This is a genomic window from Curtobacterium sp. AB7, from assembly GCF_044909335.1.
Classification (GTDB): Bacteria; Actinomycetota; Actinomycetes; order Actinomycetales; family Microbacteriaceae; genus Curtobacterium.
In genome coordinates this window covers 1,076,472-1,132,555 of sequence record NZ_JBIYED010000001.1, presented here as the reverse complement: position 1 = coordinate 1,132,555, position 56,084 = coordinate 1,076,472, and the positions used below count along the sequence as shown (strand labels likewise).

Genomic DNA, 56,084 nt, shown 5'->3' with positions numbered 1-56,084 from the left:
CTGGGCGGCGTCGGGCGTGATGTCACTGACAATGACGATCGCCCCCTCGCGCGCGAGCTCCTTCGCGACGGACTCGCCGATGCCGCTGCCACCACCGGTGACGATGGCGACCTTGCCCTCGAACTCGGACATGATTCCTTCTCTCTGAACAACACCTGTTGTCCAGGATTACGGTACACCCGAAAACCAGTTCGTTCGCTGAACTAATGAGCTAGGCTAACGACCTGTGACCGACGCCACCGACCTCCGCATCGCCGTGAACCGGCTGTCCCGGACGCTCCGCGCGCAGAAGGCCGACACGACCGTCACCGACGCCCAGTTCGCGGCGCTCGCCCGGCTCCACCGCGACGGCGCGATGACCCTCGCCGACCTGAGCCGCCAGGACGGCGTCACCCCGCCCTCGATGACGAAGACCATCGCAGTGCTGGTCGAGCGTGGCCTGGTGTCCAAGGGCGGCCACGACGACGACCGCCGCAAGGTCGTCCTCTGCGCCACCCCCGCCGGAGCCGCGTTCGTCGAGGAGACCCGGCGCCGCCGTGACGGCTGGCTCACCCCGCGGCTCGCCGCACTCACCCCCGTCGAGCGCGCCACCCTCGCCGACGCCACCGAGATCATGAGGAGGCTGGCCCAGCAGTGACCGCCATGTTCCGCTCCCTCGCCGGACGCAACTACCGCATCTGGTTCGCCGGTGCCCTGGTGTCGAACGTCGGTACCTGGATGCAACGCACCGCCCAGGACTGGATCGTCCTGACCCAGCTCTCCGACAACGACGCCGTCGCAGTGGGCATCACGATGGCGCTGCAGTTCGGCCCGCAGCTGCTGCTCCTCCCCCTGACCGGCCTCGCCGCCGACCGCTTCGACCGCCGCAAGATGCTCATGGTCACCCAGGCGCTGATGGGCTTGCTCGGGCTGGGCCTCGGCGTCATGGTCCTCACACACACCGCGACGCTCCTCGCGCTGTACGGCTTCGCGCTCGCGCTCGGCATCGTCGCCGCGTTCGACACCCCGATCCGGCAGGCGTTCGTCTCCGACGTCGTGCAGGGCGAGAACGTCGCGAACGCCGTCGCGCTGAACTCCGCATCGTTCAACGCCGCCCGCCTGATCGGTCCCGCGGTCGCCGGCGTGCTCATCGCTGCCATCGGCTCCGGCTGGGTGTTCGTCATCAACGCCGGCTCGTTCCTGGCGGTCCTCATCGCCCTGCGGTTCGTCGACCCCGCACAGCTCGCCGAGCGGGTGCACGCCGGCCGCGGCAAGGGGCAGATCGTCGCCGGCTTCCGGTACGTGCGGACCCGGCCGGACATCATCGTCGTACTCTGCATGATCTTCGTCGTCGGCACGTTCGGCGTGAACTTCCCGATCTTCACCTCGACCATGGCCCGGGTCGAGTTCCACCAGGGCGCCGGCGAGTTCGGCCTGCTCAACTCGGTGATGGCGATCGGATCGGTGTTCGGCGCGCTGATGTCCGCCCGCCGGGACAAGCCGCGGATGCGCACGCTGGTGCTCGCCGCCGGGGGCTTCGGCCTGGCGTGCACGGCTGCCGCCCTCGCACCCACGTACTGGACGTTCGCGTTCGTCCTGGTGTTCGTCGGACTCGCGGCGCTGACCTTCATGACCACCGCGAACGCCCTGGTCCAGACCACCACGAAGCCCGCGATGCGCGGCCGCGTGATGGCGCTCTACATGGCGATCTTCGCCGGCGGCACCCCCATCGGCGCCCCGATCGTCGGTGCCATCGCAGACGCATGGGGTCCCCGCTGGGCCATCGCGGTCGGAGCGGCGTCGGGCTTCGTCGCGCTCGCCATCGCCATCGTCTGGCTCGTCCGCTTCCAGCACCTCCGGCTCCGGTACGACGCGGACACCCGCCTGCACCTCGCGGTCACGCACGCGATGCCGGTGGTCGGCACTCGCGCCTCGCGTGCCGCGCTCCGCCAGGAGCTCGAGCGTGAAGAGGCGGTCGCCGACCGCTCCAGCGCCGTCTGAGGCATCCACTCCGCGAACGCGACAGATCGCTGTCACGCGGCAGCGTCCGTCTCACGAACGCGACAGATCTCCGCGAACCGTTGGCGGGTCCTTGACGCTTTCGCGTGGCGGACGGGAGGCACGGGTCGGGCCCGCCACGGGCCTCCCGGCCGCCGCCGGTCCGGTCCAGGGCCGCGATCAGTGCGCGGGTTCGGTCACCGCGAAGACGCGCGCGTCGAGCGCCGCAGCGATGCGGTCCGCGGCCGCGGCGAGCCGCCCGCCGGCGTCGCCGACGACGCCGAGGGCTGCGTCCGCCGGAACGGCCTCGAGCACGTCGCGGGCGGCGGCGAACGCCGCGACCTCCTCTGCGACGCAGGACGGTGCCACGTCGGCCAGGCACTCGGCGGCCCGTCGGACGGTGAACCGCAGCGACCGCGGACTGTGCTCGTCCAGGAGCAGGAACGCCGCGGCGTCATCCGGCACCGGATGGTGGTCCCGGCCACGCAGGAACGCCTCGCCCGCACCGCAGGCCCGGAGCGCCGCCGTCCACGAGGTGACCGAGTCCGGTTCGAGCAGCCCCGAGGCGAGCAAGCGGGCGGTCGAGGCGACCCGGGTCAGGGAGCGGCCCAGGGTGAAGAACTCCCAGACCTCGTCGCGACTGGCGTCCCCCTCGACCACGCCGATGGCGAGGGCACTGCGTTCCCGCGCCCAGCCGAGGAACTCGTGTGCGCGGCCCGGGGCGATCTTGCGCGGCATGCGTGAACGGGTGACGTCGAGGCAGTCCCAGAGTTCGCTCGAGACGACCTCGCGGGCTCGACGGGCGTGGTCCCGCGCGACGGCGACCGCGGCGGCGATGGACGCCGGCTCGTGCCGGTCCAGCGCGAGGGCGTCGATCGTCGCGGCACGGTCGGCGTCGTTCGCCGGCCCCGCGGTTCCCACCACCGAACGGAGCTCCGCTGCCACGACCCGGTCGTCCTCGACCGTGCCGGGTTCACGCCGGGCGACGTAGACGTCGAGCAGGCGTGCGACCACGTCGGTGCGCTCGACCGCGCTCCCCACGTGGAAGACGTTCCCCGCGAGTCGGCTCAGCACGGCTGCTCCTGCATCCCCAGAACCTAACCAGCGGGCATTGCGGGAGTGTTTCGGAGCCGCGTCACGGGTGTTGCAGTGTCCGATGTCCGCGCACACACCTGGGTCTCCGCCGCGATCACGGTGCCTCGCTAGACAATCTAACTAGAGCGTCTAGCATTGCAGGATGACGTCCGAGGTCCTGACCAGCACCGCGGGGTTCTGGTACGAGGACTCCCCGGTCACCGCCGTCGACGTGCTGAACGCCCTGCGCCGCTACCGCACCGCCGAGAGCGCCGCGCAGCGTCGGGCTCGTGAAGCCCTGGGCATCGGCGAGAACGCACTGCTCGCACTGCGGGTCCTCATCGACGCCGAGCAGGACGGCCGGACCGTCAACGCCAAGGACCTGGCCGAACGCCTCGAGATCACGGCGGCGTCGACCTCGGCGCTCGTGGACCGACTCGTCCGCAGCGGCCACGTCGAGCGACACCAGGACCCGATCGACCGCCGCGGCGTGATCCTCACCGCGACGGGCACGTCCATGCGCCACGCTCTGCGCGTGATCGAGGAACTCGACGCCCGCGCCCTCGAGGTCACCGAGCACCTGCCGACCGACGAGATGGCCGTCGTCGTGGACTTCCTCGACGAGATGGTCCGCGTGGTGGACGACGTCGACGCAGGCGCCCGCGCCGTCCGCCGCGCGTAAACTGCTCTCCGTGGACCCTCACGGCACGCACGACCCCGAGGACGACATGCCGTTCGCCGAACTCGACTCCCGGGCCCGCGCCGACGCCGCACTCCGTCGGATCCAGGGCGGGGCCGATCCAACGCGCGAGGCCTTCGACCTGGCGAACACCATGAACGACGAGGCCGTGGGGCGACTCACGGCACGGCTGCGACGGTTCCTCCGCCGCGACTGACGCGTCGCCTCGCGCGTCGACTCAGAAGGCGGTGCCGACCGCGGCGATGTCGTCGCCCCCGTGCCCGGCCGCACTCGCGTCGGCGTAGACGCGATCGAGGGCGTCGAGGAGCGTCGTGGACACGTCGTTCGCCCGCGCAGCCTCGGCGATCAGGCCGATGTCCTTCCGCAGCCCGTCGAGCGCGAACTGTGCCGGGAACTCCCCCGCGATGATCGCCGCGCCCTTGGTGTGCGCGTAGGCCGAGTCGCTCGCGCTGCCGTCGATCGCGTCGAGGAACAGCTGCGGGTCGAGCCCCAGCGCCGCAGCGAGGGCGAGGGACTGCCCCGTGGCGGCGGTGATCGAGGCGATCCAGGCGTTGGCCGCGAGCTTGAGCGCGGTCCCGTCGCCGACCCGCTCGCCGGCACGGACGGTCTTGGCGCCGATCGCGTCGAGCACGGTGACGACCCGGTCGACCTCGTCAGTGGGACCCGCGGCCAGCATGGTGAGCTTCCCCTGCTCGGCCGGGGCCTTCGTGCCGAGCATCATCGCCTCGACCAGGGTGATGCCGTACTTCGCGGCGAGCTGCACGACGGTCTCGGTGCCGTCGACACCGATCGTGGACGCCTGCACCCACACAGCGTCGGTCGGAGCGTCTCCGGCGGCCTGTTCGAGTACGTCGATCACGGCGTCGGTGTCGAAGAGGGTCAGGAGGACGACCTCGGCGTGCTCGACGGCCGTACCCGGGTCCGCGGCGACCGTCGCACCGTGCTCACCGAGCGGTGCAGCCTTGTCAGCACTCCGGTTCCAGACCGTGACCTGGTGCCCCTCGCGCAGCAGTGATCCCGCCACGCCGGCACCCATCGCCCCGGTCCCCAACACCGTCACTCGCACGTGCGTCTCCGTCCTGCCACGGCTCGGTGCCCCGACGTTCCCGACGCTACGCGCTCGACCGTCGTCGCTGTCAGAGGAGCCCGCGGGCCTGCAACCAGGTGGCGGGGTCGACCGGGACCCCGTCGACGATGACCTCGAAGTGCAGGTGTGCCCCGGTGGAGACGCCGGTGTTGCCGACGGCACCGAGGCGTTGGCCGGCCGACAGGACCTGACCGGGTCGGACCCCGATCGCCGACAGGTGGCCGTACCGGGTCTGGGTGCCGTCGGCGTGCTGGAGCAGGACCTGGTTGCCGTACCCGCCCAGAACGCCGGCGGAGACGACACTGCCGGGCATCGCCGCCACGACGGTGGCGCCGATCGGAGCCGCGAAGTCGATGCCCTGGTGGTTCGTCGAGCAAGCGGAGCACCCGGTCACCCAGCGCGAGCCGAACCCACCGGCGGCCGGCACGCTCCCCGCGGTGGGGCGGGCCGCCGCGTCCGACGAGCCGACGGTGGTCGCACGTGCCTGGGCGGCAGCAGCCCTGCCGATCGAGAAGCCGTCGCGGTCGACGGAGAGCTGGGTGGAGCCGTCGGCGATGAACTGCTGCACACCGAGCACGGGAGTGCTCGGCGACGGGGTCGACGCCATCGCGGTCTGCGGGGAGCCGACGGCGACGAAGAGACAGGTCACCGCCGCTGTCGCCGTCGCGGGCAGGGCACGCCGGACGGAACTGCGGAAGAAGGAGGTGGAGGCCGGGGTGACGGGAGGGGACACCGTCACCCCGGCGGCTCTGGGAACGTCCGGGCGCGTGCCGTCACCAGCACCGCGCCGCACGGACGCTTCGGGTCGGCGGGTGGTGGAGCGGTTCGCGGCCCGCCGTTCGGCACCGCGCGGGCGCAGCGGGAGTCCGTCGGTGGGCGTCGTCATCGCTCGGGGACCGCCGACTCAGGCGCGGACGACGCCGTCGCGGGCGATCCGGTCGAGTTCGATCGCGACGGCGTCGACGACCGCTCGGGTGATGGCGTCGGCGACGGTCTCGACCAGGACGAGCTGCTCGGGCTGCACGCGGAGCTCGGTGCCCACCGACGGGGTGACGCGGACCGTGATGTCGTCGATCGCGGCGACGAGGGCCGCGGGCACGAGGGTCGAGTCACCGGCTCGGACGGGAGCGGTCATCGGCGAGGTCGGTGCGGCGGCGGCGGCTGCACGGGCGGGGGTCGGCACGGGCGCCTCGGGCTGGTCGCGTCGTTGGGCGATGGAGTCGAAGAGCGGGGTGGAGGACATGCTGCTGACCGTCCGATCTGAGTCGTGGTTGCGGGCCGTTTGCGGGCGACCCGTCGGAGATGCGTGCCGTGCGGCACGTCTCTCATTCAACCATCGATATTTCAGATGTGCAATAGTGACCGAACAGAACGCGATCAGTCGGGGTCGACGGCAGCCGCGGTTGGGTCATCGGGCTGCAGCGCCCGCTTGACCCGCTCGACGATCGTCGCCGGCGGGTTGTTGTACGTGTTCGCCGGCTCCTGCCCGCTGAGCTCCTGGATCGCCGCCATCACCGCATCGGTCGCGTGCCGGCGCGCGCGTCCGGAGGAGGCCTCACCGAACGAGGACAGGTCGATCGGCTTCCCGAACTCGATCGTCACCTTGGCGAGCTTCGGCAGCTTCGAGCCGACGGGCTGCACGTCCTGGGTCCCCGTCAGCGCCACGGGCACCACGGGCGCGCCGCTCGTCAGGGCCAGCCAGGCCACACCCGTGCGGCCCTTGTAGATCCGGCCGTCCAGGGAACGGGTGCCCTCGGGGTAGATCGCGAAAGCCTCGCCCTCGTTCAACCGCGCGAGCCCCAGGTCGAGCGCCTGCTGCGCCGCGGCCCCCGCGCCGCGCTCGACGCCGATCGCACCGATGCCGCCGAAGAACGCCCGCGACACCGCGCCACGGAACCCGGTCCCGGTGAAGTACTCCTGCTTCGCGAGGAAGGCGACCTTCCGCGGCGCCATCAACGTGATCGCCGGGGAGTCGATGAAGGAGCGGTGGTTGCTCGCGAGGATCACCGCTCCGCGCTTGGGCACGTTGCGGCGTCCGATGATCTTCGGTCGCCAGAGCATCCGCGCGAGCGGGGTCACCACTGCGCGGCTCAGCACGGTGGCGAACTTGGTCGAACCGGACACCGGGCCTCCTCGTCGTGACGGCGAACTCCCGAGTGTAATCACGCCTGCGAGCGGTACATGCCCACGGCGGCATGCAGGTCCGACCGTGGGGTCAGTCGGCCTCGGACGCGACGACGTCGAGCACCGCGCGGCCGTACCGTTCGAGCTTCGCGGCACCGACCCCGGAGATCTCGGCGAGCTGGTCGACGTCGGCCGGACGCACCGCTGCGATGCCGCGGAGCGTCGCGTCGTTGAACACCACGTACGCCGGCACCCCCTGCTCGCGCGCCTGCGCAGCACGCCAGACCCGGAGCGCTTCGAACAAGCCGACCGCCTGCTGGGGCATGTCGGTGACCACGGTCCGGCGGGACGACCGGCTCGCTCGCGGCGCCTTCACCGGGTCGCGACGCATCCGCACCTGGACCTTGCCGGTCAGGACCTCGGCGCTCGTCGGGCTGAGGACGACCGTGCCGAAGCCGTCGCCGGACACCGCGGCGTAGCCCTGCGCGAGCAGCTGTCGGGCCACCGCGCGCCACTCGCCGTCGGACAGGTCGGAGCCGATGCCGAAGGTCGCCAACGACTCGTGCTGCAGTTCCTGCACCCGCGGGGACTGCTTGCCGACCAGGATGTCGACGAGGTGGGCGACGCCGTACCGCTGGCCGCGCTCACGCTCGAGCCGGACGACCGTGGACAGCAGCTTCTGCGCGGGCACGGTGCCGTCCCACGACTCGGGCGGGGCGATGCACGTGTCACAGTTGCCGCAGGCCGTCGACGGCTGCCCGAAGTACGCCAGGAGCCGAACCCGACGGCACTCGATCGTCTCGCACAGGCTCAGCATGGCGTCGAGGTGGGCGCTGAGCTGCCGACGGTGTGCGGCGTCGCCCTCGGACTGGTCGATCATCCGTCGTTGCTGCACGACGTCGTTCAGGCCGTACGCCAGCCACGCGGTCGAGGGCAGTCCGTCGCGTCCGGCACGCCCGGTCTCCTGGTAGTACCCCTCGACCGACTTCGGCAGGTCGAGGTGCGCCACGAACCGGACGTCGGGCTTGTCGATGCCCATGCCGAAGGCGATCGTCGCGACCATGACGATGCCGTCCTCGCGCAGGAAGGTCGACTGGTTGCGCGCTCGCACCCGGGCGTCGAGCCCTGCGTGGTACGGCAGCGCCTGGATGCCCTGTTCGGCCAGTGCGGTGGCGGTCCGCTCGACCGACTTGCGCGACAGGCAGTAGACGATGCCCGAGTCGCCGCTGTGCTCCGTGCGGATGAAGGTGAGGAGCTGCTGCAGCGCACCGGTCTTCGGCTCGATGCGGTACTGGATGTTCGGGCGGTCGAAGTCGGCGACGAAGTGTGCGGCGTCGTCGAGGCCGAGCCGCGCCGAGATCTCCTTGTGGGTCTGCGGGGTCGCCGTGGCGGTCAGGGCGATCCGGGGCACGGTCGGCCAGCGCTCGTGCAGCACGCTCAGCTCGAGGTAGTCCGGCCGGAAGTCGTGGCCCCACTGGGCGACGCAGTGCGCTTCGTCGATGGCGAACAGGGACACGCGCGCCCGGTCGAGGAGCGCGCGCGTGGACTCGAGCCGGAGCCGCTCGGGCGCGAGGTAGAGCATGTCGACCTCGCCCTGGACGACCGCGCGCTCGACCCGGGCACGCTCGTCGGGCCCCTGCGTCGAGTTGAGGAAGGCGGCACGGACCCCGTTCGCCGCGAGGGCGTCGACCTGGTCCTGCATGAGGGCGATGAGCGGCGACACCACGACCCCGACGCCGTCGCGCACGAGCGCGGGCACCTGGTAGCAGAGCGACTTGCCACCACCGGTGGGCATGAGCACGAGGGCGTCGCCGCCGGCGACCACCTGGTCGATGATCGCCGCCTGCTCGCCGCGGAAGTCGTCGTAGCCCCACACGCGGTGCAGGACGTCGAGCGCTGCGGCTCGCGAAGCAGACACGGCAGCGGGCGCGGGCGTGGTGCTCATGCCACGAGCCTACGGGCGACCGGCGACACCCACGGCACTGTCCACAGTGGCACGGCCCACAGCGGTTGCGTCGACGTCGTCGGCACGAGCCGGCGCGACGGCCCACCCCGTGCCGGCCGGACCGAACCAGCGCTTGCCACCCGCCCAGACCGGCGGCATGCCGCGGAACCGCGGCGCCGGGTGTCCGGCGAACGTGCGGTCGAGCTTCCGCCACCACGCCAGGAGTTCGACCATGCCCCAGAACGCGAGCGAGGTGCCGAGGGTGACGAGCCAGCCCTGCCACGTGCCGTTCGCGTCCTGTGACTGCAGGTCCACCCTCGACCACCCGGGCGCCTGCAGCACGAAGATCATGCTGTTGTTGAAGGCGTGCTGCAGGACGGTGGCCTCGAGCCCCCCGGTCCGGAGCACGATGATCGCCGCGATCAGGCCGAACGAACCGACGTCCAGGATGCCCCAGACGTTGTAGCCGTTCGGGATGTGCAGCACGGCGAAGACGACGGTCGACACCGCGACGGCGATGACCGTGCCGGTGCGTCGCGGGATCCACGACGCGATCGTCTGCATCAGGAAGCCACGGAAGATGAACTCCTCAGCCGCACCCTGGAACGGCACGAGCAGCACGACGAGGACGATCGTGAGCGTGAGGGTGCCGAGCGACACCGTCGACTGACCGATCGCAGCGTGGTTCCAGGCGAAACCGCCGTCGGTCGTGATCATCCCGCCGTCCCAGAAGAGACCGGTCTGCACCACGAACATGACCGCCGCGATGACCAGGGTCGGCAGCACGCACCACGCCGTCCACGCCCACCGCACCCGGAAGCGCGTCGAGGTGAGGATGCTGCCCGGACCGAGGCGTGCGACCTTGACCGCCAGCAGGATGCCGGGCAGCAGGATGACCAGCGACACGAGCGACAGCGACAAGACGAGCGGATCGGTCGGGTCCAGCGCACCGCTTGCCAAGTCGTTCTGCAGGTCGATCAGCGCCTGCGGACCCTGGGTCACGCCGAGCGGGACGAAGTACGCAACCGCGATGAGCACCTGCGAGGCGACGTACCAGCCCGCCAGGAACGCGAGGGCGACCAGCGGGCGCCACCACCTCCATCGTGCGTCGACACGGGGCAGGCGGTGGTAGGGAACGCTCACGCCCCGCAGGCTACCGGGCCGGGCAGGATGGGAGCCGTGCTCACCGTGCTGTTCGGCCTGACCGGAGCCGTCGTCTACGGTTTCGCCGACTTCCTCGGCGGGCTCGCGTCGCGGCGGATCCGTCCGGTGACGGTCACCGCCGTCGCCGCGGCGATCGGAATCGTGCCGCTGCTGGTCGGACTGGCCGTGCTCGGGGGGGACGCCGTCGTGGACGGGCACCCTCTGGGGCGCCGTCGCCGGACTGTCCGGCGGCGTCGGGGTCCTGCTGCTCTACGCCGCGTTGGCGATCGGCCCGATGAGCGTGCTGTCACCCCTGACCGCCGTGTTCGCCGCCGTCGTCCCGGTCCTGGTGGCCGTGGCCCGCGGGACCGTCCTGTCACCGCTGGCCGTCGCCGCGGTGGTCGTGGCCGTCGCCGCGGTGGTGCTGGTGGCGGCGGTGCGGGACACCTCGGGTGCACGCCTCACCGTGCGTGGGGTGGTCGCGGCCGCGGTCGCCGGGTGCGGGTTCGGCGGGATCGTGCTCGCCTACGACATGACACCGCCCGGCGCGGGCGTCCACCCGCTCGTGGTCGCGCGGGTGCTGCAGACGGTGCTGCTGGGCGCGGCGGCGCTCGTGGTGACGGTGCGTGCCGGGCGCGGGGCGCGGTCTGGAGGCGCGGCAGACCCCGGAGCGTCGGTCGGCGTCGCGGGGTCTGCCGTGCCTCCAGGGCGCCGGTGGCCGCCGCGCCTGCTGCTGACGGTCGCGGCGTGCGGCGTCCTCGACGCCCTGGCGAACGTGTGCATCCAGGCGGGGCTGCACGCGAGCGACGACCCGGGCGCCCTGCCCGTCGTGAGCGTGCTCAACGCGCTCTACCCGATCGGCACGGTCGTGCTGGCCGGGTTGGTGCTGCGGGAGCGGCTGACCGCGCCGCAGTGGGTCGGCATCGCGCTGGCGGTCGTGGCGTCGGTGGCACTCGCGTCGGCCTGAGCGCGGCCCCGAGCCTCGGCGTGGGCGACAGTTCTCGGGGCGAAGAACCCGAGAACCGTCGCGCAGCCCGAGACTCGGCTCCGCGGACGGCTCCCAGCGGGGGGGCTCAGACGTCGGGGATGAGCCGCTTGCCGAGCGACACGGTGCGGTCGTCGGAGTACCCGAGGGCTTCGTAGAAGCCGAGCACCTGCTCGTTGCCCGCACGGATCTGCAGGTTCACCTTCGGGCAGCCGAGTTCGGTGAGCAGCCGCTCGAACTCGGCCATCAGCGTCCGGCCGAGACCGGAGCCCTGCAGGTCCGGCTGCACGGCGAGGTAGTTCACCCAGCCGCGGTGCCCGTCGAAACCGGCCATCCCCGCGGCGACGACCCCGCCGGTTTCCGACTCCGCCACCAGGAAGAGCTCGGGCTGCACCGTGGCCTTGCGCGCGATGTCGCGGCGCGGGTCGTTCCACGGGCGGACGAGACCGCACGATTCCCAGAGGGCGACGACCGCTTCGGTGTCGTCGGCGCGGAACGGGCGGATCCGGTACTCCATCCCCCCACGTTACTTCGGTGTGGAGAACGTCGTCACCGGGCCGTCGTCGTGATCTGATAGACCTGTCCGACCGACCACCCGATCAGGAGCCCCGTGACCGCACACGACACCATCTCGTCGCGCCGCAGCGCGCGGGACGACGACGGCGGCAGACGGTCCGGGCGCCGCTCCCCCCGGCGACGGCAGACGGTCGGCGGGGCGATCGTCTCGCTCATCGCCGAACTGCTCATCATCGCTGGGGCCGGCACCGGGCTGTACGTGGTGTGGACCGCGTGGTGGACGGACGTCGTGGCGGTCAACGAGCAGTCGAAGCTCGTCGAGGGACTCGACCAGCTGAAGACCCCGGACGGGGCCGGCACCGAGCACCGCGGGACCGCACCCGTGCTCGCCGAGCCGCCGGACGTCACCGACGTGTTCGGCACGATGCAGATCCCGCGATTCGGCAAGGACTACAACCGGCCGATCGGCGAGGGCACGGACCGCGAGAAGGTGCTCAACACCATCGGGCTCGGGCACTACCAGGACACCGCGATGCCCGGCGCTCCCGGCAACTTCGCCGTCGCCGGACACCGCGTGACCTACGGCAAGCCGCTCAACCAGATCGCCGAGCTCAAGACGGGCGACTCGGTCGTCGTGCGGGTCACCGACGCGAAGACGAAGTTCGACGTCTGGTACGTCTACAAGGTCACCGACAGCCAGATCGTCACCCCGGACCACATCGAGACGATCGCGCCGGTGCCGAACAAGCCGGGTGTCGACCCCTCGGCGTCGGACCGGTGGCTGACCCTCACCGCGTGCCACCCGATGTGGTCGGCGGCGGAACGGTTCGTCACGCACGCGAAGCTCGACTACTGGATGCCCGCGTCCGAGGGCACCCCGAAGGAACTCTCGGAGACGGCCAAGTGATCTTCCCCCTGGTGTGGCGGCTGCTGCCCGGCCCCACGTTCCTGAAGGTGCTCGAGCTGCTGGTGCTGCTCGCCGCGATCGTGTTCGTGCTGTTCCAGTGGGTGTTCCCGTGGATCGCGGCGGACATCCTGCCACCGCCGGACGGCACCGTGGAGTCCACGCCGACCCCGTAGCGGTCGACCACGGCGGTGACGGCCGACGGCGGACCGCCGACGGCCGACGGCCGACGGCGTCAGACGGTCGTCGTGACGTGCGAGCCGCCCGCCGCGGTGCGACGCACGGCGATCCGCTCCGGGATCCGCTGCTTGAGCTCCTCGACGTGGCTGACGATGCCGACCTGCCGCCCACCCGCGGTCAGTCGCGACAGCTGCCCGATGACGTCGTCGAGGGTCTCCGGGTCGAGCGTGCCGAACCCCTCGTCGACGAAGAGCGTGCCGAGCGAGACGCCACCGGCCTCGGCCTGCACGACGTCGGCCAGCCCGAGCGCCAGGCACAGCGACACCGTGAACGTCTCGCCGCCGGACAGGCTGCGGGGGTCCCGCACGGTGTCGGTGGTGTGGTCGTGCACGGCGAGTGCCAGTCCGGTCCGGCGTGCCCGTGACCCCGACTCGCGCTCGTCCGAGGTCTCGAGCGTGAACCGCCCCGCGAGCATCCCCCGGAGTCGGTCGTTGGCCGCGGCGACGACGTCCTCGAACCGGCGCATGAGCACGTAGGTACCCAGGGTGATCCCCGTCGGGTTCGCCGCGGTGACCCCGTTCGCGATGTCGGCGAGCCGGACCACGGCGCGGCTGCGTGCCGACGTCTCGTCGCGGGCACGGGTCGCACGGGTGACCTCGGTGGCGCACCGGTCGACCGCGTCGGCGCGGTCGGCCGCGGAGACGGCGACCGCGGAGGCCTCGTCGAGTGCCACGGCGGCACGCGCGCGGTCGGCACGGGCACCGTCGAGGTCGAGGAGTTCCGCGGAGTCGTCCGCCGCGGCGACCACGGCGGGCTCGGCGAGACCGGCCACGACGACGGCCCGCTCGGCGTCGGCCGCGCTGATCCGCGCCCGCAGCCGGTCGGTGTCGTCGGGGTCGAGTCGTCCGGCCCGCGCTGCGGCGACATCGGGGAAGTCCTGGTCGTCGAGGACCCGGTCGACCTCGGCACGGCGGTCGTCGCGGGCACGGATCGCGGTGGCCACCCGTTCGTCGGCCTGCACGACCGCGCGGTACGCCACGAGTCGCTCGTCGAGGAGCTCGACGGCTGTCCGGAGCGTCGCCGGCCGGTCGTCGAGGAGCGCCGCGAGCCGCTCGAGCGCCGCCTCCACGGTGCCGAGCTCGGTGTCGAGCCGCTCGGCGTCGGCGAGCGCGGTCGAGACCAGGACGGTCCGCCGTGCGTCGAGGTCGTTCCGCTCGCGCTGGAGCCGGCCGGTCGTCGTGTCGTGCTCCGCTCGCTGCCGCTCGTGCTGCAGGACGAGCGCGGCAGCGTCGTGCGCGGCCCGGACCCGTTCGTCAGCGGCCACCGTCAGGGTGTCGAGCGTGGCCGCGTCGACCGTGCCGACGACGTCGACGAGCCGCTGGTGTCCGGCGCGCTCGACCGCCAGGTCCGACGCGGCGTCGGCGAGGCGCTGGTCCGCTCGGCGCGTGGCGTCACCGGCGGCGTCGACGGCCTCGGTCGTGGGGTGGTCGTCCTGCGGGGTCGCCACCGACGGGTGCGCCGTCGACCCGCAGACCGGGCACGGGTCGCCGGTCGTGAGCGCCGCGCCGAGTTCTCCGGCGAGCCCGGCGATCCTGCGTTCGCGGAGTGCCCGCTCGGCGGCGAGGGCATCCGTCGCCGATCGGCGCGCGGCGGCGACGGACTGCTCGGCCGTGGCGACCCGCTGCGCCGCGTCGTCGCGCGCCACGAGGTCGGCTCGGAAGGACCGGATCCGGGTGACCTCGTGCGCGGCGGCGTCCGCGTCGGCTGCCGTGCGGGCAGCGGTGCGTGCGGCCTCGACGCTGCGGGCCCGCTCGGCGGGACGGGCGTCGAGTGCGGCGTCGCGTTCGAGCAGCTGCTCGGCGATCTGCTCGGCGTCCGCGGTGGCATCGGCGATGGCGGACCGACGGGCAGCGGCGCCGTCCTCGACCGCGACGAGGTGCCGCACCGCCGACAGGTCGTCGGCCAGGGCGTCGCGTCGCAGCACGACGGCGTCGGCGTCCTCGGTGACCCCGTGGCGATCACGCAGCGACCGGGCGGCCGCGCTGGTCTCGTCGGCGCGCAGGACCGCGGCGTCGAGTCCGTCGGCCACGGCAGCGACCCGTTCGGCGCGTTCACCGAGGGCGACGGCCGACCGGGCGGCGTCGACGGCGGGAGCGTCGTCGTCGAGCGCGGCCCGTCGCACGAGCAGCACCGCGCGTCGTTCGAGGGCGCTCGCACGTGCCGTGACCGCCTGCTCGTGCTCGGCAGCGGTCGTCGCCGCCGCGGCGGCTGCAGCACGGACGGCGGCAGCGGCATCGGCGGCCGCACGGATCGACACGACCGTCGACGGCACGGCGGACTCGTCGGCGTCGTCGAGACCAGCGGCCTGGGCGAAGCGGTTCAGGGCGTCGCGCACGCGGTCGTCGGCACCGTCGACCTCGGCCTGCACGGCACGGCGCCGCGCGGCGAGCTCGTCGGCCGTGCGGTCGTAGACCTGCGTGCCGAACAGGGACTGCAGGAGCTTGCGGCGCTCTTCGCCCGGGGAGCGCAGGAACCGTGCGAACTCGCCCTGCGGCAGCACGACGGTCTGCAGGAACTGCGCGCGGTCGAGCCCGATGATGCGGCCGATCTCGACGCCGACCTCGGGGATGCGTGACGACATCGGTTCGCCGACGGCGTCGGACGGGTTCGCCAGACGGAACAGCTGCACCGACGCCTGCTGCTTGACGGTGCCGGTCCCCCGCTGCTTCGGGCGGTCGTACTGCGGGGTGCGTCGGACCCGGTAGGTCCCTGCGCTGGTCTCGAAGACGAGCTCGACGAACGGCTCCACCGCGGGGTCGGCGTGCTGGCTGTGCAGGCGGTCGGAGCTGGCGTCGGACCCGGCGAGCCCGCCGTACAGGGCGAACACGACGGCGTCGATGATGGTCGACTTGCCGGAGCCCGTCGGCCCCTCGAGCAGGAACACCCCGGAGGCCGCGAGCGCTGCGAAGTCGATGGACACCAGGTCGGGGTAGGGCCCGATGGCGCGGAGTTCGAGTCGGTGCAGGTACATCAGCGGTCCCCCTCACGCTGCAGCGCCAGTGCCGCGGCCTCGTACGCCTCGGTCAGGACGGCGTGTTCGTCGTCGTCGGGGGCGGCACCGGTGGCGAAGGCCACGAAGTCGGCTGCGACCTCGACCGGGTCGGACGTCGCTGTGACCGCACGGGCCGCCGAGGCCGGGCCGCGGTCAGCCGGTTCGTGCGTGATCGCCAACGCGTGCGGGAAGTGGTCCTTCACCCGGGCGTACATGCGTTCGGGGTGCACCGTGTCGGTCACGGCCACCCGTACCCACGCGTCGGCGTCGGCACGGAAGACCCCCGACTCGATGTCGTCGATGCCCCCGCGGACGTCGACCAGGCGGCGCGGCACGGGAGCGGGCACGAGCTCAGCCGAGACGGCACCGGCCGCGTCGAGCTCGGCGATCGTCACCGACTTCTGCTGGTGCCGCTCGCCGAACGAGAACGCCAGCGGTGAGCCGGCGTACCGGATCCGTCCGCCGTCGCCGACCCGCTGCGGGCCGTGCAGGTGCCCGAGGGCGACGTAGTCGAAGCCGTCGAAGACCGATTCGGCCACCCGGTCGACACCGCCGACGCGGATGTCCTGCTCGCTGTCGCTCGGGTCCGCCCCGCCGACGAAGGCGTGCGCGACGACGACGCTGCGGGTGCCGCCCCGCAGCGCGAGGTCGGACCGGATCCGCTCGGTAGCGGCGTGCACGACGGCGTGGTGCGACCGCGCGAGGGGCTCGTCCGGCACGTCGGCGAGTGCGTAACGGGTGAGGTCGGGGTGCAGGTACGGGATGCCGTAGACCGCCACCGGGCCGTCGGCGTCGTCGACGAGCACCGGGTCGGCGATCCGGGCGGGTTCGGCGAGGATGCGGACGCGGCGGTCCATCACACCGGCACCGAAGCCCAGGCGTGCGGCGGAGTCGTGGTTGCCGGGCGTGAGCACCACGGTCGCCGTCTCGGCCAGGCGTTCGAGCACCCGGGACAGCATGCGGACCGCGTCGATCGGCGGGATCGCCCGGTCGTACACGTCACCGGCGATCACGACGAGGTCGACCGAGCGATCCCGCACGAGGTCGACGAGCCAGTCGGTGAACGCCGCCTGGTGCTCGAGGAGGTCGGCACCGAGCAGCGTGCGGCCGAGGTGCCAGTCGCCGGTGTGCAGGATGCGCATGCGGACACGGTAACGCCGGCCAGGGACATCGCCGGACGGCCGCGCGCCGCCTGTGGAGAACTCAGGGCACGCAGCTCGCCGATGCCAGGCCGAGGATCGAGACGACCTTGACCTTGACGGTCTGGGTGCTGGTCGCGGTCCAGTTGTTGCCGAGGTTCGTGCGGAGGTTCAGCGTGTAGGTCGTGCCGAGGTCGAGCAGGCCCGCACCGCCGTAGACCAGTGAACGCTGTCCAGCGGTCGTGGCGGTCGCGAGCTGGGTCGCCCCGTTCATCAGGTCGAAGGAGTTCGGCACGGTCGGGTCCGTGTAGGTCCAGGCGATCGTCACGGTGCTCGACGACGCGGCCGTGCAGGTCAGCGTCGGGACACCGGTGGCCGTGCCCGCCGTGAAGTTCGACACCGGGTTCACGGTCGTCCGCGACCACGGCACGGCCACCGCCTGCGCGGGCACGAGCACGCCGATGCTCCCCGCGATGACGAGGACCGCCGCCGCACCGCCGAAGCGGCGCAGCCGCTGCACGCGACGCTCGTGCACCCGGAGCGAGCGACGGGTGACGACGGTCGAGGTGGCGGACGGGAGGCGCGTCGCGGCGCCGTCCCGCGCCTCCCGGCCGGCGTCGGTCCCGTCCGGCGGACCGTCACCCGACCCGTGGTCGGTGTCGTCCCGGTCCGAGCCGTCGTCGACCGCCGTGAGGCGGCGGAGCGACCCGTCGGCCGTGCAGAGCGCGAGCAGCGCCGTCAGACCGAGTGCGAGCACGACGACCTTCACCCACTCCCCCTGCCGGAGCCACAGGACCGGCGAACCGACGAAGGGGATGCGCAGGAAGGCGACCCCGCGCACGGCCGAGCGTTCGAGCGGCGTGGAGTCCTGCTGCGGGTTCGCGTCGCCCTTGGTGACCAGGGTGCCGTGCGGGCCGTCCTCGACGTAGCGGTGCATGCGGAGGTGACCGGGCTGGTCCGGGTCGTCGGCGAGCAGGATCCTGCCCGTCCGGACCTCGCCCGACGCGACCGGTCGCGAGACGACGACGTCCCCCGGCGTGAGCCGCGGCTCCATCGACCCGGTCATCACCGTGGTGGGTTGCCAGCCGATCAGCGCGGGGGCGGCCGCCCACAGGGCGAGGCCGAGGAGGGTCGCGACCACACCGCGTGCGACGGTGCCGACGACGACGCGCCCCCAGTCGACGACGTCACGGAACACGGCGTGCGGTGTGGGACCACCGTGCACTGCGATGCTGCTCATGACTGCCTTCGACCGGGGGCGCGTTCTCGGGGGTGGCGACCGGGGCTGGCTCGGGCTCAGCCCCGGTCACCGGGTGGGAGGGCTCCCGGCTCAGCTGTTCTGGGCCTCCCAGGTGAGGCCGAGGGACGCGGTGCCGCCCTGCACCGTGTTCGGCGCGGTGCTCGAGACCGTGTAGGTGAAGCGGTAGACGCGCGACTCGGACGCGGAGCCGGTCGGGGCCCAGGTGCCGAGGCCGGTGGCGAAGTTCGTGGAGCCGGTGCCGAACGCGGCGAGGGTGCCGTTGTAGAGCGTTCCGCTGGTCGCGGCCGGGGTGAAGCCGGTGCAGGAGCCGAAGCCACCGCCGGTGCCCTGCTCCACCTGCAGGTTGATGTTGCCCGAGAGGTTGTTCGTGGTGGCCGGGTTCGTGCCGTACAGCTTCACGGTCGAGGCCAGCGAGCCGGTCGACGTGACCGTGATGCAGTTGGCGCCGGTCGAGCCGGGCTTGAGGCCCGTCGCCGTGAAGAGCGCGGTGTTGTTGTCGTCGTCGGTGAGGGCGACGCTGCCGGCGGTCCAGTTGCTGGTCGGGTTGACGGTGGTGGCCGAGAACGCCGAGTAGGACGCGGTCGAGACGACGACACCCGAGGCGACGAGGGCGGCGGGGATGGCGATCCAGGCCGCGAGACGGGCGGCGCGAGGGGTGACACGAGACATTGCGAGAGCTCCTGATCCGGAAACGGTGGCGCCGTGGTCGCGGTGGTTGGTCGCGTCGGTGCCGTGGTGTTTGCTACGACGATCAAGTTACTTTTTCGCCGAGCAGCTCACAAGGGAAGGAACCACCCCCGTGCTGGGGGTGTCTTGACGAGTGAGATACTTGTTGACTGAGTCTTCCCACCCCCTGCCGAGAAGAGCTGCCGATGACGGACACCACCCAGCCCGTCCTGCCCGACACCCTGCCGCCCGCGCCCGTGTCGCCGACCGTCTCCGTGCCGGAGAGCGTGGACTCGGACACCGACCTCGCGAAGCTCCTCACCGCCTTCCGCCTGCTCCAGACGCAGCACGCCCGCGTCCTGCACCACGAGAGCGTCGTGCGTGGGCTGAACGCCACCGACACCCGCTTCGTGTTCTTCCTGGCCGCGGCCGACGGCGAGGGCGTCACCCCGAAGCAGGCCGGCGAGTACCTCGAACTCACCACGGGCGCGATGACGTCGCTCGTCGACCGCCTCGAGCAGCGCGGACACCTCGAGCGACGACCGAACCCGCAGGACCGTCGCAGCGTCCTGCTGCACCTCACCGCCTCGGGCGCCGAGGTCGCCCGGCAGATCGGCGCCGTGTACTCGGACGCCTTCCGCGAGGTCGTCGCCCCCGCCGACCGGGTCCGGCTCGCCGCCGCGTTCGCCGGGCTCGGCGATGCGCTGGACCGCCACTCGCGCGCGGAGACCGCAGCCCGCTCCGCGTGACGATCCGCGTGACCTCGTGTGTCGTGGCGCGCGCGTAGCGTGGTGCCCATGACACCGTCCGAAGTCCTGATCGAAGCGTTCTCCCGCGTCCCCGAGACCGTCGAACGTGCCGTCGACGGCCTGTCCGAGGACCAACTCGCAGCGCGTCCGGCCGCCGGGGCGAACACCCTGGCATGGCTCGCGTGGCACACCGCCCGGGGACAGGACGTCCAGATCGCCGACCTCGCCGGTACCGCGCAGGTGTGGACCGCCGACGGCTGGTACGAGCGGTTCGGCCTGCCGTTCCCGGCCGAGGCCCTCGGCTACGGCATGTCCCGCGACGACGTCGGTCGGGTACGCGCGTCGGCCGAGCTGCTCACCGGGTACCTGCGCGCGGTCCACGACCGCACCGTCGCGTACCTCGGCACGCTCGGCCCCGACGACCTCGACCCCGTGGTCGACGACGCGTGGGACCCGCCCGTCACCGCCGGCGCCCGGCTCGTGAGCATCCTCGACGACTGCACGCAGCACGCCGGCCAGGCCGGCTTCGTGCGCGGGCTGCTGTTCTTCAACCGCTGACGCGGTCGCGCGCTCGCGTGCTCACTTCGTGAGCAGAAATGGTCGGGTCCGATTTCGGGACCGACCATTTCTGCTCACCATGTGACGGACGGGAGGCCCGGTACCAGCTGGTACCGGGCCTCCCGTCGTCCGTGTGGTCGCGACTACCGCGCGGCGAGCTCGCTGACGATGCCGTCACCGGGGGCGGCCTGCACGAGGTCCGCCGCGATCTCGGCGCGCTCGAGGATGCCCTCGATCTTGCGGATGCGACCACGCGGCACGAGGGTCACGACGGTGCCCTCCTTGCCGGCACGACCCGTGCGGCCGGAGCGGTGCATGTAGGCCTTGTAGTCGTCCGGGGCGTCCGCCTGCACGACGAGCGACACGTCGTCGACGTGGATGCCGCGGGCGGCGACGTCGGTGGCGACGAGCACGTTCACCCGCCCGCTCGTCAGGAGCTGCAGGTTCCGGGTCCGGCGCGACTGGTTCAGGTCGCCGTGGAGCGACGTGGCACGGATGCCGGCGTCCTCGAACTGGTCGGCGAGGCGCTCGGCGTAGGCACGGGTCCGGGCGAAGACGATCGTCTTGCCGTCACCGGCGACGAGCTCCTCGAGGACACGGTCCTTCTCGCGCTGCTCGACCACGAGGACACGGTGGTCGATGGTCGAGGACGCCTGGTCCTCACCCGCGACCTCGTGCACGCTCGGCTCGTGCAGGAACTGCTCGACGAGCGCCGCGACCTGGGTGTCGAGCGTCGCGCTGAACAGCAGCTTCTGCGCACGGTTGCCCTGCGGGGTCACCTCGGCGGTCGCGGACAGGATCTCCTGCACCGGCTCGAGGAACCCGAGGTCGCACATGTGGTCGGCCTCGTCGAGCACGGAGATGACGACCTCGCTGAGGTCGAGCTTCCCCTTGTTCATGAGGTCCTGCACACGACCGGGGGTGCCGACGATGATGTCGACGCCGCGCTCGAGCGCGCCCTCCTGACGGCCGTACGGCACGCCGCCGTAGATCTGCGTCGTGAAGAGGCCCACCGAGCGGGCGATCGGCTGCACCGTGCGGTCGATCTGCAGGGCCAGCTCGCGGGTCGGCGCGAGTATGAGCGCACGCGGGGCGCGGCCCATCTTGCGCTTCGTGCCGCCGCCGTGCTCCATGAGCTTCTCGACGAGCGGGGCGCCGAACGCGATGGTCTTGCCGGAGCCCGTGCGGCCACGGCCGAGGACGTCCTTGCCGGCGATCACGTCGGGGATCGTCGCTGCCTGGATCGGGAACGGGCTGCTCGCGCCGAGCTCCTGCAGGGCGCGGGAGATGTTGCCGCCGATGCCGAGGTCGCCGAAGGTCACGCCCTCGACGTCGGACGCCACGGTGGACTCGGCCTGGAGCTTCGCGAGCTTGACGTCGTCGGCGGGGACGAACTTGCCGCGCTCGGGCTCGTCGAAGGAACGGCGGGGAGCGCTGCGGTCGTCGCGGTCGAACTTGCGCGGAGTGCGGTCGTCGCGGTCGAACTTGCGCGGAGCGCTGGGCCCCTGCGAGCCGGTTCCGGCGCGACGCGGAGCTTGCGGAGCGTCGGGACGGCCGTGCGAGTAGGGAGCGTCGCGGTCGAAGCTGCGACGGGGACGGTCGTCGTTGTCACGACGGGGAGCGCGGTCATCACGGTCGAAGCGACGGGGAGCGCGGTCATCACGGTCGAAGCGACGCGGCGCACGGTCATCACGGTCGAAGCGACGCGGCGCACGGTCATCGCGGTCGAAGCGACGCGGGGCGCGGTCGTCGTTGTCACGACGGGGCGCACGGTCGTCGCGGTTGAAGCTCCGCGGCGCACGGTCATCGCGATCGAAGCGACGGGGACGGTCGTCGTTGTCACGACGGGGCGCACGATCGTCACGGTCGAAGCGACGCGGCGCACGGTCATCGCGGTCGAAGCGACGCGGGGCGCGGTCGTCACGGTTGTAGCCGCGACCACCACGGTCGTCGCGCTCCGGGCGGCGCTGGCCGCCGCTGTCGCGGGGCTCCCAGTTCGGGCGCGCGGGGCGCTCGCCCTGCGCCGAGCGGCCGCGACGCTCCTCGGCGTCCCAGCGCTGCTTCTGACGCGGCGCGGTCGGCTCGGCGGCGCGGAAGCCGCGGTGCTTGCTGCTGCGGGCGGCGGGGGTGCCGTTCGGGTGACGGGGACGGTCGGAGGCGCGGTTGTCCGCGCCCTTGTTGTACGGAGCCATGACTGCTTTCTCGGGTGCGCAACGAACCGCAGCGCCCGACAGCGACATCGGCGGGGGCTGCTTGCGGAGAGGGGGTTCATCCCGTCGCGATTCGACGTGATTCCAGCCCTCGAGCAACACACACCCAACAAAAAGCCCGTGATCACGATGTCACGGCGTCGAAGGCCGACCGAGCGAGTCTACGCGACCCCGCGCTCTGATGCCAGCCCCGTCGTCGACCGACGGCCGCGAACGGGACCCGGCCCGTGCCTCCCGGCCTGCCCGTCGGTCAGGACTCGGCGAGCCGCTGTCGCTGCTCGGCCACGTCGAAGTCCGCCTTGGGCCACGAGAGCTGCATGTCCTCGAGGGCCCGGAGCAGGAGCTGCTGCACCGCGAGGCGGGCGTACCACTTGCGGTTCGCCGGCACGACGTACCAGGGCGCCTGCGGGGTCGAGGTCCGGTCGAACACGATCTGGTACGCGTCCTGGTAGCGGTCCCACAGCAGGCGCTCGTCGATGTCGGCCGGGTTGAACTTCCAGTGCTTGTCGGGGCGGTCGAGTCGCTCGCCGAGGCGTTCGCGCTGCTCGTCCTTCGAGATGTGCAGCATCACCTTGACGATGGTGGTGCCCTCGGCGGTGAGGTGGTCCTCGAACTCGGTGATCGCGCCGTAGCGTCGTTCGATCTCGTCCGGTGCCGCGAAGCCCCGGATGCGCTGGATGAGGACGTCTTCGTAGTGCGAGCGGTCGAAGACGCCGAGCTGTCCGGCACTCGGGAGCTGGCGCTCGATGCGCCAGAGGAAGTCGTGCTCGCGCTCCTCGGCCGTCGGGGCCTTGAAGCCCGCGTACCGCACGCCGTTCGGGTCGACCGCACCGACGACGTGCGAGACGATGCCACCCTTGCCGGCGGTGTCCATCGCCTGCAGGACGAGCAGCACCCGGCGCTGGTCGCCGGCGGTCGACGCCGCGTACAGGCGCTCCTGCAGGGCAGCGAGGCGAGAGGCTCCCGCGGCGAGCGCTTCGAGCCCGTCGATCTTGCGGCCGGGGAATCCCGGGGTCGCATCCGGGTCGACCTGGTCGAGGCGGAAGCCCGGTTCGACGCGGAGCAGTGGTTCGGGATCGGCGTTCCAGGCCTTGCGACGGCTCACGGGTCCTCCTGCGGTCCGGGCGGCGGCTGCCCCCTGCTCTCATCCTGGCACTGTCGTGGTTGCAGGGTTGCGCGGTCGGGGTTCCTCCGCTGGGGTGACGTGGCCGGCCTCGGGTGCGGCTACCGTGGAACCGATGAAGTCCGGCCGCCGCACAGTGCTCGCGCTCGTCGCCGCGGTCGTGGCGCTCGGCGCGGTCGCGTCCTGCAGCACGGACCCCGTCGGCGACGAGAACGCGACGGTCACCGCCGACAGCGTCATCTACCCGCTGTCCCTGCAGTACCACGGCATCGACGTCGTCGCGGATGTGCCGTACGGCACGGCTCCGCTACAGCGACTCGACGTCTGCCTGCCGGCCGACAGCGCCCCGGAGACGACCGCGACCCCCACGGCGACGCCGTCCGCCACCCCGACCACCGACCCCGCCGAGGCTGCGGCCAGCACCGGCCGGCCCGCGGTGTTGATGATCCACGGCGGCAGCTGGTCGCACGGCGACAAGGCCACCGCCGCCTACCGGTCGGTGTGCAAGTACCTGGCGTCCGAGGGCTTCGTCACGTTCAACGTGGACTACCGGCTCGCCCCCACCGACCCGTTCCCGGCCGGCCTCGACGACGTCCGGCGAGCGCTCGACTACGTGTTCCGCCCCACCACGCTGTCCACGTACGACGTCGACTCCCAGCGGGTCGGGGTGTTCGGGGGGAGCGCGGGCGGCAACCTGGCGGCGATGCTCGCGGTGACCGACCACGAGTCCGCCGCGTACGCCGATGGCGACCGGATCCGTGCGGTCGTCGACCTGAGCGGCCCCACGAACCTGACGTCACGCTCGACCCGGGCCGACGGGGTGTCCGCGTCCTTCCAGCGCAAGCAGCTGCTCTACCTCGGATGCCGGACCTACGCGAACTGTCCAGCGGCCACCCGGGCGTCGCCGGAGTACCACGTCACCTCGGACACGGCGCCGTTCTTCATCGGGCACTCGACGGACGAGTTCATCCCGCTGTGGGAGTCGCAGGAGTTCGCGGCGACGCTCCGGTCACACGACGTGCCGGTCACGTTCGTGCAGGTCGAGGGGACGGCGCACTCGATCGCGCAGCTCGACGAGGCGATGAGCCGCCGCGTCGCGACGTTCTTCCGGGCCCAGTTGGGCTGAGGCGCGGGCGTGCGCGGGCACGGCCGCGGCCGGGCTGTGTGCCGCCGAAGCGACACTCCTCGCCGACGAGCGGCCGTCCGTGCCGCAAAAGCGACGTCGTGCCGCCGATGTTCGGCGGGAGAGTGTCGCTTTCGCGGGAACGCGCGGGCGCGCTCGCGGGGACGGCCTCTGCCGCGTGCCCCGGGTGGGTGGCACCCGGAGTCGGGACTACTGCCGACAGCCCGCAGGTCGCAGACTTCCGGGGTGACCGACACCTCGACCCGCCCTGCACGCGCCGCCGCGACCCGCTGGGACCGTTCTGCGCTGCAGACCTCTGCGGAGTTGCTGCTCGGGCTGTCGTTCGCCTCCACCATGGCCTTCGGCGGGTACGCGGCCGCGACCGGGCACCTGGCGGTGTTCGCGCAGGCCGCCGGGATCGTCTTCCTCGTCACGCTGACCTGTGTGCTCGTGTCGTGGTTCCGGGCCGTCGAGCGCGAGGAGCGTGCCGACCGGCCCGCCGTCTCGCCCCTCGCCGCGATCGACGCCGAGTACCGCCGCTAGGCGGCCTCGCCCGTCGCCGGTTCGCTCGCCATCCGTCGGTCGGCCCGCCGTTCGCGAGCCCGCTCGACCACGAAGTACAGCGCCGGCAGCACCACGAGCGTCAGCAGTGTCGAGGACACCAGGCCGCCGATCACGACCAGTGCCAGCGGCTGCGAGATGAACCCGGACTTGCCGGTCAGACCGATCGCCATCGGCAGCAGCGCGAAGATCGTCGCCATCGCCGTCATCAGGATCGGACGGAGGCGTCGTGTCGCGCCCTCGATCAACGCCTCACGCACCCGCAAGCCGCGCCGTCGGTACTGGTTGACGAGGTCGATGAGCACGATCGCGTTCGTCACGACGATGCCGACGAGCATGAGCAGGCCGATGAGCGACGCGACGCCGATCGGGACGCCGGAGGCGATCTGCAACAGGATCGCGCCCGTCGCTGCGAACGGTACCGACACGAGCAGCAGCAGCGGCTGGAGCAGGCTCCGGAACGTCGCGACCATGATCACGTAGACGATCAGCACCGCGACCAGGACCGCGAGGCCGAGCTGCGAGAACGCCGACGACTGGCTGGCAGCGACGCCACCGATGGAGGCGGTCGCGCCCTTCGGCAGGTCGAGCTCGTCGACGGCGGTCGTGACGGACTGCACGGCCGCCCCCAGGTTGGTGGCGTCCGGCGACACGGTGATCGTGGCGGTGCGGGCGGCGTTCGTCGTCGTGACCGTGGTGGGACCCTCGGACTCCTCCACCGAGGCGACGTCGGACAGCGGGACGGTGCCGGTGCTCGTCGGGACGTCGAGGGCGCGGAGCGCGGCGATCGTGGTCGGCGGCTCGGGGTCGGCGATGTAGACGTCGAGCGTCGCGTCGTCGATCTCGATGCTGCCGGTGTCCCGCGGTGAGACCGCGGCGGCGACGAGGCCACCCACCTGGGTCTCGGTGAGGCCGAGTGACGCGGCCTTGGCACGGTCGACCCGGACGGCGAGGAACGGCTCGGCGGCGGACAGGTTGCTCGTCGCGCTGGTCGTGTCCGGGACCGACTGCATGGTCTTCAGCACCTGGCGCGACGCGGTCTCGAGCTGCGCCTGGGTCGGCGCGGTCACGTCGACCTCGATGTCGCTGCTGCCGCCGAACCCGCCGCCGGAGGACGCGATGGTGACCTCGCCGACGTCGTCGATCCGCGCGATCGACTTCCGGGCGTCGGCCTGGATCGTCGGCTGGTCGGCCTCGGCATCGGTCGTCACGGCGTACTGCACCGAGGCGCTGCCGCCACCGCCGAACGCCGCCTGGATCGACTGGCCGCTCGTGCCGATGGTGGTCTGCACGGTCTCGACGCCGTCGACGCCCTGGAGCGCCCGCTCGACCTTGCGCGCGGATTCGGACTGGACGGCGAGGCTGGAGCCGGCCTTCAGGTCCTGCGTGACCGTGAACGTGTTCTGCCCCGAGTCGCCGAGGTAGTTCGTGGTGACGAACGGCAGCGTGGCGACCGTGCCGCCGAGGACGATCACGGCGAGCAGGATGACGACGACCGGCTTGCGGACGACCCACCGGAGCACCGGCAGGTACACGCGGCGCAGGCGGTCCACCCGGCCGGCGTCGTGCAGGTCCGCGGCGGAGGCGAGCGCTCCGTCTGGGCGATCGTGCTCGGCACCGACCGCCGACGGTTCCACTGCCGCTTCCGCGTCCGTGGCCGCCGCCGCTGCTGCCGTCGCCTCGCCCGGCTTCACCTTCGACGGGCGCAGCCACCAGTACGCGAGCACCGGGACGATGGTGAGCGAGACGAACAGCGACGCGACGAGCGCCAGGGTGACCGTCACGGCGAACGGACGGAACAGCTCCCCCACGAGTTCGGCGACGAAGGCCACCGGGAGGAACACCGCGACGGTCGTCAGGGTCGAGGCGGTGACGGCACCGGCGACCTCGCGCACGGCCTCCCGCACGGCCTGGCCGCGGTCGACACCGGGGACCATGTGCCGCTTGATGTTCTCGATGACGACGATGGAGTCGTCGACCACGCGGCCGATCGCGATGGTGAGTGCGGCCAGCGTGATGATGTTGAGCGTGTACCCGGCGGCACGCATGCCGATTGCGGCCAGGAGCACCGACGTCGGGATCGAGATCGCGGTGACGAGCGTGGAACGCCACGAGAGCAGGAAGACGAGGATCACGATCACCGCGAAGGCGAGGCCGAGCAGCCCCTCCTCGGCCAGGGAGTCGATCGACTGCTGGATGTAGGGCGCTTGGTCGAAGACGACGGTGAAGCGGGGATCGCCCTCGATCTTGTCCTCGATTCCCGGCAGGGCGTCGCGCACGGTCTTCGAGACGTCGACCGTGTTGGCCTCCTGCGTCTTCGTGATCGAGATCGTCAGGGCCTGCTCGCCGTCCACCCGGCTGATCGAGGTGCGCGGCGACTCCGTGATCGCGACCTTCGCGACGTCGCCGAGCGTGGTGTCGGTCGGGGTGGCGGCGGTCGTGGACCCGCCCGTCGCGGCGTCATCCGTGGGCGCGGAACCGGTCGCACCCGTGCCGCTCCCTGTCGTACCCGTCCCGGTCGCGCCCGCGGCCGTACCGTCACCGGACGCCGTCCCATCGGCACCAGCGGACCCGGCCCCGTCCGAACCCGACGAACCCGACGAACTCGACGAACTCGTCAGCGGCAGCGCACGGATGTCATCGAGCGACGCGATCCGCTCGCCCGTCTGCACCGACAGCGTCGAGCCGTCCTCGGTGATCGTGCCACCGGGGATCAGGGTGCCGTTGTCGTCGAGCGCGTCCGAGATCGCCGTCTGGGTGAGGCCACGGGCGGCGAGCTCGTCTTGGTCGGGCGTGATCACGACCCGGCGGCCGGGGTTGCCGAAGACGTCCGCCTGCCGCACGCCGTCGAGCTTCTCGAGGTCGGGGATCGCCGAGGCCTGCAGCCGGTCGACGAGCTGCTCCTGGTTGCCGGACGCCGAGACCGCGACCTGCAGCACCGGCAGGTCGTCGAAGGACCCGGTGACGATCTGCGTCTGCACCGAGTCGGGCAGCGACAGCGCGTTCACCGCGGTCTGGATCTTGTCCTCGGCGCTCGCCAGGTTCGATCCGTACTGGAACGACGCCGACACCACGCTCTGTCCGGTGGACGAGGTCGCGCTGGTGGACTCGAGGTCCGGGACGACCTGGATCGCCTGCTCGATCTTCGTCGAGACGTCGTTGGACACCACCTCGGGCGTCGCCCCGGGGTACGCGCTGACGATCGCGACCTGCGGGAACTCGACGCTCGGGATGAGCTCTTGCTTGAGGTTCGACAGCGCGATGCCGCCGAAGATCGCGACGACGATGGTGACGAGCGCGATGAGGGCCCGGTTGCGGAGGCTGAAGACCGAGAGGAGGTGCACGTCATCGATCCTCGCAGGACGCGTCTGCGAGCGGCCGGGTTCAGGCCCCGATCAGCAGGTAGAGCCCGAGGACGCCGACGGCTCCGACGACCCCGGTGCCGAGGGCGATCACGCGGCCGACCGACGACCGGGCGGTGGCCACCCCGACGACGAGCACGACGATGCCGACGACGATCTCGACCACCCAGGTGACCGGGCCGGTCGTGGCCACCACCTGCAGCAGCGCCCGTACCCCCTCGCCGATCAGGATCGCGGCGGTGACCCCGAACGCTCCAGCGCGCCAGCGGGTGTCACGGGAGCGGACGAACACGGCGACCGCACCGGCGAGCAGCCCCGCGGGGACGCCGAGCAGCACCCACGGGTTGGTGACGGACAGGAAGTCCGGGTAGCCGCGCAGGTTCGTCGTGGCCCAGTAGCCGACGTGCATGAGTTCGAGCAGCACGACGCCGAGCAGCATCGCGAGCGGCAGGGCGAACCGGCCGGCACGGGCCCCGGCGCCGATGCACAGCGCGACGGCGACGAGGAACCAGGGGCCGGCCGAGTTGGCGACCGACGACAGCGCGGGCACGCTCTGCCCGAACGAGGTCAGCACACCGGCGAGCAGCGCACCGCTCAGGGCCATCGTGACGCGTACCACGGCGGGCACCGCCGGGCACGGCTGCGCGGACGAGGACGTCGGGGACGCAGCAGCGGCCGGAGGACCGGCGGACAGGGTCGCGTTCATGGCAACAGCATCGCCGCAGCCGCCCCGGGCCGCATCACCCCCGGGAGCGACATGGCGGGTGCATCTTCACCCCAGAGGATGACCCCGGAGCACCGCGCCCGCCCCCTCACACGACCGCGGCGAGCGACCCCCGCACCCCGGCGGACTCCCCACCGACCCGAGCCCACGCCCGTTCGAGCACGTCCACCAGACGACCGCGGTCCGCCGGCGCCATCGTGAACGGCACCCGCAGGAACCGTTCGAAGCCGCCGTCCGGGCCGAACACGCCCCCGGACGCCAGCACCACGCCCTCGGACCGCGCGGCCAGCACGAGCGCACTCGACACCGGACGCCCGAGGCCCACCCACGTCGTCAGCCCGCCCGCCGGTGACGGGACGTCCCACTCCGGCAGCCGCGCTCTGAGCGCGCCCACGACGTCGTCGCGAGCTTGTCGCAGGGACTCGCGCCGCGCCTCCAGGACGGCCGCCGTGCGTGGGACCAGCTCCCGCGCGACCAGCTGGTCGAGGACGGGCGTGCCGAGGTCGCCCGTCGGGCGGGCGGCGAGCAGCCGCTGCAGGAGCGCCGGCGCGGCCCGGATCCAGCCGATCCGCAGGCCGCCCCAGAAGACCTTGTCGGCCGACCCGATCATCACGACCGACGCCCCCGACGGGTCCGCTGCTGCCAGCGGCAGCGACGGCGCGCCGTCGATCCGCAGCTCACCCATCGTCTCGTCGGCGACGACCGTCGTGCCGACCGACGCCGCGACGGACAGCAGGAGCTGGCGCGTCGACGGGGACATGGTCGCTCCGGTCGGGTTGTGCAGCTCGGGCATGACGTAGGCGACGGCCGGGGCGGTCCGGCGCAGCGTCGTCTCCAGCGCGGCGGCGTCCCACCCGGTCCGCGCGTCGACGGGCACGCCGACGAGCCGTCCGCCGGCCTCGCGGAACGCCTCGTGCGCGTGCGGGTAGGTCGGCGACTCGACGAGCACGGCATCCCCGCGGCGGACGAGCACCCGCGCGAGCAGGGCGATGGCGTGCTGCGCGCCGATCGTCACGATCACCTGGGACGGGTCGGTCGGCAGTCCGCGCTCGGTGTACCGGTCGGCGATGGCGGCGCGGAGCCCGGGGTCGCCGACGGTGTCGTACCCGATGCCGGCGAGCGCCGCGGGGACGTGCCGCACCGCCCGCTCCACGGCCTCGGCGACCCCCGGTGCCGAGTGCATCGCGGCCTTGCGCAGGTCGAGCAGCTCGCCGTCGACCACCCCGCCGAGCCGTTCCGGGTCGGGTCGACCGATCAGGGACGCGGGCAGGTGGACCACACTGCCGGAGCCACGGACGGACACGACGAACCCGTCGGACCGCAGTCGGGCGTACGCGTTCGCCACGGTCGTGCGGGAGATGCCGAGCGCGGTCGCGAGCCCGCGCTCCGCCGGCAGCCGCACGCCCTGCGCGACCCGGCCGTCGATGACGAGGACCCGGATGGCGTCGGACAGAGCCTCGTACGCGGGGGCGTCGGTGCCGTCCCGCCAGTCGGTGAGCAGCAGTGCAGCAGATCGAGCACTCAACAGCACGGGTGTCATGGGTCCACGGTAGCGCGATTGGCCCTCGACCAGCAGTCCAATCCGCATCGACGATGAACCCATGCCCCGCAGCACCGCCCTCACGTTCCGTTTCGTCCAGCTCTTCGTCGGTCTGTTCCTCTACGGCGCGTCCACCGCGCTGCAGGTCCGCGCGGTGGTCGGAGTGAGCTCGTGGACCGTCCTGACGCAGGGCCTCGAGAACGTGGTGCCGTGGTCGTTCGGTGTCATCACCGTCGTGTCGAGCGGCGTGATCCTGCTGTTCTGGATCCCGCTGCGCCAGAAGCCCGGCATCGGCACCCTGCTGAACGCGCTCGCGATCGGGCCGAGCGCCGACCTGGTGCTCTGGCTCGTGCCGGAGCCGTCCGGGCTGCCCGCCCGGATCGCCCTGTTCGTCGCGGGACTGGTGCTGCTCGCCATCGCGACGGCGTTCTACATCGGCGCGGGGTTCGGCACCGGGGCCCGTGACGGCCTGATGGTCGGACTGCACGAGCGCCTCGGCTGGCCGCTCTGGCTCGCACGCACCCTGGTCGAGGTGTCCGTCGTGGTCGTGGGCTGGATCCTCGGCGGGAACGTCGGCGCCGGCACCGTCATCGCCGCCTTCGCGATCGGCCCGATGGTGCAGCCGCTCATGCCGTTCTTCCGCCGGTTCCCGTGGAGCCCCGAGCGCCGGGTCGTCCGGGAGGCTCGCCCCACGTCCGTCGCGCATGCTTCGTGAGCAGGAATGGTCGGGTCACCGGGCCCCACCCGACCTTTTCTGCTCACCATCCGCCCGGCACCCTTGCGGAGCGTCGAGTCGCGATATAGCGTGACCTCCACAGACGCGATACATCGCGAGTTGGAGGAAGCACCATGGCACAGGAGAAGTGGCTCGTCGACGAGCCCAAGGTCATCGACACCGGCATCGTCCGCACACTCCGCGTCGGACTCGTCGGTGGTCAGGTGGACGTCGTGGCACACGACGAACCCACCGCCCGGGTCGAGGTCCACAGCGTGTCCGGCAAGCAGCTGAAGATCGAGGTCGACGGCGACACGCTCACCGTCGACCACCCGCAGATCCGGTGGGACGACCCCATCGGGTTCCTCAAGTCGTTCCGCGGCAAGGCCCAGGCGGACGTCAGCATCCTGGTCCCCCGCGACGCCTCGGTGAACCTCGGCGTCGTGTCGGCGGGTGCGCTGCTGTCCGGCACGAACCGCGGGGCGATGCTCAACACGGTGTCCGGCGACCTCGTCGTCGACGGTGTCGCCGGCGACGTCACGGTCAACGCCGTCTCCGGTGCGACGACCATCCGCGAGCTCGACGGCGCCCTGACGGTCCACACGGTCTCGGGTGACGTCGTGGCCACGGGCGAGATCCCGCGGTTCCAGGCGGACGGTGTCTCGGCGGACGTCGTGCTCGACCTGCACGGCGTGCCGGAGTCCGCGCGGGTCAACACGGTCTCCGGTGGCGTGAGCGTCCGGCTCGAGGACGGTGTCGCCTACCAGTGCACCGTCAGCACGGCGTCCGGCAAGCTGCAGTTCGACGACTCCGAGATCCGCGGCGTGCGCGGCTCGTACGTGAAGCAGGGCGGCGAGCTGGCCGGCCAGTGGCTCGACCTGCGCGTGAACTCGGTGTCCGGCGACATCGCGGTGCTGCACGCCCCGCCGGTCGCCGCCGAGCCGACCGCGCCCCCGGCACCCCCGGCACCCCCGACGGTCCCGACCGACGACGGCGAGGTGCCCGCATGAGCCCCGTCTTCGCCCACGGCCACCTCCGCCTGTACCTGCTCGTGCTGCTGGCGGACCACCCGATGCACGGCTACGAGCTCATCCAGGCCCTCGGCGACCGGTTCGGCGGCACCTACGTGCCGAGCGCCGGCACCGTGTACCCGCGGCTCGCGAAGCTCGAGGAAGAAGGCCTCGTCTCGAAGACCGCCGACGGCCGCAAGACCGTCTACGCGATCACCGATGCCGGGCGCAGCGAACTCGCTGCCCGCGCCGACGAGATCGCCGCGGTCGAGTCCGGGGTCGCCGACTCGGTGAAGTCCCTGGCCGACGGCGTCCGCGCCTCGGTCGGCGAGGCGATGCGCTCCCTCCGTGCGGATCTCGCCGCGTCGGCGGAGAGCCCCGGCACCGGATCCCACGAGGACCCCGTCTCGGTCCCGTCGGAGAGCGCCCGCGCCCTGCGCGAGCTCGAGATGGCGCTGTCGTCGTTCCGGCAGCAGGTCCGCGCGGACCTGCGCCGTCGTGCGACCCGCGGCACGCTCCGTGCGGACACCGTGACGCGCCTGCGTGACGGCCTGGAGGCCCTGCGCAAGTCGCTCTGACGGCCCGCGGCCGACAGGCGGTCGCGACCCGTGCCTCCCGGCCGCCCGTCGCACCGCGTCGCGCCCGGCGCACCGCCCCGTCCACGGAACCAGGTTCCGGACACAGCACCACGCCCATCCGTGGTGTCGTGACCGGAACCCGGTTCCGTCACGGCACGGAGGCGAACCCGTCCAACGCGGCGGCCACCGTCAGACGCTCCCCGTCCTCGATCCTGGTGATGGTCGTGCGCACGGCGGCGAGCTGCCGGGCGAGGCGGTCCCGCTCGCGTTCGAGCCAGGCGACGTGCGCGGTGAGGGCGGCGACGTCGTCCGGTTCGCCGTCGAGGACCCGGCGGATGTCGGGCAGCCCGAGGCCGAGGCTGCGCAGCAGCAGGATGCGCTGCAGCCGGACGAGTGCCCGGTCGTCGTAGCGGCGGAGTCCGCCGTGGCCGACGGCGGTGGCCGGCAGCAGTCCGATGGCGTCGTAGTGGCGGAGCGTGCGGCTCGACACCCCGGCGGATCGCGCCACGTCGGCGATGCCGTGGGGCGCTTTCGCAGCTGCGGTGGCGATGTCTGACGGATCCCTCATGCAGCCCACCGTAGAGGTTGACGCGGCGTCAACCGCAAGGGGTGATCGGGGTGCGGAGTCGACGACACGCGACCGGCGGGGAATGACCGCCCGGGCACCCGTGTTGACTCCCGCCCGGAACTGAGTAGGTTTGCCGCTCGTGACGAACGAGGTCCGGTCGCTGAAAGCGCGACTGATCGGGGATCCCCTCCCCTCCGAGAAGCTCGAAGGACAGCTCCTCCCGAAGCACCTGGCACTGCCGATCTTCGCGAGTGACCCGCTGTCCTCCGTCGCGTACGCACCGCAGGAACTGCTGATGATCCTGCTGCTCGGCGGGATGTCGTTCCTGACGTTCGCGCCGTGGGTGGCCGCCCTCGTGGTGCTGCTGCTCGTGGTGGTCGTCGCGTCCTACCGGCAGCTCATCAAGGCGTACCCGTCCGGCGGCGGCGACTACGAGGTCGCGCACCGGAACCTCGGCGAGAAGGCCGGGCTGGTCGTCGCGAGCGCGCTGCTCGTCGACTACGTGATGACGGTCGCGGTGTCGGTGGCCTCCGGTGTGGACAACATCATCTCTGCGCTGCCGATGCTGAACGACTTCCGCGTCGAACTCGCGCTGGTGTTCGTCGTGCTCCTCGCCGCCACGAACCTGCGCGGCGTGCGGGAGTCGAGCAAGGCGTTCGCCATCCCCACCTACCTGTTCGTCGCGTCGGTCTTCGTGATGGTGGTCACCGGTCTGGTCCGGGTCGCCGCCGGGCACGCCCCGGTCGCCGAGTCGGCCGGGTACACCGTCGACAACGTGGAGCACACCACGCAGGCGGCGTTCATCCTGCTGCTCCTCCGCGCCTTCGCGTCCGGCTGCTCGGCCCTGACCGGCGTCGAGGCCATCGCGAACGGTGTGCAGGCCTTCCGGCGCCCGAAGATCAAGAACGCGCAGGCGACCCTGGTGGCGATGGGCGGCATCGCGATCGTCCTGTTCATCGGGCTCATCACGCTCGCGCTCGTGTCCCGCGTGCACTACGCCGAACGCGCCTGCGACCTGCAGGGGTTCGCGGACTGCGCCACGACCCCGCAGCGCTCCCTCATCGCCCAGATCGCCGCGGCGACGTTCGGGGACAACTCGGTGCTGTTCTTCGTGATCCAGGCGACGACGGCCGCGGTCCTGCTCCTCGCCGCGAACACGGCGTTCAACGGGTTCCCGCTGCTCGGCTCGATCCTGGCCCGCGACTCGTACGCCCCCAAGGCCCTGTCCACCCGCGGCGACCGGCTCATCTACTCGAACGGCGTCATCGTGCTGGCGCTCGTCGCCGCGGCGCTGCTCGTGGTGTACCGGGCGAACGTCACCAGCCTCATCCAGCTCTACATCATCGGCGTCTTCGTGTCGTTCACGCTCGGGCAGACGGGCATGGTCGTGCACTGGACGCGCCTGCTGCGCGCGGACCGGTCCGGCACCGCCGACCCGTCCGTCAACCGCGCGCAGGTGGTGCGCTCCCGCACCATCAACGCGATCGGTGCCACGTTCACCCTGGTCGTCCTGGTCATCGTGACGATCACCAAGTTCACGCACGGCGCCTGGCTCGTGTTCCTGATCATGCCGATCCTGTACGTGCTCATGCTCGGCGTGAACCGCTACTACCGCGACGTCTCGCACGAGATCGAGGCCGACGTCGAGACCGAGTTCGGCGCCACCGGCGACCACGCCGTCGTGCTGGTGAACAAGCTGCAGAAGCCCGTGCTCAAGGCCCTCGACTACGCGATCGCCGCCGAGCACGCCAGCTGCGAGGCGGTCCACGTCGCGATCGACGACGCCGACGCCCAGCACCTGCGCGACCAGTGGGCCGAGTACGGCATCCGGATGCCGTTGACCATCGTGCCGAGTCCGTACCGCGACATCTCGATGCCGCTCATCAAGTACATCAAGGCGCACCGACTCGAGCACGGCTCCGAGGTCGTCACCGTCTACACGCCGATCTTCATCGTCGGTCACTGGTGGGAGGGCCTGCTCCACAACCACCGCGGCCGTCGCATCCGCAAGAAGCTCCTGCTCGTGCACGGCGTCACCGTCGCGCTGGTGCCGTGGCTGCTCGACTCGTCCGAACTGCTGTACGGCCGCCGGTCGCGTCCGCTCCCCGGCCAGGAGCGTCGCGGCGAGCCCGTGCGGCCGCCGCTCCGCCGGTCCGCCGCCGGCTCGGCCGGAGCGCCGGTCGACGGTGTCGCCGACGACCGCCTGGCCCGGTCCGCGCAGCGGAACAGCCTGCAGCCGCGTCGCGCGACCCGTCCGGCCGGTCCCGCCGAGGGCGTCGACCCCGCACAGTGCACCGGCGAGCTGCACGCGCTCGTACCGACCTCGCCGCGCCGGGGCGACGAGTCGTAGCATCTGACGTCATGACGATCACCGACCTGCGGACGTTCGCCACGTTCGACGGCCACGGCGGCAAGGTGTCGAAGCGCGTCGAGGTGCTGGACCACGAGCCCGTCGCGGGCAGCCGCCACGAAGGACTCGTCGCCGTGCGCGGCGAACACCCCCTCGGTGCGCTCGACGAGCGCGCCGCCGACGAGTCGGCAGCGCTGTCGCGCGGCGTCCCCAGCGTCGGCTGGGTCGACCCGTCGACGCTGCGCGACTGGTACCGCCCGGACCGCGTGGTCATCACCCGGCTCGAGGCGCGGCAGTCCGGCATCGAGCCGGGTCTCTACGCCGATTCGCGCGGTCGCGGACGGGTGCGGATCGACGGCCTGGAGGCACGGCTCGCCCCCGACGGTCGGCCCGCCTTCCGCGCACTGGCCGGTTCCGAGGCGCCCTGGGTGGTCGACGTCCCCCTGCCGACGGACCAGGCGGTGCGGCTCGTGGCGGTCGCCGAGGTCGACGAGGGCTTCGAGGTGGTGACCGCTCCGGTGTCCCCGTTCCTGCAGCCCGGCGAGTACGCGGCGTACGACGACGACGTCCCCGGTCTGCCCCCGCGGCCGTCGAGTGGCCGGGTCGTGGTGTCCGCGACCGTGCTGCTCGACGGCTCGCTGCACGAGGTCGAGCGGATCGACGAGCAGGCCGCGACGATCTGGGTCCGGCGCGAGGGACGGACCGTGCCGATCGCCACGAGTGCGGTCGGCCCGGACCTGGTGCGGTACTCGGCCATGCCGGTCTGACGGGGGACACGCGCCTGCGGGGTGCGTCGGAGGTGCGGCGTAGCGTCCTCGGCATGAGTGATGCAGAAGAGACCCTCGGCGGCGCCCGTCCGGACCCGTCGACCGACGCGAGCAAGGACCCCGAGCAGTGGGTCACCGGTGACGAGCCGATGACCGGACCACAGCGCAGTTACCTCGACACCCTGGCCCGCGAAGCCGGCGAGGAGCTCTCCGCCGACCTGACCAAGGCCGAGGCCTCGGAGCACATCGACCGCCTGCAGCAGCAGACCGGCCGCGGCACGGACACCACGGGTTCCTGAGAGCGGGTCCGCCCTTCGGCGGACCCCAGCCTGGGCATGTTCTGGTGATGTCCGGGCAGACCCCCGGACGAGGGGGATCGATGACGTGTCACCGGTTAGTTTCGTGGCCATGCGAACGACATCGACCTCCATCGGCCTGACCGCGCTCCGCATCGTCCTCGGGGTGGTGTTCATCGCCCACGGCGCGCAGAAGTTCGCCCAGGGCATCCCGAACGTCGCCCAGGGCTTCTCCGGCATGGGCGTTCCGCTCGCCGACGTCGCCGCACCCCTGGTCGCCGGCCTCGAACTCGTCGGCGGTGTGCTGCTCGTGCTCGGCGTCGCGACCCGCGTCGTGGGCGTCCTGCTCGCCGTCGACATGGTCGTCGCGGGCCTGCTCGCCCATGCGTCGTCGGGCTTCTACTCGCAGGACGGCGGCTTCGAGTACGTGCTCGTCCTGGCGGTCGCCTCGCTCGTCGTGGCGCTGACCGGCCCGGGGCGGTTCTCGCTCGACGCGGTGTTCCTGGCGGCGTCCCGTCGCCGTCGTGGCGTGCAGGAGCCCCTCCCCGCCTGACCCACCCTGCGCCGCCCTGCGCCCCCTGGTGCGAGGTTGATCACTCGGTGCGCCGAAAGAACCTCGCACCGGGAGGTCAACCTCGCACCAGGCGGAGCGACTCACGCGGCGGCGAGCACGTCCATCACCTGGCGGGCGATGAGCCGTCCGGCCCGGTTCGCCCCGATCGTCGAGGCCTGCGGCCCGTAGCCCGCCAGGAACAACCGCGGCTCGTCGACCGAGCGGCCGTCCGCCACGACGACCCCGCCGGCCGTGGTCCGCAGGTGCAGCGGAGCGAGATGCCGCAGGTCGGCCCGGAACCCGGTCGCCCAGAGCACCGCGTCGGCGTGCACGTGCGTGCCGTCGGCGGTCACCACGCCGGTCTCGTCCATCCGCGTGAACATCGGTTGGTCGCGCAGGACCCCGCGGTCGATGCCTGCCCGGATCCGCCGCGAGACCGGCACGCCCGTGCCGCTCACGATGCTCGGGAGCACCTCGCCGGCACGGGCGGCCCGGTCCTGCTCGTCGACCGCTCCGACCGCCGACTCGAGGTCGAGTGACGACGAGTCCGCCCACACCATCGGCCGTCGGGTGAACCAGTGGGTGGACCGCGCGACACCGTCGAGTTCGAGCAGGAAACCGATGGCACTCGTCCCGCCGCCGACCACGACGACGTCCTGCCGGGCGAACTCCGCGGCGCTGCGGTACTCGGTCGTGTCGAGCTGTCGTCCGCGGAACGCGCCTCGACCCGGGTACCACGGCACGAACGGCGTGCCCCACGTGCCCGATGCGTTCACCACGACGTCGGCACGGATCCGGGTCTCGGTGCCGTCCGCGGAACGGGTCGTGACGCACAGTCGGCCGTCCGCGGAGCGCGAGACCGACGGCACCGCGACCGGACGCCGGACCCGCAGGTCGTAGTGCTGCTCGAACCGCCGGTAGTACTCCCCCACGACGTCCCGGGCGGGTCGTGACCGATCGGCGTCGTCGAACTGCAGCCCCATCGCCCGCATCCCCGGCAGGTCGTGCACGCGGTGCGCCGCGCCCAGCCGCAGGGCCTCCCATCGGAACTGCCAGGCGCCACCCGTGCTCGGGGCACGATCGAGCAGCACCAGGTCGGTGCCGGGCACGAGCCCCAGGCGGCGCAGGTGGTATCCCACCGACAGTCCGGCCTGCCCCGCACCGATGACGACGACACGGGCGGACTGGTCGGCTGGGCTCTCGAGGGGTTCGGTCATCACTTCGATTCTCCTGTGCACGGAGCCGTCGCGGCGACGTCCAGATCGAGGTACATGGTAGAGTGATCGGCAGATTTCAAACCACGAACCGTCTGGTTCCCCGAGTGATCTTCCGTCATTCGCCAGGACCGGACCAGAGCCGAACGAGGGGGTCACGCATGGGGCGCGGCCGTCAAAAGGCGAAGCACACCAAGGTCGCCCGTGAGCTGAAGTACTTCAGCCCGCAGACGAACTACGGTGCACTCGAGCAGGAGCTCTCCGCCGGACAACACTCCGATGACGATCTCGTCGACCGCTGGGCGGACCAGTACGGTCCTGAAGCGGCAGACGAGGCCGACGAGTTCGAGACCGAAGCGGACCAGAACAAGTCCGCCTGACCTGCACAGCCGTCACGCCGCGCGCCTCCGGGCAGCGCGGCGTTTCTGCGTGCCCGGACACGTGGCTCCCAGACACCCCTCGGGTGGTCACCACTCACCGTGTGCACCATGTCGACTGGTCAAGACCCGTCGGTTGCAGGCCCGTCAGGCGACGGTTCGCGACCACTCGCCGCACGCACTACGGCGAGTCGCAAGCACGATACGCACCGGATGTACGGACCCGCGGACCCGCGGACCCGCGGACCCGCGACCCAGGGCCCCACGCCCCGGAACCGCGCCCGGGTCCCCGCCTCGAGTGGTCACGACTCCCCGCGCACAAGCTGCCGAGCGGTCGAGAACCGTCGGTTGCAGGCCTGCCGAACGACGGTTCGTGACCACTCACCGCACGCAGCACGGCACGGCACGGCACCGCACGCAGCACGGCACGGCACGGCACCGCACGCAGCACGGCACGGCACGGCGCAGCACAGCACGGCACCGCACGGCACGGCCGAGCCGGGCAGGGTCAGCCCCAGGGTCAGCCGGCGTAGCTCCCGACGAGCCGGACGGCACCGCCGTCGACACCCTTGGCGCCCTGCTCGAACCCGGTCAGGTCGCGGGCCGACGTGGCGATCGTGCCGACGGGCCACGCGGGCATCCCGGCGACGCCGAGCGACTCGATGACGTCCACCGCGGCGCTGGCGGACACCACGGCGAACATGCCGATGCCGAGGTTCCAGGTGCTCTCGGTGTCCTCGATCGGCGTGCCGGCCATGTCGGCGAGCACGCGGAAGACGGGGAGCGGCTGCCAGGTCGAGCGGTCGACCTCGATCCACGAGCCGACGGGCAGCACACGCGCCAGGTTGGCCGCGATGCCGCCACCGGTCACGTGCGACAGGGAGTGCACGGCGCCCGGGTGCTGTTCGAGCAGCTCCAGCAGCGGCGTCGTGTACAGGCGGGTGGGCTCGAGCAGGGCTTCGCCGACCGAGACGCCGCCGAACTCGGCCAGCTGGTCGGTGTACCCGACCCCGCGCGACGCCAGGATGTGCCGGACGAGCGAGTACCCGTTCGAGTGCAGACCCGACGACTCGATCGCGAGCACGACGTCGCCGTCCTGCACCAGGTGGGCACCGAGCTGCGAACCGGCCTCGACGACACCCGTCGCGGCACCGGCCACGTCGTAGTCGTCCGGGCCGAGCAGCCCGGGGTGCTCGGCGGTCTCGCCACCGACCAGCGCGGTGCCCGTCGCCGAGCAGCCGCGGGCGATCCCGGCGACGATGTCGGCGATGCGGTTCGGGACGACGCGCCCGCAGGCGATGTAGTCGGTCATGAACAGCGGCTTCGCACCGACCACGACGATGTCGTCGACGACCATGCCGACCAGGTCCTGCCCGATGGTGTCGTGCTTGTCGATCGCCTGGGCGATGGCGACCTTGGTGCCGACGCCGTCGGTCGAGGTCGCGAGCAACGGGTGTGAGAAGTCCTTCAGGAACGACACGTCGTAGAGTCCGGCGAAGCCGCCCACGCCGCCCAGCACGTGGCTGTCGTGCGTCGCCGCGACTGCGGACTTCATGAGTTCGACGGCCAGGTCACCGGCAGCGGTGTCCACTCCGGCTTCGGCGTACGGGTTGGGCATGCGGAGTCCTTCGCGGTGACATGGCAGACTTGTTCGGTACCCCCCGATTCTACGGTCTGGAGCACACCCGCGAATGTGCGGCATCGTCGGCCTCGTTGCACAGGGCCCCGCCAACCAATCCATCTACGACGCACTGCTCCTCCTGCAGCACCGCGGGCAGGACTCGACGGGCATCGCCACGGTCGAGGGTCACGTGCACCACATGCACAAGACCCGCGGCCACGTGCGGGAGTCGTTCCGCACCCGTGACATGCGCGCCCTCCTCGGCACCATGGGCCTCGGCCACGTGCGCTACGCCACCAAGGGCGCAGCGAGCAACGAGGAGGAAGCGCAGCCGTTCTACGTGAACGCGCCCTACGGCATCGTCCTCGTCCACAACGGCAACCTCACCAACACGCGGGAACTGACGCGTGAACTGTTCGACATCGACCGTCGACACCTCAACACCACGTCGGACACCGAGCTCCTGGTGAACGTGCTGGCGCACGAGCTGCAGGGGCAGGTCCGCGGTACGGACCTCGACCCCGGGCAGGTCTTCGACGCCGTCGAGCGCGTGCACGAGCGGGTCGAGGGCTCCTACGCCACGATCGCCACGATCGCCGGCCACGGGCTGCTGGCGTTCCGCGACCCGTTCGGCATCCGGCCGCTCATCCTCGGGCACAAGTTCGACGAGGCCGGCCAGCCCGAGTGGGTCGTCGCGAGCGAGTCACTGGTGCTCGAGTCCGGCGGCTACGAGATCGTGCGCGACGTCGCCCCGGGCGAGGCGATCTTCATCGAGATGAACGGGCAGATGCACGCCCGGCAGTGCGCGAAGAACCCGCGGCTCGTGCCGTGCTCGTTCGAGTACGTGTACCTGGCCCGTCCCGACTCGGTGATGAACGGCATCTCGGTCTACGACGCCCGCCTGCGCCTCGGCAACCGGCTGGCGGACACCATCGAGCAGTACGCGCCGACCGGTGACATCGACGTCGTGATGCCGATCCCGGACTCGTCCCGACCGGCCGCGATGCAGGTCGCCCAGAAGCTCGGCATCGAGTACCGCGAGGGCTTCTACAAGAACCGTTACGTCGGCCGGACCTTCATCATGCCGGGCCAGGCGGAACGCAAGCGGTCCGTCCGGCAGAAGCTCAACGCGATGTCGTCGGAGTTCAAGGGCAAGAACATCCTGATCGTCGACGACTCGATCGTGCGCGGCACGACGAGCAAGGAGATCGTGGAGATGGCCCGCGCCGCCGGTGCGAACGAGGTCACCTTCACGAGTGCCGCTCCGCCGGTGCGGTTCCCGCACGTCTACGGCATCAACATGCCGACGCGCGACGAGCTCATCGCGCACGACCGGAAGATCCCGGAGATCAACCGCGTGCTCGGCAGCGACCACCTGATCTACCAGGAGATCGGCGACATGCGGGACGCCATCATCGAGGGCTCCGACGTGACCGACCTCGAGATGAGCTGCTTCACGGGCGACTACGTCACGGGCACCGTGAGCCCGGAGTACCTGTCCTGGGTCGAGGCGAACCAGCTCAGCTGAGTGGGGGTCGCGATCGCGACCACCAGACGGACAGGAGGCCCGGTGCCAGCTGGCACCGGGCCTCCTGTCCGAAGACGGTCGCGGCTACGGCCGCTGGTCGCCGTGCTCGTCGATCTCGCCGTCGACCGTCTCGGGCGGCAGCTCGACCTCGACACGCTCCGCCGTCAGGCGGGCCGCTCGCCGGGCGAAGACCCGGTCGAACACGACGGCGACGACCGCGCCGACGAAGGCGCCGATCGTCACGCCCCACAGGCTGAAGTAGCCCACCAGGCTGCCGAAGCTCGACTCCTCCTGCTGGCCACCGAGGTTCATGGTGAGCGAGACGACGATCAGGGTCGCGATGAACCCGAGCACCGCACCGCCGACGATGAACACCCCGAACTTCGGGGCACGACGGATCGTGACCTCGTCAGAGGTGGAGACGGCGTTCGGCGCAGGGGCCGGGACCGGCTGGTCGTCGGGTCGATCGGTGTTGCTCACCCACCCATTGTCCCCCACTGTGGGACGTCTCCCGGCCTGTCCGCGCAGTCCGATCCAGGAGAGGATGATCCGTACGCGTTGGTATCCCAAGGGCTGGAGGTGACACGGATGCGAGAACGGACCGTACGGGGGCGAGGTCGCACCCCGAGCACCCCGGCGCGCGTGACCTGGCCCGTGATGCAACGCCACGAAGAGGACCGTGCCGTGTCCGTCGTCGCGGAGCACCAGTGGAGCGTCGCGCTCGTCGGCGCCCCGGGTCTCGGCAAGAGCACCGTCGCGGCCCGCGTCACCGACCGCGTCGCCGGACGGGACGCCACCGGGCGCACGGTCGTGGTGCCCATCACCGCCGTCGCCTCCGGGCGGTCGATGCCCTTCGGGGCGATCTCGGACCGCTTCGGCGAGCTGCCGGCGACCCTGTCCGAACTGTCCGACGACGCCGGGGCCGAGCAGCGCCTCCGGGCCATCGCCGACCTGGCGGACCGCGACGTCCTGCTGCGCGTCGACGACGCCGACCACCTCGACGCGATCTCCGCCCGGTACGTGGCGTGGCTCGTCCGACACCAGGGTGCGCGGCTCGTCCTGACCTGCCGTGACTTCACCGCGCTGCCGGAACCGCTCCGCGCCCTGTGGCAGGACGACCTGCTCGAGCGCATCGACCTCGAGCCGCTCACCCTGCGCGAGACGTCGGCCCTGGTGGCCGAGGCGCTCGGGTCGCAGCTCGAGAACGCCTCGGCCGAGCGGGTGCACCGCGCGACCGCCGGCAACCCGCTCTACCTGCGCGAGGTCGTCCGCGCCGCCCGCACCTCGGGTGCCCTCGAGCACACCGCGTCCGGGTGGTACTGGCGCGGCCGGGTGACGGCGTCGAACAGCCTCGCCGACATGTACCGGACGGAACTCGGCTCGCTGCCGGAGGACCTGCGCGACGTCGTCGACATCGTTGCGCTGGCCGACCCGATCCCGCTCGCGCGGCTGCTCGGCCTGGTCAGCGGCGGCGACGTCGACCGCGTGGTCGCACTCGGGCTGGTCCGGATCGACTCACTCGACGACGGTGCCGCGGTGGCCCGTCCGCAGCACCCGCTCGTCGGCGAGGTGATCCGCGGCCTGGTACCGGTGGCCCGCCGCACGGCACTCTTCGCCCGCGCGAACGCCTTCCGCGCCGACAGTCCCGAGGGCGCCCCGCCCGCCGCGCGGTTGCGGTCGGCACTCTGGGCGCTCGACTGCGGTGTCGTGCCCCCGGTCGAGCAGCTGCTCGACGCGGCGCAGGTCGCGGTGCGGCTGCAGGAGCACGAGAGCGCGATCGCCCTGGCATCCGCAGCACTCCGGCGGACGCTGCACCCGAACGAGCAGGTCGCCGCGCGCTGCCTGCGGTCGCTCGCGTACTCGTACAGCGACGGGCGTGAGGCCGGTCGTGCCGACGCCGAGGCCGCCTGGGCGGTCGCCCGCGCGGACCCCGGCACGGTGGACGACACCCTCGTGGTCGAGGCCTGCGAGATCCTCGCCAACATCCGGCAGTTCCACGACGACGACGTGCTGGCGGCGGTCGCGCTCACCGACGTCGCCAGCAGGCTGGTGTCCGGCGAGGCGGTCGAACGGCTCCGGCTGCTGCGCCTCGCGCACCTCGGCTGGGGCGGGCGGTTCGACGAGGTCCGGGCCGAGCTCGAGCGCAGCGGCATCGTGCACGCGCCGACCATCCCGTTCGCGTTCCTCTGCGTCGCCCCCTGCGCGATCATGGCGCTCGCCACGGCCGGCCGGCTCGACGACGCCTCGGCCCTCGGTCGCCGGGCGCTGGCCACCGCGACCGAGCACCTCGAGGACGCACCGTGGAGCGTCGGTGAGATCGTGTCCGTGCTGCACCAGGTGCAGGTCTGGCGGGGCGACCTGGCCGATCTGCTGACCGAGGTGCCCGTCCGACGGTCCAACCCGTACCTGAAGTACGACTTCACCCTCGAGCTCATCGGGGACGGCAACCTCGCCATCGGCCAACGGCGCTGGGACGACGCGATCGCGGCGTTCTCGGCCGCCTGCGAACGGTACGACGTCGCGGACCACGGTGGCTTCGCGGCCTACCCGTGGGCGCGGCTCGCGATGGCGTACGCCTACGCCGGTCGCACCGAGGACGCGACACGTGCGCTCGACCGGGCGAGGGCCACACCGAAGCGGGCCATGCGGATCACCGGGGAGCAGGTCGCGGTGACGATCGCCTGGACCGAGGCGGTGCTCGGCAACCCGGCGGGGCTCCGGCACGCCGACGACATCATCGACCGCGGGACGGCCAGCGGTGGGTGGACGCACGTCATGTACGCCCAGACGCTGCACTACGCGATGGACATGATGAACGGACGCGAGACCGGTACCTCACTCGGTCGGATGCGCGAGGCCGCCGCTCGGGTCGACGGTCCGCTCGCCGCGGCGATCGTCGAGTACGCCGACGCCCTGACCGCACGCGACCGGACGCGGGTGATCGCGGCGCAGGGGGTGCTCGCGTCGCACGGGATGGCGGTCACGGCCGGCCGGCCGAAACCACCGCTCACGAACCGCGAGTACCAGGTCGCCGAGCTCGCGGCGCAGGGGTTGAGCAACCGACTGATCGGCGAGGAGCTCGGGCTCTCGACGCGGACCATCGACGCGCACCTGTCGCGGGTGTTCGGCAAGTGGGACCTGCACGCGCGGTCGGAGCTCGCCGGCCTGTTCTGAGTCCGCTCCAGACGCAAGAACGTTGCGCATTGCAGCACGACGCGCCGCGGCGGTTGACACGTTGTGTGGAACATCGCGTACCTTGGTCCCTGTCGCCGGGTTCGGACCCGTTCGGGTCGGGTCCGAATCCCGGCGACTTCAAGCGTAGGTTCGCAGTGCATGCGCCCGCATCGGTAGGGACTACCTAATTCGGTTCGTCCGCCTAGGGAGTTCCTCGACGCGACTACGGCGTGACCCGCACCGGCAGGAACGCCGTCAGGTCCGCACGCGAGCCGGAAGCGCTGACGCGTGACTGCGTGACGGCCTCGTCCCAGGTCAGCTCCGCGGTCGCGAGCGCGAGCCAGGTCGTGGCGTCCGTCTCGACCACGTTCGGCGGCGTGCCACGGGTGTGGCGCGGGCCGGGGACGGCCTGGACCGCGGCGAACGGCGGCACCCGGACCTCGACGCTGTTGCCCGGGACGTCGTCGGCGAGGCGCTGCAGGGTCCACCGGACGGCCGTCGCGATGGTCGCCCGTGCCGTGTCGCCCTGCTGCACCGCGGTCAGCGCGGCACGGCCGGCGGCGTCCTCGATCCTCCTGGGTGGCATCTCCACAGGCTAGCCGTCGCCTCGCGGGGGGCGAGTCCTGATCGGTAGGGTGATCGGGTGCGAATCCTCGTCCTCGGTTCCGGTGCCCGCGAGCACGCGATCATCACGGCCCTCCTCGCTGAACAGGCGGGCCACGTCATCACGGCCGCGCCCGGCAACGCCGGCATCGCCGCCGACGTCGAGACCGTCTCCCTCGACCCCACCAACGGCGCACTCGTCGCCGAGTACGCGATCGAGAACGGCGTCGAACTGGTCGTCGTCGGGCCCGAGGCACCGCTCATCGCCGGTGTGGCCGACCCCGTCCGCACCCGGGGCATCCCGGTCTTCGGGCCGGGCAAGGCCGCCGCGCAGCTCGAGGGCTCGAAGGCCTTCGCGAAGCGCATCATGTCCGAGGCGAACGTCCCCACCGGTCGCCCGGTGTACGCGGGCACGGCTGAAGAGGCCGTCGCCGCGATCGACGAGCTCGGCGCACCGTACGTCGTGAAGGCCGACGGGCTGGCCGCGGGCAAGGGCGTCCTCGTGACCGAGGACCGTCAGGCCGCGATCGACCACGCCACCTACTGGCTGCAGCACGGGCACGTCGTGGTCGAGGAGTTCCTCGACGGCGAAGAGGTCTCGCTGTTCTTCCTGAGCGACGGCCACGACGTCCGCCCGCTCAGCCCCGCACAGGACTACAAGCGCCTGGCCGACGGCGACCTCGGGCCGAACACCGGCGGCATGGGCGCGTACTCGCCCCTGCCGTGGCTGGCCGATCGTTGGGCGTCCGAACAGGCCTTCGTCGACGAGGTCACCGAGCTGGTCGCGCTGCCCACCGTCCGTCGCCTCGAGCACGAGGGCACCCCGTTCGTCGGGCTGCTCTACTGCGGGCTCATCGTCACCGAGCAGGGCGTCCGGGTCATCGAGTTCAACGCACGCTTCGGTGACCCGGAGACCCAGGTCGTCCTCCCCCGCCTGGCGACGCCGCTGAGCGGGCTGCTGCTCGCCGCCGCGACGGGCCAGCTCGGGGGCACCCTGGCACCCTCGTTCCGTCCGGATGCGGCGGTCACGGTCGTGCTCGCGAGCGAGGGCTACCCGGAGAACCCGCAGACCGGCCGTCCGATCACCGGCATCGACGCCGCGAACGCCCGCGACGGTGTCTCCGTCGCACACGCCGCCACCGGGGTGCTCGACGACACGCTCGTCGCCACCGGCGGTCGCGTGCTCAGCGTCGTCGCGACCGGGTCCGACTTCGCCCAGGCCCGGGAGCGCGCCTACGCGGGCCTCGGCGACATCACCCTGCAGGGCGCGCAGTACCGCACCGACATCGCTGCGAAGGTCACCCGATGAGCGCCGCGCCCGTGATCGAGGGCTGGGAGCACGTCTCGTCGGGCAAGGTCCGCGAGCTCTACGTGCCGGCCGGTACCGCCGACATCCAGAGTGCGTCCGAGCTGCTGCTCGTGGCGTCCGACCGGGTCAGCGCCTACGACTTCGCACTCGAGCCACCGATCCCGGGCAAGGGCGAGCTGCTCACCCGCCTGTCGCGCTTCTGGTTCACCCAGCTGAGCGACGTGCCGAACCACATCATCGGCCCGGCGTCCGGTGGCACGCCCGTGCCGGCCGAGGTCGAGTCGCGGTCGATGCACGTCATGCCGCTCGAGATGTTCCCCGTCGAGTGCGTGGTGCGCGGGTACCTGGTGGGCAGCGGCTGGGCCGAGTACCAGCAGACCGGCAGCGTCTGCGGCGTCGCCCTGCCCCAGGGGCTGTCCGACGGCGACCGGTTGCCCGAGCCGATCTACACCCCTGCCTACAAGGCACCGCAGGGTGAGCACGACGAGAACATCTCGTACGAGCAGACCGTCGACCTGGTCGGCGCCGAGGTCGCGGCGACCCTGCGCGACCTGTCGCTGCACGTGTACACCGAGGCAGCCGCGATCGCCCTCGAGCGCGACGTCGTGATCGCGGACACCAAGTTCGAGTTCGGGCAGGACGCCGACGGCCGGATCCGGATCGCGGACGAGGTCCTGACCAGCGACTCGAGCCGGTACTGGGACGCCCGGGCCGACGGTCGGACGGACTCCTTCGACAAGCAGATCGTGCGCGACTGGCTCAGCGCCCACTGGGACCGCCAGGGCACGCCCCCGGTGCTGCCCGAGGCGATCGTGTCCCGCACCGCCGCGCGGTACGCCGAGCTCATCGAGCGCCTCGGCGCCTAGCTGGTTCCTGCTGCGGGCCTGCCGCTGCGTGCCCCGAGCGGGCCCCGAGCGGGCCCCGACCGGTCACGACACCCCGCTCACATCCGGCGACCGGTCACAAGCCGTCGTTCAGACCCCCGGCGCCCGACCGTTCGTGACCGCCCGGCGGCGCGCCGACGGCACGTCGTGACCAGTCGAAGAGCGACCAGTCCCGACCGACCGACCGACCGACGATCAGCGCACGGCGCACGGTGCGCCGACGACTCGTCAGACGTCGCGCGCGACCACGACGACGGTCAGGTCGTCGCCCGGGTCGTGATCGACCGCGCGCGACCGCACGCGCTGCAGGAACGTCGCGATGTCCGGCGACCCGCGGTAGAGCGCGCCGAGCTGCGACAGCGACGCGAGCGTGGAGTCCCACAGCTCGAGGGCGCCGTCGCTGACCACGATGATCACGTCACCCGGACGCATGACGAGCGAGCCGGAGGCACGTTCGATGCCCGCGGGGTGCAGCCCGATCGGCAGGTCGGACGACCGCAGGATCCGCTCGGCGCCGTCGTCGCGGAGCTGCAGGACGAGCCCGTGTCCGGCGTCGGTGAAGTCGATCCGGCCGGTCGAGGGCGTGAGCCGGCTGTGGAACATCGTCGCGAACGACTCGGCGCGACTGAGGTCGGGTGCGACCTGCGCCTCGAGCTCGGCGACGGCGACGTCGGGTGCGAGGTCGCCGCGGGCGAGCAGTGCACCGCGGATGTTCGCGGCGAGCAGCCCGGCCGACATGCCCTTGCCCATGACGTCCGCCACGGTCAGGTGCACGGCGTCGTCGCCGGAACGGTGCCAGTCGTGGAAGTCGCCGGACACGACGCCGTGCGGGACCGACAGGCCCGCGATCCGGTAGCCGGGCACGTCGACCGTGCCGGGTTCGAGCCCCGCGAGCACGGACCGCAGGCGGTCCTCGTCGGCGCCGGCGGCCAGTTCCCGCTCGGCCCACACACCGAGTTCCTGGAGCAGGGCGACCTCGTCGGCGTCGAGGGTCCGCGGTTCCGGATCGATGAGGCAGAGCGTGCCGACTTTGACGTCGTCGTCGCCGAGCCGCAGCGGGACCCCGGCGTAGAAGCGGACGTTCGGGTCGCCGACGACCATCGGCATGTCGGAGTAGCGGGCGTCGGTGCGCGCGTCCGGCACGAGAACGGGGCCGCGCTCCCCCAAGGTGCGCCCGCAGAAGGTGTCCTGCAGCGGGATGACCGGTCCGAAGTGGCTGTCGCTCTGCTGGGACTTGATGGTCAGCGAGGTCTCACCCGCCAGGTTCAGGAAGGAGCCGGAGACACCGAGGGCTTCACGCGCGATGCGGGTGATCCGGTCGAAGCGCTCTTCGGCGCCACCCTCGACGACGTCGAGTGCGGCGAGCAGCGCTGCTCGGCGCACGGCGTCGGGCGCGCCGGTGACTGGGACGGTCGTCGCTGTCTCCGAGTGCATGCACCCACGCTAACGCGCCAACCGGACAGGTCCTGTCCCCACTACGGAGGACCCACCACCCCAGTCCGCGGGGCAGGCTCGCCGAGCGCTCGGCGGCCGACCCTGGTCCGGCGCGACCCGGCACCGGACTACCCTGGACGCGTGTCCCGCCGTGTCCTGCCCGCCGTCGCCCTCGCCGCGGTGGCCCTGGTGACGCTCGCGGGGTGCGGTGCCCACGACTCGACCGGGCAGGTCTCGGTCACCGTGTCGGACAACGCCGCCGACCGCCCCTACGAGGTCAAGGTGTTCGCGTCGACGGGCAAGCTCTCCGAGCACCAGCGGGTGTTCCCCGGTGGCACCGCGGACTTCGCGGGCGTTCCGCTCGGCAAGGTGACCGTCCGCGCGGGCTCGCTGTGCCCGCAGACGACCACGGTGACGAACGACGCCGTCGCGACGGTCACCCTGACGACGACTGGCTGCTGAGCGCGGGTCGGTTCAGACCGCGCCGGGACCCCGAGCGATCGTCTCGTGCGGCTGCTCGCCGAAGCGTGCGCGGTAGTGGGCAGCGAAGCGCCCGAGGTGTGTGAACCGCCAACGCCGGGCGACGTCGCTCACCAGCAGCGCGCCCGAACGCGATCGGCCGAGTTCGAGGTGGACCCGGTCGAGCCGGACTTCGCGCAGGTACTGCATCGGTGTCACCGCGAGCCGCCGGCGGAAGAGGTCCTGCACACCGCGCTCGCTCAGGCCGCACGAGTCCGCGATGTCGGCCACCGAGAGCCGCCGGTCGGCCTGGTCGTGCACGAAGCGGATCGCGCGACGCATCCGGTGCTCGACGTCGGACCGCGCCGGCGAGAACGTCGACAGCACGACCGTCGCGATGCGTCGGTTCAGGGCGGCCCGCTCGTCGGCCGGCAGCGCGGGGTCGAGGACCCGCCCGGTGACGTCGCGGAGCAGTGCTCGGAGGGGCTCGATCCGGGGGTCGGCGGCGTCGGGTTGCCGGAACTCGGTCCGCCCGCCGCTGTCGCCGAGCAGTGCCGGGGACAGGTGCATCAGGGTCATGGCGGTGGCGTCGGTGTCGAACCCGTAGGCCACCGGCGCGGACAGCATCATCGGGCGTTCAGCACCGACGTCCCAGGATCCGCCGCTGTCCGAGGTCACTCGGGCTCGGCCGTCCGTCAGCCAGAACACCACGTGCTCCGGACGCGGCCCGATGGTGCCGGACTGCGGACCGTGTGTACCGATGCGGCGGATCGAGAGCTCGTCGTCGCCGCCGACCTGGTAGTCGAACGCGGTCTCGGAGGCCGCCACACGCGCCTCCGGTCCGCTCGGCACCGGCCGGTCCGGCGCGCGAACTGGAACGCTACCGCACCGAGCGCGACCGACGTCAGGACGGGTCCGGCACTTGGTCCCACTCGTCGGCGTACCGCGAGAGCACCGTCCACCGTGAGACCGGCCACGTGGTGATGAACGCACGACCGACCACGTCGTCGACCGGCACCGTGCCGTGCACGCGGGAGTCCGCCGAGTTGTACCGGTTGTCGCCCATCACCCAGATGCGCCCCTTCGGCACGGTGATGTCGAAGTCGGTGCCGGAGACCCGGTCCGACCCGATCTCGGGCACCACGTACGGTTCGTCGACCGGGTGGCCGTTCACCGACAGCCGACCATCGGTGCCGCAGCACGACACGGTGTCGCCGGGCAGGCCGATCACGCGCTTGATCAGGTCGTCGCCCTGCCCGGTGCCGAGCCAGCCACCCGGGTCCTGGAACACGACGACGTCACCGCGCTGCAGTGGGACGGCGCCGGGGACGAGTTCGTTGACGAGCACGCGGTCGCCGATGAGCAGCGTGTTCTCCATCGACGCGGACGGGATGTAGAAGGACCGGACCAGGTAGGCCTTCACCAGGAACGACGCCAGCAGCGCCACGACGACGATGACGACGAGGTCGCGGAGGAACTTCCAGCCGGCCCGCTTCGGCTTCGGCTCGGACTCGGTGGCACTCAATGCGTCAACACCACCTTCACGAGACCGATCACGAACGCCACGGCGGCCAGCACGATGCCACCCCAGAGCCCGAGGAACGTGGGCCGCTTGCCGCTGAACCGCTGCATGAAGACGCCGACCATCCCGATGCGCACGACCAGGATGACCAGGGCCGCCGTCTGCGCCCACCCCGTCGGGATCCACCCGATCCACGCCACCGCGTACAGGACCGCGGGGATGAGTCCGGACGTCGCGATCGGGTTCGCGTTCCGCATGATCGTCACGACCGACTCGCGTCGGGCGTCGTCGGTCTGGGAGTCGTCGCCGAGGCCGTGCGCCACCAGGTGCGCGAGCACGTGCGCCAGGTAGGTCAGGACCGCGGTCGCCAGGACGGCCCAGATCGCTGAACCGTGGTGGATCGCGGCCGGGTCGACGGCGATCGCGGCGGCGAGCACCGTGATGTTGCCGTAGATGTAGGACGACATCCGGTCGCGGACGTGCTCGATCGGCAGGTCGCGCGGGTCCGGACGACCGCCGCGGGGTCCGCGTCCGAGCGGTGGTCGTGTGCGTGGCATCCGTCCATCTTGGCCCTCGCGTGCCGGTCCTCGCCGACAGGACACCGAGTGCGATGGCCACGCGCGTGGCCGGTTCCGGCAGACTGGGTGGCGATCGGTGCGACGGCGCACCGGACAGGAGGCCCGTATGACGTCCGCACGACCACTCGCCCTGGTGACCGGCGTGGGCCGCAGAGCCGGCATCGGCGCGGCGCTCGCCACCCGTCTGGCGACCGACGGCTGGGACCTGGCCATCTCGTGGTGGGGCCCGTACGACGACCGCGTGAGCGGTGGGGCGGATCCCGACGGGGTCGAATCCGTCGTGCAGGAGTGCGAGTCGGTGGGTGCACGCGTGACGCGCCTCCCGGTCGACCTGGAGGACCCGGAACAGGCTGCCGCACTGGTCGGCCGTGCCGAGACGGAGGCGGGCGCGCCCGTCATCGCGCTGGTGATGTCGCACTGCGAATCGGTGGACTCGGACTTCCGGACCACGACCGTCGAGTCGTGGGACCGGCACTTCGCCGTCAACGCCCGCGCGCCGTTCCTGCTCGTGCAGGCGTACGCGGCCGCACTCGAGCACGCCGGCGACGCCGCACCACGCGACCGTCGGCGGATCGTCGCACTGACGAGCGACCACATCGCGTACAACCTGCCGTACGGGGCCTCGAAGGGTGCGCTCGACCGCATCGTGTTCGGCGCCGCGAAGGAGCTCGGCAGCCTCGGCGTCAGCGCCAACGTGGTGAACCCCGGCCCGAACGACACCGGGTGGATGTCCGACGACGTCAAGCGCTGGGCGGTCGAGGGCACGCCGCTCGGCCGACTCGGACGACCGTCGGACACCGCTGCACTCGTCGGGTTCCTCTGCTCGGAGCAGGGCCGCTGGGTGAACGGGCAGCTGCTGACGTCGGACGGCGGGATCTCGAACCGCGCGTGACCCGCGCGGCGGGGCCGTCGGCGCCGAGTCTCGGTGGCAGCGACACTTCTCGTGGCTTCGGGCGCGAGAACAGTCGGTCAGCCCGAGTCTCGGCCGCCCGCAGGCTCAGCCGCGACCGGGCGCAGTCACCTCGATGCGGTTCGCCCACGGGTCCTCGAACGCGACCGTCCGCCCGTCGTCGGCGGTCTGCACCCCGGTGTCGCGCATGCGTGCGACCAGGGCACCGAGGTCGTCCGACCCGGGGACCTCGATCCGCACGAGCCCCAGCCCGAGCGCGAGCTGGCGACGCCCGGCCCCACGGGAGTTCCAGGTGTTCATCGCCATGTGGTGGTGGTACCCGCCGGCGCTGACGAACAGGGCCTCACCCCACCCGGCCGTCGTCGCGAAGCCGAGCTTGTCGACGTAGAAGTCCTTCGCGCTGGCGACGTCGCCGACCGACAGGTGCACGTGACCGACCCGGCCCGGCGCGTTCGGCGCGGACTCCACCGCGTCGGCCGTCAGGTGCTCCTGCAGGAACGCGTTCGGGTCGACGTACTTCGTGTCCATGTCGACCATGCCGTGCGTCCACGACCACTCGGTGCGGTCGCGGTCCCAGTACAGCTCGACACCGTTGCCCTCGGGGTCGGTGAAGTAGAACGCGTTGCTGACCAGGTGGTCGGCGCTGCCGGTGAAGGTCTGCGGGAACTTCGTCGCGACCGAGTACAGCGCGGCAGCCAGGTCGGCCCTCGTGTCGAACAGGATCGCGGTGTGGAACAGGCCGGCATCGTGCGGGCCGGCGTGCTGCATCGACGGCGCGTGCTCGAGGATCACGATCGGGATCGCCAGACCCCCGGCGCCCGGTCGCCCCAGCACGGCGACGCCGCCCTCGTTCGAGAGCAGCGAGAGCTGGACGCCGTCGCGGTAGTAGCCGATCATCCGGTCGAGGTTCGCGACTCGGAGGGTGACGGCACCCATGCCGGTGTCGGCGGCGAGGAGGTCCTGCGTGTGCATGGCACCAGTGTGCGCCCATTTGGTTGACGCGTCAACCAAATGGGCGTGGTCGGCTGCGCCAGAGCGACAGATCTATGCAACGCCGGTGCGACGTGCGCCAAAGCGACAGATCGCCGTGAACAGTTCGCGGCGATCTGTCGCTTTGGCGGACGGGTCGCGCAGCGGACGCGTCGCGCAGCGGACGCGTCGCGTGGCAGACGGGTCGCGCAGCGGACGCGTCGCGTGGCAGACGGGTCGCGCAGCGGACGGGAGGCCCGGTGCGCCTCCGCCTCGCCAGCTGCGGTCAGCGGGAGCGGAAGTAGCGGTGCAGCGCGCGCTCGCGGATCGCGGCCGCGGCGAGCGCCCCGCCGAGCAGCGCGCCCACGAGCCCGAGGGACGCGATCGCGATCGCCTCGTGCACGATCGGCAGCGCGTCGTCGACGTCGAGGCCACGAACCGACACCACCGCGACGCTCGTCGCGACCACCGCCCCGACCCATCCCCAGACCAGGTGCTGCAGGACGATTCCGAGGACCTGCGCGCTCCGCGGTACCCCGACGTGCCGGTCGGAGGCCAGGGCGAGCCGGCGCCGTGCGACCGCTGCCGCGCCGATCGTCAGCCCGACGAGGGCGGCTGCACCGAACGGGACGAGCACTGGTTGCCGCACTGCGGGGGTGAAGACCGCGCCCAGGGTCGGGTTGAGCTGCGCAGCGGTCGGTCGGTCTTCGCCCTCGGCCCCGCTCGCCGGCATGACGGTGCGCCGGATCATCGAGACCGTGTCGTCGCGCTGCGGCCACACCGTCGCCCAGCAGGCGTCGAACGGCGACCCGTCGTCCACCGTCGGCGCGAGGACCGCGTACTCCAGGTCAGGGTCCCGGCCGTCGTCGGGGTGGTCGTACACACCGGCGACTCCGGTGTCCGCGCCGCCCACCGTCACGAGGCGATCGCCGGCAGCAAGACCCAGCATCTCGTGCACCGCGGGCGAGACGATCACGCCCGCGGCTCCGTCGGCTGCCGAGCCGCCGAGCAGACCACCCACACCGGCGGTCACCTCGTAGGTCGGGATCGCCGAACCCGGGAGCGCAGCGGGGACGACCCCGTCATCGACGCGCCGGAACGCACCGGACGCGATGACCCCCTCGGTGTCCGCGAGGGCATCGCACACGCGGCCGTCGATCCGACCCTCGGCCCGCTGGACGGTCGTCGCCGCACCGCTCGCGACGAACTCCGCAGCCGCTCGGACGTCATCGGCGACCGCTGCGGCACGCATGCCCACGACACCGCTGAGCAGCACCGCGAGCACGACAGCGGCCGTGGCTGCCCACGACGCTCCGGAGGCGATGTCGCGCCACGCCTCTCGCCAGACCTCGGTCACCTGCATCCGGCGGGGGCTCATCGGTACCGCCCGAGGTCGAGCACTCCGTCGCAGGCGTCACGGGTCGCGTCGTCGTGCGTGGCGACGACGACGACCGTCCCCGACGCGGCGAGCGCACCGATCCCACGGTTCACCTCGATCGCGGTCGCCCGGTCGAGTTGCGCCGTCGGCTCGTCGACCAGCATCAGACCCGGCGCACTCGCGATCGCGCGCGCGAGCATCAGGCGTTGCGCCTCGCCACCGGAAAGCTCGGCGAACCGTGCGTGCGCCCGCGAGCCGAGCCCGAAGCGCTCGAGGACCTCGAGCGCCCGGACGTCCGCGGTCCGACGATCCGCGCCCTCGGCGACGAACGGCAGCGCGACGTGGTCGAGCACGCGGCGGCGGGCCACCCCGTACGGGTTCTGGAAGACCCAGAGCGGCCGACAGCCCGGCGGACGGACGGCGGCACCGCGCGTCGGACGGAGCATCCCGGCGAGGATCGCGAGCAGTGTCGACTTGCCGGAACCGCTCGGCCCGACGACCGCGGTCACGCTCCCCTCGGCGAAGGTGCGGTCGACGCGGTCGAACAGCACGGTGCCGTTCGGCCAGACGTGCCCCACGCCCTC

At 72.0% G+C, this 56,084-nt stretch carries 55 protein-coding genes (1 of these 55 only partly in view); 25 read left to right on the top strand and 30 right to left on the bottom strand.

Annotated elements, in window-relative coordinates:
• Positions 1-132 carry the 5' end (the start) of an SDR family NAD(P)-dependent oxidoreductase gene (locus ABH929_RS05610; RefSeq protein WP_263091628.1) on the bottom strand. It extends 621 nt beyond the left edge of the window, so only the first 132 of its 753 coding nucleotides appear in the window; it begins with the start codon at positions 130-132; the stop codon falls past the left edge of the window.
• A gap of 94 nt (positions 133-226) precedes the next feature.
• Between ABH929_RS05610 and ABH929_RS05605 the strand changes: the two genes are divergently transcribed.
• Entirely contained in the window at positions 227-637 is a 411-nt protein-coding gene (locus ABH929_RS05605; RefSeq protein WP_111085532.1) for a MarR family winged helix-turn-helix transcriptional regulator, read from the top strand.
• Positions 634-1,980 carry an MFS transporter gene (locus ABH929_RS05600; RefSeq protein WP_404560431.1) on the top strand — a complete coding sequence of 449 codons (1,347 nt, stop codon included), beginning with the start codon at positions 634-636 and terminating at the stop codon, positions 1,978-1,980. The genes ABH929_RS05605 and ABH929_RS05600 overlap by 4 nt, the downstream gene beginning before the upstream one ends.
• Before the next feature lie 177 nt (positions 1,981-2,157).
• On the opposite strand, the gene ABH929_RS05595 is transcribed toward ABH929_RS05600, so the two are convergent.
• Positions 2,158-3,051, bottom strand: coding sequence for an alpha-E domain-containing protein (locus tag ABH929_RS05595; RefSeq protein WP_404560430.1), 894 nt, complete (start codon positions 3,049-3,051; stop codon positions 2,158-2,160).
• Between the two features lie 163 nt (positions 3,052-3,214).
• On the opposite strand from ABH929_RS05595, the gene ABH929_RS05590 reads away from it, so the two are divergent.
• On the top strand, positions 3,215-3,733 hold the full coding sequence (locus ABH929_RS05590; protein WP_111085535.1) for a MarR family winged helix-turn-helix transcriptional regulator: 519 nt from the start codon (positions 3,215-3,217) through the stop codon (positions 3,731-3,733).
• A 10-nt stretch (positions 3,734-3,743) separates the two neighbouring features.
• The gene (locus ABH929_RS05585; protein WP_404560429.1) at positions 3,744-3,947 is read left to right on the top strand and encodes a hypothetical protein; all 204 of its coding nucleotides are present in this window, start codon (positions 3,744-3,746) and stop codon (positions 3,945-3,947) included.
• Between the two features lie 21 nt (positions 3,948-3,968).
• Here ABH929_RS05585 and ABH929_RS05580 read toward each other — a convergent pair whose 3' ends face one another.
• The 6 genes from ABH929_RS05580 to ABH929_RS05555 all read right to left on the bottom strand — a co-directional run bounded on the left by ABH929_RS05580 (position 3,969) and on the right by ABH929_RS05555 (position 10,050).
• Positions 3,969-4,805 (bottom strand): NAD(P)-dependent oxidoreductase, encoded by an 837-nt coding sequence (locus ABH929_RS05580; RefSeq protein ID WP_404560471.1) that lies wholly within the window; start codon positions 4,803-4,805, stop codon positions 3,969-3,971.
• An 82-nt stretch (positions 4,806-4,887) separates the two neighbouring features.
• A complete protein-coding gene (locus ABH929_RS05575; RefSeq protein ID WP_404560428.1) occupies positions 4,888-5,577 on the bottom strand; it encodes a M23 family metallopeptidase in 690 nt (229 codons plus the stop codon).
• Positions 5,578-5,742: 165 nt separating this feature from the next.
• Positions 5,743-6,081: a hypothetical protein gene (locus ABH929_RS05570; protein ID WP_263091633.1), complete on the bottom strand. Its 339-nt coding sequence runs from the start codon at positions 6,079-6,081 to the stop codon at positions 5,743-5,745.
• A gap of 134 nt (positions 6,082-6,215) precedes the next feature.
• The gene (locus ABH929_RS05565; RefSeq protein ID WP_205463948.1) at positions 6,216-6,962 is read right to left on the bottom strand and encodes a 1-acyl-sn-glycerol-3-phosphate acyltransferase; all 747 of its coding nucleotides are present in this window, start codon (positions 6,960-6,962) and stop codon (positions 6,216-6,218) included.
• Between the two features lie 91 nt (positions 6,963-7,053).
• Complete coding sequence (gene recQ / locus ABH929_RS05560) at positions 7,054-8,907, bottom strand: DNA helicase RecQ (RefSeq protein ID WP_404560427.1); 1,854 nt, start codon at positions 8,905-8,907, stop codon at positions 7,054-7,056.
• A 9-nt stretch (positions 8,908-8,916) separates the two neighbouring features.
• Positions 8,917-10,050 (bottom strand): lysostaphin resistance A-like protein, encoded by a 1,134-nt coding sequence (locus ABH929_RS05555; protein WP_404560426.1) that lies wholly within the window; start codon positions 10,048-10,050, stop codon positions 8,917-8,919.
• Between the two features lie 295 nt (positions 10,051-10,345).
• Between ABH929_RS05555 and ABH929_RS05550 the strand changes: the two genes are divergently transcribed.
• On the top strand, positions 10,346-11,017 hold the full coding sequence (locus ABH929_RS05550; RefSeq protein ID WP_404560425.1) for an EamA family transporter: 672 nt from the start codon (positions 10,346-10,348) through the stop codon (positions 11,015-11,017).
• Positions 11,018-11,123: 106 nt separating this feature from the next.
• Here the strand turns inward: ABH929_RS05550 and ABH929_RS05545 are convergent, their stop codons facing one another.
• The gene (locus ABH929_RS05545) at positions 11,124-11,552 is read right to left on the bottom strand and encodes a GNAT family acetyltransferase (RefSeq protein ID WP_404560424.1); all 429 of its coding nucleotides are present in this window, start codon (positions 11,550-11,552) and stop codon (positions 11,124-11,126) included.
• 93 nt (positions 11,553-11,645) lie between these two features.
• Here ABH929_RS05545 and ABH929_RS05540 point away from each other — a divergent pair, with 93 nt between their 5' ends.
• Together ABH929_RS05540 and ABH929_RS05535 are read left to right on the top strand one after the other, a co-directional pair.
• Complete coding sequence (locus ABH929_RS05540; RefSeq protein WP_263091639.1) at positions 11,646-12,458, top strand: class E sortase; 813 nt, start codon at positions 11,646-11,648, stop codon at positions 12,456-12,458.
• Complete coding sequence (locus tag ABH929_RS05535) at positions 12,455-12,631, top strand: hypothetical protein (RefSeq protein ID WP_159573240.1); 177 nt, start codon at positions 12,455-12,457, stop codon at positions 12,629-12,631. Before ABH929_RS05540 ends, ABH929_RS05535 begins: the two co-directional genes overlap by 4 nt.
• Positions 12,632-12,690: 59 nt before the next feature.
• Here ABH929_RS05535 and ABH929_RS05530 read toward each other — a convergent pair whose 3' ends face one another.
• From ABH929_RS05530 to ABH929_RS05515, 4 genes are all read right to left on the bottom strand, one after another.
• Positions 12,691-15,666 (bottom strand): AAA family ATPase, encoded by a 2,976-nt coding sequence (locus ABH929_RS05530; protein WP_404560423.1) that lies wholly within the window; start codon positions 15,664-15,666, stop codon positions 12,691-12,693.
• Positions 15,666-16,829 carry an exonuclease SbcCD subunit D gene (locus tag ABH929_RS05525; protein WP_404560422.1) on the bottom strand — a complete coding sequence of 388 codons (1,164 nt, stop codon included), beginning with the start codon at positions 16,827-16,829 and terminating at the stop codon, positions 15,666-15,668. Before ABH929_RS05525 ends, ABH929_RS05530 begins: the two co-directional genes overlap by 1 nt.
• 61 nt (positions 16,830-16,890) lie before the next feature.
• The gene (locus tag ABH929_RS05520; RefSeq protein WP_404560421.1) at positions 16,891-18,066 is read right to left on the bottom strand and encodes a S24/S26 family peptidase; all 1,176 of its coding nucleotides are present in this window, start codon (positions 18,064-18,066) and stop codon (positions 16,891-16,893) included.
• A gap of 90 nt (positions 18,067-18,156) precedes the next feature.
• Entirely contained in the window at positions 18,157-18,756 is a 600-nt protein-coding gene (locus tag ABH929_RS05515) for a hypothetical protein (protein ID WP_111085548.1), read from the bottom strand.
• 203 nt (positions 18,757-18,959) lie between these two features.
• On the opposite strand from ABH929_RS05515, the gene ABH929_RS05510 reads away from it, so the two are divergent.
• Both ABH929_RS05510 and ABH929_RS05505 read left to right on the top strand, forming a co-directional pair.
• A complete protein-coding gene (locus tag ABH929_RS05510; RefSeq protein WP_205463939.1) occupies positions 18,960-19,502 on the top strand; it encodes a MarR family winged helix-turn-helix transcriptional regulator in 543 nt (180 codons plus the stop codon).
• Between the two features lie 48 nt (positions 19,503-19,550).
• On the top strand, positions 19,551-20,060 hold the full coding sequence (locus ABH929_RS05505) for a DinB family protein (RefSeq protein WP_123293670.1): 510 nt from the start codon (positions 19,551-19,553) through the stop codon (positions 20,058-20,060).
• A gap of 143 nt (positions 20,061-20,203) precedes the next feature.
• Here the strand turns inward: ABH929_RS05505 and ABH929_RS05500 are convergent, their stop codons facing one another.
• A complete protein-coding gene (locus tag ABH929_RS05500) occupies positions 20,204-22,252 on the bottom strand; it encodes a DEAD/DEAH box helicase (protein WP_404560420.1) in 2,049 nt (682 codons plus the stop codon).
• Positions 22,253-22,520: 268 nt separating this feature from the next.
• Positions 22,521-23,375, bottom strand: a complete 855-nt coding sequence (locus ABH929_RS05495) for a polyphosphate kinase 2 family protein (RefSeq protein ID WP_404560419.1) — start codon at positions 23,373-23,375, stop codon at positions 22,521-22,523.
• A gap of 133 nt (positions 23,376-23,508) precedes the next feature.
• On the opposite strand from ABH929_RS05495, the gene ABH929_RS05490 reads away from it, so the two are divergent.
• Both ABH929_RS05490 and ABH929_RS05485 read left to right on the top strand, forming a co-directional pair.
• Positions 23,509-24,519 (top strand): alpha/beta hydrolase, encoded by a 1,011-nt coding sequence (locus ABH929_RS05490; protein WP_404560418.1) that lies wholly within the window; start codon positions 23,509-23,511, stop codon positions 24,517-24,519.
• 243 nt (positions 24,520-24,762) lie between these two features.
• Complete coding sequence (locus ABH929_RS05485; protein ID WP_404560417.1) at positions 24,763-25,059, top strand: hypothetical protein; 297 nt, start codon at positions 24,763-24,765, stop codon at positions 25,057-25,059.
• Here ABH929_RS05485 and ABH929_RS05480 read toward each other — a convergent pair.
• The 3 genes from ABH929_RS05480 to ABH929_RS05470 all read right to left on the bottom strand — a co-directional run bounded on the left by ABH929_RS05480 (position 25,056) and on the right by ABH929_RS05470 (position 30,703).
• The gene (locus tag ABH929_RS05480) at positions 25,056-28,421 is read right to left on the bottom strand and encodes an efflux RND transporter permease subunit (RefSeq protein WP_404560416.1); all 3,366 of its coding nucleotides are present in this window, start codon (positions 28,419-28,421) and stop codon (positions 25,056-25,058) included. The two genes, ABH929_RS05485 and ABH929_RS05480, sit on opposite strands and share 4 nt — an antisense overlap.
• Positions 28,422-28,461: 40 nt before the next feature.
• On the bottom strand, positions 28,462-29,145 hold the full coding sequence (locus ABH929_RS05475) for a DUF6518 family protein (RefSeq protein WP_263091647.1): 684 nt from the start codon (positions 29,143-29,145) through the stop codon (positions 28,462-28,464).
• Between the two features lie 106 nt (positions 29,146-29,251).
• Positions 29,252-30,703 (bottom strand): PLP-dependent aminotransferase family protein, encoded by a 1,452-nt coding sequence (locus ABH929_RS05470; RefSeq protein WP_404560415.1) that lies wholly within the window; start codon positions 30,701-30,703, stop codon positions 29,252-29,254.
• A 61-nt stretch (positions 30,704-30,764) separates the two neighbouring features.
• On the opposite strand from ABH929_RS05470, the gene ABH929_RS05465 reads away from it, so the two are divergent.
• From ABH929_RS05465 to ABH929_RS05455, 3 genes are all read left to right on the top strand, one after another.
• Positions 30,765-31,418 (top strand): YitT family protein, encoded by a 654-nt coding sequence (locus ABH929_RS05465; RefSeq protein WP_404560414.1) that lies wholly within the window; start codon positions 30,765-30,767, stop codon positions 31,416-31,418.
• Positions 31,419-31,552: 134 nt separating this feature from the next.
• A complete protein-coding gene (locus ABH929_RS05460; RefSeq protein ID WP_404560413.1) occupies positions 31,553-32,428 on the top strand; it encodes a DUF4097 family beta strand repeat-containing protein in 876 nt (291 codons plus the stop codon).
• Complete coding sequence (locus ABH929_RS05455; protein ID WP_205463931.1) at positions 32,425-33,006, top strand: PadR family transcriptional regulator; 582 nt, start codon at positions 32,425-32,427, stop codon at positions 33,004-33,006. The genes ABH929_RS05460 and ABH929_RS05455 overlap by 4 nt, the downstream gene beginning before the upstream one ends.
• Positions 33,007-33,154: 148 nt before the next feature.
• On the opposite strand, the gene ABH929_RS05450 is transcribed toward ABH929_RS05455, so the two are convergent.
• Entirely contained in the window at positions 33,155-33,574 is a 420-nt protein-coding gene (locus tag ABH929_RS05450) for a MerR family transcriptional regulator (RefSeq protein ID WP_404560412.1), read from the bottom strand.
• Positions 33,575-33,704: 130 nt separating this feature from the next.
• On the opposite strand from ABH929_RS05450, the gene ABH929_RS05445 reads away from it, so the two are divergent.
• From ABH929_RS05445 to ABH929_RS05430, 4 genes are all read left to right on the top strand, one after another.
• Entirely contained in the window at positions 33,705-35,924 is a 2,220-nt protein-coding gene (locus ABH929_RS05445; RefSeq protein WP_404560411.1) for an APC family permease, read from the top strand.
• Between the two features lie 11 nt (positions 35,925-35,935).
• Positions 35,936-36,691 (top strand): hypothetical protein, encoded by a 756-nt coding sequence (locus ABH929_RS05440; protein ID WP_263091653.1) that lies wholly within the window; start codon positions 35,936-35,938, stop codon positions 36,689-36,691.
• Between the two features lie 53 nt (positions 36,692-36,744).
• Positions 36,745-36,990 (top strand): DUF3072 domain-containing protein, encoded by a 246-nt coding sequence (locus ABH929_RS05435; protein WP_123293659.1) that lies wholly within the window; start codon positions 36,745-36,747, stop codon positions 36,988-36,990.
• A 109-nt stretch (positions 36,991-37,099) separates the two neighbouring features.
• Positions 37,100-37,540, top strand: coding sequence for a DoxX family protein (locus ABH929_RS05430; protein WP_404560410.1), 441 nt, complete (start codon positions 37,100-37,102; stop codon positions 37,538-37,540).
• A gap of 101 nt (positions 37,541-37,641) precedes the next feature.
• Here ABH929_RS05430 and ABH929_RS05425 read toward each other — a convergent pair whose 3' ends face one another.
• Positions 37,642-38,757 (bottom strand): NAD(P)-binding domain-containing protein, encoded by a 1,116-nt coding sequence (locus ABH929_RS05425; RefSeq protein WP_404560409.1) that lies wholly within the window; start codon positions 38,755-38,757, stop codon positions 37,642-37,644.
• 158 nt (positions 38,758-38,915) lie between these two features.
• Between ABH929_RS05425 and ABH929_RS05420 the strand changes: the two genes are divergently transcribed.
• Positions 38,916-39,134, top strand: coding sequence for a DUF3073 domain-containing protein (locus ABH929_RS05420; protein ID WP_263092023.1), 219 nt, complete (start codon positions 38,916-38,918; stop codon positions 39,132-39,134).
• Positions 39,135-39,651: 517 nt separating this feature from the next.
• Here ABH929_RS05420 and purM read toward each other — a convergent pair.
• On the bottom strand, positions 39,652-40,749 hold the full coding sequence (gene purM, locus ABH929_RS05415; protein ID WP_263092024.1) for a phosphoribosylformylglycinamidine cyclo-ligase: 1,098 nt from the start codon (positions 40,747-40,749) through the stop codon (positions 39,652-39,654).
• A 73-nt stretch (positions 40,750-40,822) separates the two neighbouring features.
• Here purM and purF point away from each other — a divergent pair, with 73 nt between their 5' ends.
• A complete protein-coding gene (gene purF / locus ABH929_RS05410; RefSeq protein ID WP_263092025.1) occupies positions 40,823-42,280 on the top strand; it encodes an amidophosphoribosyltransferase in 1,458 nt (485 codons plus the stop codon).
• A gap of 84 nt (positions 42,281-42,364) precedes the next feature.
• On the opposite strand, the gene ABH929_RS05405 is transcribed toward purF, so the two are convergent.
• The gene (locus tag ABH929_RS05405) at positions 42,365-42,760 is read right to left on the bottom strand and encodes a hypothetical protein (RefSeq protein WP_111085569.1); all 396 of its coding nucleotides are present in this window, start codon (positions 42,758-42,760) and stop codon (positions 42,365-42,367) included.
• A gap of 162 nt (positions 42,761-42,922) precedes the next feature.
• On the opposite strand from ABH929_RS05405, the gene ABH929_RS05400 reads away from it, so the two are divergent.
• The gene (locus ABH929_RS05400) at positions 42,923-45,454 is read left to right on the top strand and encodes a LuxR C-terminal-related transcriptional regulator (protein ID WP_205463925.1); all 2,532 of its coding nucleotides are present in this window, start codon (positions 42,923-42,925) and stop codon (positions 45,452-45,454) included.
• Between the two features lie 223 nt (positions 45,455-45,677).
• On the opposite strand, the gene ABH929_RS05395 is transcribed toward ABH929_RS05400, so the two are convergent.
• Complete coding sequence (locus tag ABH929_RS05395) at positions 45,678-46,040, bottom strand: sterol carrier family protein (RefSeq protein ID WP_205463924.1); 363 nt, start codon at positions 46,038-46,040, stop codon at positions 45,678-45,680.
• Positions 46,041-46,097: 57 nt separating this feature from the next.
• On the opposite strand from ABH929_RS05395, the gene purD reads away from it, so the two are divergent.
• Together purD and ABH929_RS05385 are read left to right on the top strand one after the other, a co-directional pair.
• Positions 46,098-47,366, top strand: a complete 1,269-nt coding sequence (gene purD / locus ABH929_RS05390; RefSeq protein WP_404560408.1) for a phosphoribosylamine--glycine ligase — start codon at positions 46,098-46,100, stop codon at positions 47,364-47,366.
• Positions 47,363-48,232, top strand: coding sequence for a phosphoribosylaminoimidazolesuccinocarboxamide synthase (locus ABH929_RS05385; protein WP_404560407.1), 870 nt, complete (start codon positions 47,363-47,365; stop codon positions 48,230-48,232). The genes purD and ABH929_RS05385 overlap by 4 nt, the downstream gene beginning before the upstream one ends.
• A gap of 246 nt (positions 48,233-48,478) precedes the next feature.
• Here the strand turns inward: ABH929_RS05385 and ABH929_RS05380 are convergent, their stop codons facing one another.
• On the bottom strand, positions 48,479-49,684 hold the full coding sequence (locus ABH929_RS05380) for a PP2C family protein-serine/threonine phosphatase (protein WP_404560406.1): 1,206 nt from the start codon (positions 49,682-49,684) through the stop codon (positions 48,479-48,481).
• Positions 49,685-49,825: 141 nt separating this feature from the next.
• Here ABH929_RS05380 and ABH929_RS05375 point away from each other — a divergent pair, with 141 nt between their 5' ends.
• A complete protein-coding gene (locus ABH929_RS05375) occupies positions 49,826-50,146 on the top strand; it encodes a hypothetical protein (RefSeq protein ID WP_205463922.1) in 321 nt (106 codons plus the stop codon).
• 12 nt (positions 50,147-50,158) lie between these two features.
• Here ABH929_RS05375 and ABH929_RS05370 read toward each other — a convergent pair whose 3' ends face one another.
• The 3 genes from ABH929_RS05370 to ABH929_RS05360 all read right to left on the bottom strand — a co-directional run bounded on the left by ABH929_RS05370 (position 50,159) and on the right by ABH929_RS05360 (position 52,222).
• Entirely contained in the window at positions 50,159-50,971 is an 813-nt protein-coding gene (locus ABH929_RS05370; RefSeq protein WP_263092030.1) for a helix-turn-helix transcriptional regulator, read from the bottom strand.
• Between the two features lie 76 nt (positions 50,972-51,047).
• Complete coding sequence (gene lepB / locus ABH929_RS05365; RefSeq protein ID WP_205463920.1) at positions 51,048-51,668, bottom strand: signal peptidase I; 621 nt, start codon at positions 51,666-51,668, stop codon at positions 51,048-51,050.
• On the bottom strand, positions 51,665-52,222 hold the full coding sequence (locus tag ABH929_RS05360) for a hypothetical protein (protein ID WP_263092031.1): 558 nt from the start codon (positions 52,220-52,222) through the stop codon (positions 51,665-51,667). The genes lepB and ABH929_RS05360 overlap by 4 nt, the downstream gene beginning before the upstream one ends.
• Before the next feature lie 127 nt (positions 52,223-52,349).
• On the opposite strand from ABH929_RS05360, the gene ABH929_RS05355 reads away from it, so the two are divergent.
• Entirely contained in the window at positions 52,350-53,135 is a 786-nt protein-coding gene (locus ABH929_RS05355; RefSeq protein WP_404560405.1) for an SDR family oxidoreductase, read from the top strand.
• Between the two features lie 105 nt (positions 53,136-53,240).
• On the opposite strand, the gene ABH929_RS05350 is transcribed toward ABH929_RS05355, so the two are convergent.
• The 3 genes from ABH929_RS05350 to ABH929_RS05340 form a co-directional block, all read right to left on the bottom strand.
• Complete coding sequence (locus tag ABH929_RS05350; RefSeq protein WP_404560404.1) at positions 53,241-54,125, bottom strand: VOC family protein; 885 nt, start codon at positions 54,123-54,125, stop codon at positions 53,241-53,243.
• A gap of 283 nt (positions 54,126-54,408) precedes the next feature.
• A complete protein-coding gene (locus ABH929_RS05345) occupies positions 54,409-55,500 on the bottom strand; it encodes a hypothetical protein (RefSeq protein ID WP_404560403.1) in 1,092 nt (363 codons plus the stop codon).
• Complete coding sequence (locus tag ABH929_RS05340) at positions 55,497-56,078, bottom strand: ATP-binding cassette domain-containing protein (protein ID WP_404560402.1); 582 nt, start codon at positions 56,076-56,078, stop codon at positions 55,497-55,499. The genes ABH929_RS05345 and ABH929_RS05340 overlap by 4 nt, the downstream gene beginning before the upstream one ends.
• Positions 56,079-56,084: the final 6 nt, after the last annotated feature.

What these genes read in the sequence shown, in the direction of transcription:
- ABH929_RS05510 (WP_205463939.1), top strand. Translation starts at nt 18,960, where the DNA reads ATGACGGACACCACCCAGCCCGTCCTGCCCGACACCCTGCCGCCCGCG.
- ABH929_RS05545 (WP_404560424.1), bottom strand. Translation starts at nt 11,552, where the DNA reads ATGGAGTACCGGATCCGCCCGTTCCGCGCCGACGACACCGAAGCGGTC.
- ABH929_RS05440 (WP_263091653.1), top strand. Translation starts at nt 35,936, where the DNA reads ATGACGATCACCGACCTGCGGACGTTCGCCACGTTCGACGGCCACGGC.
- recQ (WP_404560427.1), bottom strand. Translation starts at nt 8,907, where the DNA reads ATGAGCACCACGCCCGCGCCCGCTGCCGTGTCTGCTTCGCGAGCCGCA.
- ABH929_RS05450 (WP_404560412.1), bottom strand. Translation starts at nt 33,574, where the DNA reads ATGAGGGATCCGTCAGACATCGCCACCGCAGCTGCGAAAGCGCCCCAC.
- ABH929_RS05395 (WP_205463924.1), bottom strand. Translation starts at nt 46,040, where the DNA reads ATGCCACCCAGGAGGATCGAGGACGCCGCCGGCCGTGCCGCGCTGACC.
- ABH929_RS05475 (WP_263091647.1), bottom strand. Translation starts at nt 29,145, where the DNA reads ATGAACGCGACCCTGTCCGCCGGTCCTCCGGCCGCTGCTGCGTCCCCG.
- purF (WP_263092025.1), top strand. Translation starts at nt 40,823, where the DNA reads ATGTGCGGCATCGTCGGCCTCGTTGCACAGGGCCCCGCCAACCAATCC.
- ABH929_RS05355 (WP_404560405.1), top strand. Translation starts at nt 52,350, where the DNA reads ATGACGTCCGCACGACCACTCGCCCTGGTGACCGGCGTGGGCCGCAGA.
- ABH929_RS05525 (WP_404560422.1), bottom strand. Translation starts at nt 16,829, where the DNA reads ATGCGCATCCTGCACACCGGCGACTGGCACCTCGGCCGCACGCTGCTC.
- ABH929_RS05465 (WP_404560414.1), top strand. Translation starts at nt 30,765, where the DNA reads ATGCCCCGCAGCACCGCCCTCACGTTCCGTTTCGTCCAGCTCTTCGTC.
- ABH929_RS05435 (WP_123293659.1), top strand. Translation starts at nt 36,745, where the DNA reads ATGAGTGATGCAGAAGAGACCCTCGGCGGCGCCCGTCCGGACCCGTCG.
- ABH929_RS05460 (WP_404560413.1), top strand. Translation starts at nt 31,553, where the DNA reads ATGGCACAGGAGAAGTGGCTCGTCGACGAGCCCAAGGTCATCGACACC.
- ABH929_RS05345 (WP_404560403.1), bottom strand. Translation starts at nt 55,500, where the DNA reads ATGAGCCCCCGCCGGATGCAGGTGACCGAGGTCTGGCGAGAGGCGTGG.
- ABH929_RS05380 (WP_404560406.1), bottom strand. Translation starts at nt 49,684, where the DNA reads ATGCACTCGGAGACAGCGACGACCGTCCCAGTCACCGGCGCGCCCGAC.
- ABH929_RS05530 (WP_404560423.1), bottom strand. Translation starts at nt 15,666, where the DNA reads ATGTACCTGCACCGACTCGAACTCCGCGCCATCGGGCCCTACCCCGAC.
- ABH929_RS05505 (WP_123293670.1), top strand. Translation starts at nt 19,551, where the DNA reads ATGACACCGTCCGAAGTCCTGATCGAAGCGTTCTCCCGCGTCCCCGAG.
- ABH929_RS05570 (WP_263091633.1), bottom strand. Translation starts at nt 6,081, where the DNA reads ATGTCCTCCACCCCGCTCTTCGACTCCATCGCCCAACGACGCGACCAG.
- ABH929_RS05420 (WP_263092023.1), top strand. Translation starts at nt 38,916, where the DNA reads ATGGGGCGCGGCCGTCAAAAGGCGAAGCACACCAAGGTCGCCCGTGAG.
- ABH929_RS05500 (WP_404560420.1), bottom strand. Translation starts at nt 22,252, where the DNA reads ATGGCTCCGTACAACAAGGGCGCGGACAACCGCGCCTCCGACCGTCCC.
- ABH929_RS05520 (WP_404560421.1), bottom strand. Translation starts at nt 18,066, where the DNA reads ATGAGCAGCATCGCAGTGCACGGTGGTCCCACACCGCACGCCGTGTTC.
- ABH929_RS05350 (WP_404560404.1), bottom strand. Translation starts at nt 54,125, where the DNA reads ATGCACACGCAGGACCTCCTCGCCGCCGACACCGGCATGGGTGCCGTC.
- ABH929_RS05360 (WP_263092031.1), bottom strand. Translation starts at nt 52,222, where the DNA reads ATGCCACGCACACGACCACCGCTCGGACGCGGACCCCGCGGCGGTCGT.
- ABH929_RS05515 (WP_111085548.1), bottom strand. Translation starts at nt 18,756, where the DNA reads ATGTCTCGTGTCACCCCTCGCGCCGCCCGTCTCGCGGCCTGGATCGCC.
- ABH929_RS05590 (WP_111085535.1), top strand. Translation starts at nt 3,215, where the DNA reads ATGACGTCCGAGGTCCTGACCAGCACCGCGGGGTTCTGGTACGAGGAC.
- ABH929_RS05385 (WP_404560407.1), top strand. Translation starts at nt 47,363, where the DNA reads ATGAGCGCCGCGCCCGTGATCGAGGGCTGGGAGCACGTCTCGTCGGGC.
- ABH929_RS05550 (WP_404560425.1), top strand. Translation starts at nt 10,346, where the DNA reads ATGAGCGTGCTGTCACCCCTGACCGCCGTGTTCGCCGCCGTCGTCCCG.
- ABH929_RS05430 (WP_404560410.1), top strand. Translation starts at nt 37,100, where the DNA reads ATGCGAACGACATCGACCTCCATCGGCCTGACCGCGCTCCGCATCGTC.
- ABH929_RS05425 (WP_404560409.1), bottom strand. Translation starts at nt 38,757, where the DNA reads ATGACCGAACCCCTCGAGAGCCCAGCCGACCAGTCCGCCCGTGTCGTC.
- ABH929_RS05490 (WP_404560418.1), top strand. Translation starts at nt 23,509, where the DNA reads ATGAAGTCCGGCCGCCGCACAGTGCTCGCGCTCGTCGCCGCGGTCGTG.
- ABH929_RS05455 (WP_205463931.1), top strand. Translation starts at nt 32,425, where the DNA reads ATGAGCCCCGTCTTCGCCCACGGCCACCTCCGCCTGTACCTGCTCGTG.
- purM (WP_263092024.1), bottom strand. Translation starts at nt 40,749, where the DNA reads ATGCCCAACCCGTACGCCGAAGCCGGAGTGGACACCGCTGCCGGTGAC.
- ABH929_RS05470 (WP_404560415.1), bottom strand. Translation starts at nt 30,703, where the DNA reads ATGACACCCGTGCTGTTGAGTGCTCGATCTGCTGCACTGCTGCTCACC.